The organism is Collimonas fungivorans Ter331, from assembly GCF_000221045.1.
In the GTDB taxonomy this organism is placed as follows: Bacteria; Pseudomonadota; Gammaproteobacteria; order Burkholderiales; family Burkholderiaceae_D; genus Collimonas; species Collimonas fungivorans_A.
The window spans coordinates 2,293,518-2,349,661 of the sequence record NC_015856.1; the positions used below are offsets into that span (position 1 = coordinate 2,293,518).

Annotated in this window: 55 protein-coding genes (2 of these 55 cut by a window edge); 26 read left to right on the plus strand and 29 right to left on the minus strand. The window is 60.7% G+C overall.

Annotated elements, in window-relative coordinates:
* Positions 1-1,636 carry the 3' portion of an EAL domain-containing protein gene (locus CFU_RS10050; protein ID WP_081466451.1) on the plus strand. 1,187 nt of this gene lie to the left of the window's left edge, so only the last 1,636 of its 2,823 coding nucleotides appear in the window; the start codon falls outside the window, past its left edge; the stop codon is at positions 1,634-1,636.
* Here the strand turns inward: CFU_RS10050 and CFU_RS10055 are convergent.
* The 4 genes from CFU_RS10055 to CFU_RS10070 are packed head-to-tail and all read right to left on the minus strand — an operon-like array spanning position 1,633 to position 5,392.
* Complete coding sequence (locus tag CFU_RS10055; RefSeq protein ID WP_014005931.1) at positions 1,633-2,850, minus strand: winged helix-turn-helix domain-containing protein; 1,218 nt, start codon at positions 2,848-2,850, stop codon at positions 1,633-1,635. The two genes, CFU_RS10050 and CFU_RS10055, sit on opposite strands and share 4 nt — an antisense overlap.
* Before the next feature lie 12 nt (positions 2,851-2,862).
* Positions 2,863-3,750, minus strand: a complete 888-nt coding sequence (locus CFU_RS10060) for a Dyp-type peroxidase (protein ID WP_014005932.1) — start codon at positions 3,748-3,750, stop codon at positions 2,863-2,865.
* Between the two features lie 44 nt (positions 3,751-3,794).
* On the minus strand, positions 3,795-5,108 hold the full coding sequence (locus CFU_RS10065; RefSeq protein ID WP_014005933.1) for a type II toxin-antitoxin system HipA family toxin: 1,314 nt from the start codon (positions 5,106-5,108) through the stop codon (positions 3,795-3,797).
* Positions 5,105-5,392 (minus strand): helix-turn-helix domain-containing protein, encoded by a 288-nt coding sequence (locus CFU_RS10070; protein ID WP_148264797.1) that lies wholly within the window; start codon positions 5,390-5,392, stop codon positions 5,105-5,107. The genes CFU_RS10065 and CFU_RS10070 overlap by 4 nt, the downstream gene beginning before the upstream one ends.
* Positions 5,393-5,649: 257 nt before the next feature.
* Here CFU_RS10070 and tauA point away from each other — a divergent pair, with 257 nt between their 5' ends.
* The 3 genes from tauA to tauC are packed head-to-tail and all read left to right on the plus strand — an operon-like array spanning position 5,650 to position 8,357.
* The gene (gene tauA / locus CFU_RS10075) at positions 5,650-6,654 is read left to right on the plus strand and encodes a taurine ABC transporter substrate-binding protein (RefSeq protein WP_041741678.1); all 1,005 of its coding nucleotides are present in this window, start codon (positions 5,650-5,652) and stop codon (positions 6,652-6,654) included.
* Positions 6,655-6,663: 9 nt separating this feature from the next.
* On the plus strand, positions 6,664-7,479 hold the full coding sequence (locus CFU_RS10080; protein WP_014005936.1) for a taurine ABC transporter ATP-binding protein: 816 nt from the start codon (positions 6,664-6,666) through the stop codon (positions 7,477-7,479).
* Positions 7,476-8,357 (plus strand): taurine ABC transporter permease TauC, encoded by an 882-nt coding sequence (tauC, locus tag CFU_RS10085; protein WP_014005937.1) that lies wholly within the window; start codon positions 7,476-7,478, stop codon positions 8,355-8,357. Before CFU_RS10080 ends, tauC begins: the two co-directional genes overlap by 4 nt.
* Positions 8,358-8,417: 60 nt before the next feature.
* Here the strand turns inward: tauC and CFU_RS10090 are convergent, their stop codons facing one another.
* Complete coding sequence (locus CFU_RS10090; RefSeq protein WP_041741680.1) at positions 8,418-9,152, minus strand: SDR family oxidoreductase; 735 nt, start codon at positions 9,150-9,152, stop codon at positions 8,418-8,420.
* Positions 9,153-9,353: 201 nt separating this feature from the next.
* Between CFU_RS10090 and CFU_RS10095 the strand changes: the two genes are divergently transcribed.
* The gene (locus CFU_RS10095; RefSeq protein ID WP_041743264.1) at positions 9,354-10,307 is read left to right on the plus strand and encodes an AraC family transcriptional regulator; all 954 of its coding nucleotides are present in this window, start codon (positions 9,354-9,356) and stop codon (positions 10,305-10,307) included.
* 10 nt (positions 10,308-10,317) lie between these two features.
* Here CFU_RS10095 and CFU_RS10100 read toward each other — a convergent pair whose 3' ends face one another.
* From CFU_RS10100 to CFU_RS10135, 8 genes are all read right to left on the minus strand, one after another.
* The gene (locus tag CFU_RS10100; RefSeq protein ID WP_041741681.1) at positions 10,318-11,502 is read right to left on the minus strand and encodes a low temperature requirement protein A; all 1,185 of its coding nucleotides are present in this window, start codon (positions 11,500-11,502) and stop codon (positions 10,318-10,320) included.
* A 153-nt stretch (positions 11,503-11,655) separates the two neighbouring features.
* Positions 11,656-12,207: an acyl-homoserine-lactone synthase gene (locus CFU_RS10105; protein ID WP_014005941.1), complete on the minus strand. Its 552-nt coding sequence runs from the start codon at positions 12,205-12,207 to the stop codon at positions 11,656-11,658.
* Positions 12,208-12,395: 188 nt separating this feature from the next.
* Complete coding sequence (locus CFU_RS10110) at positions 12,396-13,082, minus strand: autoinducer binding domain-containing protein (protein WP_238531426.1); 687 nt, start codon at positions 13,080-13,082, stop codon at positions 12,396-12,398.
* Between the two features lie 337 nt (positions 13,083-13,419).
* Entirely contained in the window at positions 13,420-14,799 is a 1,380-nt protein-coding gene (gene dbpA / locus CFU_RS10115) for an ATP-dependent RNA helicase DbpA (RefSeq protein ID WP_014005943.1), read from the minus strand.
* A gap of 103 nt (positions 14,800-14,902) precedes the next feature.
* Positions 14,903-15,289, minus strand: coding sequence for an SMU1112c/YaeR family gloxylase I-like metalloprotein (locus CFU_RS10120; RefSeq protein ID WP_014005944.1), 387 nt, complete (start codon positions 15,287-15,289; stop codon positions 14,903-14,905).
* Positions 15,290-15,357: 68 nt separating this feature from the next.
* On the minus strand, positions 15,358-15,888 hold the full coding sequence (locus CFU_RS10125; protein ID WP_014005945.1) for a chromate transporter: 531 nt from the start codon (positions 15,886-15,888) through the stop codon (positions 15,358-15,360).
* Entirely contained in the window at positions 15,885-16,457 is a 573-nt protein-coding gene (locus CFU_RS10130; RefSeq protein ID WP_014005946.1) for a chromate transporter, read from the minus strand. The genes CFU_RS10125 and CFU_RS10130 overlap by 4 nt, the downstream gene beginning before the upstream one ends.
* 25 nt (positions 16,458-16,482) lie before the next feature.
* Entirely contained in the window at positions 16,483-17,274 is a 792-nt protein-coding gene (locus CFU_RS10135; RefSeq protein ID WP_014005947.1) for a methyltransferase domain-containing protein, read from the minus strand.
* Between the two features lie 172 nt (positions 17,275-17,446).
* Between CFU_RS10135 and CFU_RS10140 the strand changes: the two genes are divergently transcribed.
* Together CFU_RS10140 and CFU_RS10145 are read left to right on the plus strand one after the other, a co-directional pair.
* Complete coding sequence (locus CFU_RS10140; protein ID WP_014005948.1) at positions 17,447-18,337, plus strand: transcriptional regulator GcvA; 891 nt, start codon at positions 17,447-17,449, stop codon at positions 18,335-18,337.
* A gap of 244 nt (positions 18,338-18,581) precedes the next feature.
* Positions 18,582-19,862: a lipase family protein gene (locus CFU_RS10145; protein ID WP_014005949.1), complete on the plus strand. Its 1,281-nt coding sequence runs from the start codon at positions 18,582-18,584 to the stop codon at positions 19,860-19,862.
* A 6-nt stretch (positions 19,863-19,868) separates the two neighbouring features.
* On the opposite strand, the gene CFU_RS10150 is transcribed toward CFU_RS10145, so the two are convergent.
* The 3 genes from CFU_RS10150 to CFU_RS10160 are packed head-to-tail and all read right to left on the minus strand — an operon-like array spanning position 19,869 to position 22,248.
* Positions 19,869-20,534 carry a hypothetical protein gene (locus CFU_RS10150; RefSeq protein ID WP_041741683.1) on the minus strand — a complete coding sequence of 222 codons (666 nt, stop codon included), beginning with the start codon at positions 20,532-20,534 and terminating at the stop codon, positions 19,869-19,871.
* Positions 20,531-21,481, minus strand: a complete 951-nt coding sequence (locus tag CFU_RS10155) for an MlaD family protein (protein ID WP_014005951.1) — start codon at positions 21,479-21,481, stop codon at positions 20,531-20,533. The genes CFU_RS10150 and CFU_RS10155 overlap by 4 nt, the downstream gene beginning before the upstream one ends.
* Before the next feature lie 14 nt (positions 21,482-21,495).
* Complete coding sequence (locus CFU_RS10160; protein ID WP_238531427.1) at positions 21,496-22,248, minus strand: ABC transporter permease; 753 nt, start codon at positions 22,246-22,248, stop codon at positions 21,496-21,498.
* Between the two features lie 238 nt (positions 22,249-22,486).
* On the opposite strand from CFU_RS10160, the gene CFU_RS23275 reads away from it, so the two are divergent.
* Positions 22,487-22,975 (plus strand): DUF4019 domain-containing protein, encoded by a 489-nt coding sequence (locus tag CFU_RS23275; protein WP_014005953.1) that lies wholly within the window; start codon positions 22,487-22,489, stop codon positions 22,973-22,975.
* A 32-nt stretch (positions 22,976-23,007) separates the two neighbouring features.
* Here CFU_RS23275 and CFU_RS10170 read toward each other — a convergent pair whose 3' ends face one another.
* The 3 genes from CFU_RS10170 to CFU_RS10180 form a co-directional block, all read right to left on the minus strand.
* Positions 23,008-23,241 (minus strand): hypothetical protein, encoded by a 234-nt coding sequence (locus CFU_RS10170; protein WP_041743271.1) that lies wholly within the window; start codon positions 23,239-23,241, stop codon positions 23,008-23,010.
* A 5-nt stretch (positions 23,242-23,246) separates the two neighbouring features.
* Positions 23,247-24,041, minus strand: a complete 795-nt coding sequence (locus CFU_RS10175; protein ID WP_425304696.1) for a type 1 glutamine amidotransferase domain-containing protein — start codon at positions 24,039-24,041, stop codon at positions 23,247-23,249.
* Positions 24,042-24,166: 125 nt separating this feature from the next.
* Positions 24,167-24,421: a hypothetical protein gene (locus tag CFU_RS10180; protein WP_014005956.1), complete on the minus strand. Its 255-nt coding sequence runs from the start codon at positions 24,419-24,421 to the stop codon at positions 24,167-24,169.
* Between the two features lie 219 nt (positions 24,422-24,640).
* Between CFU_RS10180 and CFU_RS10185 the strand changes: the two genes are divergently transcribed.
* Genes CFU_RS10185 through ligD form a run of 3 tightly spaced genes read left to right on the plus strand, consistent with a single transcriptional unit; the run spans position 24,641 to position 28,654 of the window.
* The gene (locus CFU_RS10185; protein WP_050808540.1) at positions 24,641-25,219 is read left to right on the plus strand and encodes a DUF4142 domain-containing protein; all 579 of its coding nucleotides are present in this window, start codon (positions 24,641-24,643) and stop codon (positions 25,217-25,219) included.
* Between the two features lie 37 nt (positions 25,220-25,256).
* Entirely contained in the window at positions 25,257-26,153 is an 897-nt protein-coding gene (locus tag CFU_RS10190) for a Ku protein (protein ID WP_014005958.1), read from the plus strand.
* A gap of 8 nt (positions 26,154-26,161) precedes the next feature.
* The gene (gene ligD, locus CFU_RS10195; RefSeq protein WP_014005959.1) at positions 26,162-28,654 is read left to right on the plus strand and encodes a DNA ligase D; all 2,493 of its coding nucleotides are present in this window, start codon (positions 26,162-26,164) and stop codon (positions 28,652-28,654) included.
* A 6-nt stretch (positions 28,655-28,660) separates the two neighbouring features.
* Here ligD and CFU_RS10200 read toward each other — a convergent pair whose 3' ends face one another.
* The 3 genes from CFU_RS10200 to CFU_RS10210 are packed head-to-tail and all read right to left on the minus strand — an operon-like array spanning position 28,661 to position 30,526.
* Entirely contained in the window at positions 28,661-29,362 is a 702-nt protein-coding gene (locus CFU_RS10200) for an HAD family hydrolase (RefSeq protein ID WP_014005960.1), read from the minus strand.
* Positions 29,363-30,325: an HNH endonuclease gene (locus tag CFU_RS10205; protein WP_014005961.1), complete on the minus strand. Its 963-nt coding sequence runs from the start codon at positions 30,323-30,325 to the stop codon at positions 29,363-29,365.
* A 24-nt stretch (positions 30,326-30,349) separates the two neighbouring features.
* Positions 30,350-30,526, minus strand: a complete 177-nt coding sequence (locus tag CFU_RS10210) for a CsbD family protein (RefSeq protein ID WP_041741685.1) — start codon at positions 30,524-30,526, stop codon at positions 30,350-30,352.
* On the opposite strand from CFU_RS10210, the gene CFU_RS24420 reads away from it, so the two are divergent.
* Entirely contained in the window at positions 30,525-30,725 is a 201-nt protein-coding gene (locus tag CFU_RS24420) for a hypothetical protein (RefSeq protein ID WP_148264798.1), read from the plus strand. The genes CFU_RS10210 and CFU_RS24420 overlap by 2 nt on opposite strands.
* A gap of 89 nt (positions 30,726-30,814) precedes the next feature.
* Here CFU_RS24420 and CFU_RS10215 read toward each other — a convergent pair whose 3' ends face one another.
* Positions 30,815-31,174: a hypothetical protein gene (locus CFU_RS10215; RefSeq protein ID WP_014005963.1), complete on the minus strand. Its 360-nt coding sequence runs from the start codon at positions 31,172-31,174 to the stop codon at positions 30,815-30,817.
* 190 nt (positions 31,175-31,364) lie between these two features.
* Between CFU_RS10215 and CFU_RS10220 the strand changes: the two genes are divergently transcribed.
* Together CFU_RS10220 and CFU_RS10225 are read left to right on the plus strand one after the other, a co-directional pair.
* Positions 31,365-32,309: a GlxA family transcriptional regulator gene (locus tag CFU_RS10220; RefSeq protein ID WP_014005964.1), complete on the plus strand. Its 945-nt coding sequence runs from the start codon at positions 31,365-31,367 to the stop codon at positions 32,307-32,309.
* Positions 32,310-32,327: 18 nt separating this feature from the next.
* Positions 32,328-33,143 carry a DJ-1/PfpI family protein gene (locus tag CFU_RS10225; RefSeq protein ID WP_014005965.1) on the plus strand — a complete coding sequence of 272 codons (816 nt, stop codon included), beginning with the start codon at positions 32,328-32,330 and terminating at the stop codon, positions 33,141-33,143.
* On the opposite strand, the gene CFU_RS10230 is transcribed toward CFU_RS10225, so the two are convergent.
* Together CFU_RS10230 and CFU_RS10235 are read right to left on the minus strand one after the other, a co-directional pair.
* The gene (locus CFU_RS10230) at positions 33,129-34,295 is read right to left on the minus strand and encodes a tetratricopeptide repeat protein (RefSeq protein WP_041741687.1); all 1,167 of its coding nucleotides are present in this window, start codon (positions 34,293-34,295) and stop codon (positions 33,129-33,131) included. The genes CFU_RS10225 and CFU_RS10230 overlap by 15 nt on opposite strands.
* Before the next feature lie 75 nt (positions 34,296-34,370).
* Entirely contained in the window at positions 34,371-34,811 is a 441-nt protein-coding gene (locus CFU_RS10235) for a CBS domain-containing protein (RefSeq protein ID WP_041741689.1), read from the minus strand.
* A gap of 464 nt (positions 34,812-35,275) precedes the next feature.
* On the opposite strand from CFU_RS10235, the gene CFU_RS10240 reads away from it, so the two are divergent.
* The 3 genes from CFU_RS10240 to CFU_RS10250 all read left to right on the plus strand — a co-directional run bounded on the left by CFU_RS10240 (position 35,276) and on the right by CFU_RS10250 (position 37,644).
* A complete protein-coding gene (locus CFU_RS10240; protein ID WP_190275243.1) occupies positions 35,276-36,832 on the plus strand; it encodes a sensor histidine kinase in 1,557 nt (518 codons plus the stop codon).
* 27 nt (positions 36,833-36,859) lie between these two features.
* Positions 36,860-37,219: a response regulator gene (locus CFU_RS10245; RefSeq protein WP_014005969.1), complete on the plus strand. Its 360-nt coding sequence runs from the start codon at positions 36,860-36,862 to the stop codon at positions 37,217-37,219.
* Positions 37,220-37,302: 83 nt separating this feature from the next.
* Positions 37,303-37,644: an Hpt domain-containing protein gene (locus tag CFU_RS10250; protein ID WP_041741690.1), complete on the plus strand. Its 342-nt coding sequence runs from the start codon at positions 37,303-37,305 to the stop codon at positions 37,642-37,644.
* A gap of 4 nt (positions 37,645-37,648) precedes the next feature.
* Here the strand turns inward: CFU_RS10250 and CFU_RS10255 are convergent, their stop codons facing one another.
* Together CFU_RS10255 and CFU_RS10260 are read right to left on the minus strand one after the other, a co-directional pair.
* Positions 37,649-38,287, minus strand: a complete 639-nt coding sequence (locus CFU_RS10255; RefSeq protein WP_050808543.1) for a phosphatase PAP2 family protein — start codon at positions 38,285-38,287, stop codon at positions 37,649-37,651.
* A 111-nt stretch (positions 38,288-38,398) separates the two neighbouring features.
* Positions 38,399-39,025, minus strand: coding sequence for a helix-turn-helix domain-containing protein (locus tag CFU_RS10260; protein WP_014005972.1), 627 nt, complete (start codon positions 39,023-39,025; stop codon positions 38,399-38,401).
* Between the two features lie 344 nt (positions 39,026-39,369).
* On the opposite strand from CFU_RS10260, the gene CFU_RS10265 reads away from it, so the two are divergent.
* From CFU_RS10265 to CFU_RS10300, 8 genes are all read left to right on the plus strand, one after another.
* Positions 39,370-40,491, plus strand: coding sequence for a polysaccharide biosynthesis/export family protein (locus CFU_RS10265; protein ID WP_238531428.1), 1,122 nt, complete (start codon positions 39,370-39,372; stop codon positions 40,489-40,491).
* Entirely contained in the window at positions 40,488-40,925 is a 438-nt protein-coding gene (locus CFU_RS10270; protein WP_014005975.1) for a low molecular weight protein-tyrosine-phosphatase, read from the plus strand. Before CFU_RS10265 ends, CFU_RS10270 begins: the two co-directional genes overlap by 4 nt.
* A gap of 97 nt (positions 40,926-41,022) precedes the next feature.
* Positions 41,023-43,263: a polysaccharide biosynthesis tyrosine autokinase gene (locus tag CFU_RS10275; RefSeq protein ID WP_014005976.1), complete on the plus strand. Its 2,241-nt coding sequence runs from the start codon at positions 41,023-41,025 to the stop codon at positions 43,261-43,263.
* A gap of 13 nt (positions 43,264-43,276) precedes the next feature.
* Positions 43,277-44,479, plus strand: coding sequence for an O-antigen and teichoic acid export membrane protein (locus CFU_RS10280; RefSeq protein ID WP_014005977.1), 1,203 nt, complete (start codon positions 43,277-43,279; stop codon positions 44,477-44,479).
* Complete coding sequence (locus CFU_RS10285; protein ID WP_014005978.1) at positions 44,476-45,702, plus strand: polysaccharide pyruvyl transferase family protein; 1,227 nt, start codon at positions 44,476-44,478, stop codon at positions 45,700-45,702. The genes CFU_RS10280 and CFU_RS10285 overlap by 4 nt, the downstream gene beginning before the upstream one ends.
* Positions 45,703-45,708: 6 nt before the next feature.
* On the plus strand, positions 45,709-46,761 hold the full coding sequence (locus CFU_RS10290) for a hypothetical protein (RefSeq protein ID WP_014005979.1): 1,053 nt from the start codon (positions 45,709-45,711) through the stop codon (positions 46,759-46,761).
* Positions 46,762-47,859 carry a glycosyltransferase family 4 protein gene (locus tag CFU_RS10295; RefSeq protein ID WP_014005980.1) on the plus strand — a complete coding sequence of 366 codons (1,098 nt, stop codon included), beginning with the start codon at positions 46,762-46,764 and terminating at the stop codon, positions 47,857-47,859. It abuts the gene before it with no gap.
* Between the two features lie 43 nt (positions 47,860-47,902).
* The gene (locus CFU_RS10300) at positions 47,903-49,165 is read left to right on the plus strand and encodes a hypothetical protein (RefSeq protein WP_014005981.1); all 1,263 of its coding nucleotides are present in this window, start codon (positions 47,903-47,905) and stop codon (positions 49,163-49,165) included.
* Here the strand turns inward: CFU_RS10300 and galU are convergent.
* On the minus strand, positions 49,162-50,043 hold the full coding sequence (gene galU / locus CFU_RS10305; protein ID WP_041741694.1) for a UTP--glucose-1-phosphate uridylyltransferase GalU: 882 nt from the start codon (positions 50,041-50,043) through the stop codon (positions 49,162-49,164). The genes CFU_RS10300 and galU overlap by 4 nt on opposite strands.
* A 70-nt stretch (positions 50,044-50,113) precedes the next feature.
* A complete protein-coding gene (locus tag CFU_RS10310) occupies positions 50,114-51,532 on the minus strand; it encodes an undecaprenyl-phosphate glucose phosphotransferase (protein ID WP_014005983.1) in 1,419 nt (472 codons plus the stop codon).
* 728 nt (positions 51,533-52,260) lie between these two features.
* Here CFU_RS10310 and CFU_RS10315 point away from each other — a divergent pair.
* On the plus strand, positions 52,261-56,144 hold the 5' portion of the coding sequence (locus CFU_RS10315) for an NAD-glutamate dehydrogenase (RefSeq protein WP_041741696.1). Its footprint extends 1,000 nt past the window's final position; 3,884 of the gene's 4,884 nt are visible here — the first part of the coding sequence; it begins with the start codon at positions 52,261-52,263; its stop codon lies off the right edge, out of view.

Genomic DNA, 56,144 nt, shown 5'->3' on the forward strand with positions numbered 1-56,144 from the left:
CGGCCTGGTCGAATACCTGAACCCGACGGCGGAAATCCTGACTCGCTGGACGCTGGCCTCGGCGCGCGGCTTGCCGCTGGAAAAAATCCTGCACGTGGTGGGCGAAAGCTCGGGCAACCGGATTCCCGACCTGATCCCGCAGATCCTCGACAACAGCGTGCCGATCGACCGCGCGTCCAACCTGCTGCTGGTCTGCGACGACGGCAGCGAGGTCGCGGTCAACCTGTCGGCCGAGCCGATCCGCAACCTGAGCGGCGAAACCATAGGCACGGTGCTGGTGCTGCACGATGTCAGCAAGGACCGGGAATATGCGGCGCAGCTGTCGTACCAGGCCAGCCACGACGAACTGACCGGACTTATCAACCGGCGTGAGTTCGAGCGGCGCCTGACGGTGGCGATGATCACCTCGCGCGACCAGCAGCGCCAGCATGCCGTGCTGTACCTCGACCTGGACCAGTTCAAGGTGGTCAACGACACCTGCGGCCACGCCGCCGGCGACGAGCTGATCCGGCAGGTCAGCGTCTTGCTGAAACAGCGCTTGCGCGATACCGACACCATCGCCCGCCTGGGCGGCGACGAATTCGGCGTCTTGCTGGAGAACTGCCCGGTCGAGCATTCGCTGCGGATTGCCGAAGGATTGCGGCAGACCGTCGCCGATTTCCAGTTCGTCTGGACCAACAAGCCGTTCACCATCGGCGTCAGCATCGGCCTGATCAACCTGGCGGGCGAAATGCATACGTTGGGGCAGATCATGAGCGCGGTCGACGCCGCCTGCTACCTGGCCAAGGAAAAGGGCCGCAACCGTGTACACGAATACCGGCTGGACGACAGCGAGCTGTCGATACGGCACGGCGAGATGGAGTGGATCACGCGTATCAATGAAGCGCTGACGCAAGAGAAGTTCTGCCTGTTCTCGCAAGAGATTTCTGCCCTGGGCAAGCCTCCCAGCCACGGCGCCCATTTTGAAATCCTGCTACGCATGCTGGACAAGGATGACAACCTGGTGCTGCCGATGGTGTTCATTCCTGCCGCGGAACGCTACAACCTGATGCCGGCCATCGACCGCTGGGTCGTTTCGACGGTATTCGCCACCCTGGCGAAAATGCGCCAGCAAGGGCGCGGCCGGGAAATCCAGACCTGCGCCATCAACCTTTCCGGCACCAGCATAGGAGACAGCAATTTCCTCAGTTTTGTGCAGGAACAGCACGTGAAGTACGGCATCGCGCCGCAAATCATCTGCTTCGAGATTACCGAGACCAGCGCGATCGCCAATTTTGCCAAGGCTGCACACTTTATCCAGGAACTGAGAGGGGTGGGCTACCGCTTTGCGCTCGACGATTTCGGCGCCGGCATGTCTTCGTTCGCTTACCTGAAGAACCTGCCTGTCGATTTCATCAAGATCGACGGCGGGTTTGTCAAAGACATGCTGAACAGCCCGACCGACTATGCAATGGTGGAGGCGATCAACAAGATCGGCCATTTGATGGGCAAGCAGACGATTGCCGAATTCGCCGTCAATGAACGGATCATCGGCACCCTGACCGAGATCGGCGTCGATTTCGCCCAGGGCTACGGCATCGGGCGGCCGCGCGCGTTTGGCATCGGCGTCGACAAGAACCTGCTGAACGCCGGTTAGAGCGCGGCCCGCAGCATGGTGCGGAAGGCCCGTGGCGTGCACTGGTCGATCACCACCTGCGGCGTGCCGTGCCAGCTGGCAAAACGCTGCAGGGTGGCCGCCAGTTCGGTGGCGAACCTCTGGCTGGTGCGGGTGCCGGGCTCAAGGTACAGCGCCTTGACCTGGAACACGCCCTGGCCGCGATGCGCCTTGGCGTCCAGCCGTCCCACCAGGGCGCCGCGATGCAGGATGGGCAGCGTAAAATAACCGTAGCTGCGCTTGGCTTCCGGCGTGTAGCACTCGAGCCGGTAATCGAAATCGAACAGCTCCAGCGCACGCTTGCGGTCCCATACCAGCGGATCGAAAGGCGACAGCAGGCAGGTAGCGCTGGGTTTCAGCAAACCGCCGGCGGCGGCCAGCGCCAGTTCGCGATGCGCGGGGTGGATGTACAGCGGCTGCTGCCAGTCGTCCACCGTGGCGCGCAGCAGGCTGCCGTCTTCGACCAAGGTCTCAGGATCGGGGCTGGGGCGGCTCTTGGCGGTGCGGAAGTAGTCGCCGATCCAGCTGGCTTTGGCCACTCCCAGTGCTTGCACCGCCTTGAGCAGCAAGGTGCGCTGGGTCTCCTCTGTGGATGGCATGCGGGTATCGTCCCAGTCGGGCAGGATGCGTTCGGCGAGGTCGTAGATCCGATGAAAGTTATGGCGCCTGGCGATCATCAGGCGGCCCGCCGTGAACAGCACTTCGAGCGAACGTTTTTCCGGTTTCCATTCCCACCAGCCGCCGCTTTTACCGTCGGTGCGCTTGAAATCGGCCGAGCGCACCGGGCCGTGCTGGCGGATATGCTGCAGCAGCAGCTCTATGGTGGCGGCGTGCTGTTCCATCCATTTGGCCGAATACTTCCAGCCCATGGAGCCGGGATCGATCATGCGGTGCCGGTACAGTCCGTAATCCTCGATCGGCAGGAAACTGGCTTCGTGCGCCCAGTATTCGAACAGCTGGCGTTCCTCCAGCAACTCGTCCAGCCAGCTCTGCTGGTAGCTGCCGAGCCGGCTCCACAACACCAGGTAGGGGCTGCGCGCCACCACATGGATGGTGTCGATCTGCAGCAGGCCCATCTGGCGGATGGCAGCCAGCACGTCCTGCTTGACGGCTTTCTTGCGCACCGGGTTGAGCAAACCCTGGGCCGCCAGTTGCAAGGCGCGCGCGGCGGGCAGGGAGAGCTGGATGGCGGTCATGCCTGACCTGGCTCAGATGCCGATGCCGGACAGGTCGAGGCGGCCGTCCTGCAGCGGCGGGCACCAGTAGTAGCCGCCGGTGACCGGACGCGAAAAGCTGAACAGGGCGTCGACGATGCCGTCTTCGTGGCCCAGCATGCGGCGCAGGACGTTTTCGAAACGGTCGCTGGATTCGCCGTAAGCGATGAATTCGGTGCCTTGCTGCAGGCCGTTATCCCATGGCATAGAGTGGCGCACCATGTAGGCCTCGGGCGTGAAACTTTCCTGCGCCGTGCGTTTGGCGTGGGCCGATTCCGGCGCCTCTTCGATTTCCTCGTTGTCGGCAACCTGGCGGCCGATGGTGGCGTCGCGCTGTGCGGCGGGGAAACCGCGGAAGCGCGGCAAGTCATGGATCCAGCGTTGTACCGCGACAAAACTCGAGCCTTGGCGGCCGGCGCCGTCGGCCACCAGCGCGGCGGCGATGGCTGCTGCCGCCTTGGGGTTTTCGGTGCCGTCTTCGTAGCCGGTCAGGTCGCGTGTGTCGCGGTAGCGGAAAGTATCCATCGCGTCTTCCAGCACCAGCGCGTCGCCCAGCAGCTCGACCAGTTGTGCGGTGCGTTCGAACAGGCTGCTGCGGTCGCTGCCGCGCAGCAGGAACCACATGGCCTGCTGGGTCGACGGCGCGGCGCAGCCTTGTCCTTCAAGCGCCGGAAACGAGCGCAGGCCGCCGACATGCTGTTCCAGCGCCTGGACCAGGGGTTGGCCTAGTCCGACCACGCCCCAGTCCGCCGCAAAAACTTCGCGCAGCCGTATCAGCGCCGCCTGCGGGTTGTGGCCGCCAAGGCGAAATGTGAGTGAACGGCCGAGTGGTGCGAGTGCTTCCAGGATTCCTGGCTGGGCTTGGTCTGCTGTTGCTGGCATTGCTGATCCTTAATAAAGAAAGAGAGCGAGGAAAGGGTGTGATATTAGCGGATTCCGGCAGCTTTTGCGCTCTGCCGGGCCTGTCTTGCGCGCAAGCCGGCGATGATGTCGCGGCCCATGAAATATTCTGTCAGCCGGGTTTTCTGGTGCGGCAGCAACTGGCTGGCGGCAATCAGGGCGGGCCATGTCGCCAGGGCTTTTTTGCAGACCTCGCTGATCACCTGGCGCAGCGGCGGCTCCAGCAGGCCGCTGCGGTTGGCGAACGCGCGCAGGCTGAGCGGCGACAGGAACGAGCGTTTGGCCTGGCCCTCGGCAAATTTGAGGGCGTGGCCGCTGCCGTTCAGGTACACGCTGTACGCCACGATGTCGTAGGCCGGCGAGAATTCGATGCTGCCGTCGGCCAGGTAGCGGATGCCGAAATTTTTCAGGTGCGCGTCGTAGTTGCCTATCAGTTCGTTGACCGCAATGCGGCGCAGCAGCTCATGGCAGGCTGCTGTGCCCAATCCCGGCACGGCTTGCATCACCAGCGCCATGTCGGCATAGCTGGCGCCGGTATATTTCTTGTCGGGATCGACGCCCAGGATCTGGCAAAAATCTTCTACATGCAGGCGCCCCGGCTGGTCGCGGTCGAAGCGCTGCACCGCCAGGAATTGCTGGCTGTCCTCTGCCGCATGCGGATGTTCGGCCATGATCGCCGCCAGCGGCTGCAGGCTGGCGCTGCAGACGGTGACGCCGGCGGCCTGCGCCAGCTGCAGCGACAGGTGCTCGACTTCCGGCAGGTGGTCGTATTGGGCGGTGGGCAGCTTGCCGATGATGTGAGCGTCCTTGTGGCGGGTGCGGCTGACATACCTGCCGCCTTCCAGGATCAGCGCCAGTTTCGGCTGCATGCCGGAAATCGAGACGCCGTCCACCAGCGGCGCGGCGCTTACGCTTTCTTCTATTGCTTCCTTGTCTTGCGTCACCAGGCGCGTCATCGTGGCCCGCGTCAGCCTGGTCGGGATGGCCCTGACGGCGCCCGGCAAGTCGCGGCCGCAGGCTGCCAGCAGTTCGAAATGATCGTCTTCCGCGCATTTGCGCTCGAGCGCGATTTGCTTGCGCAATACGCCTTCCGGCAGCAGGTTCTGGAAGAAGGCGGGCAGCCGCATCTGGCCCGGCGAATTGAAAATCGCCGCCAGCGGATTAAGCAGCAAAGCCATGTCTTGTTGCGGCGTGGCGGCGCGCATCGAGAGCGACAAGGTCGGACGCTGCGGATCTTGCGCATAGGCGGGATCGACCTGGAAACGCACCATGTCGCCGTACTGGAACAGGACGCCGGCCAGGCGCTCCGCCACGAAAATATCCAGCGCGCTCAGGTTCATTTGCGCTCCGTTTGCTGCGCCAGCGCCGCGGCCACCAGGCTTTGCACTTCTTCCTCGGCCGGCGCTTTTGCGGCAATCGAAGACGCCACCGCCTTGGGCAGCAGCATCAGCTCCAGCCCCAGCTGGTCGGCCATCGTCATCAGGGTGCTGAGGCGGGGATCGCTCTTGCCCGACAGGACGCCGCGTATGGTCACCGCCGTCAGGCCGCTGGCGCGGCTCATGGCGATGATCGGCAACGCCAGCCGGTCCTTGGCCTGGCGCAGGATGGAAGAGAGTTCGCTCAAGGTTTTCATGGCGGTTAATAAACTATCTTTTATGGATTTAAGAATAGTATAGTATCTTTTTCTGAAAAAGATAGTTTAATATCTTATTAAGATAAAAGGATATTTTGCTATCTCTTTTGGAAGCTTGCCCCAGGCAAAAACCATATAAGCATTGCCGAAAACCTTCGTTCTGCAACTTGCCCGAATCGATTAACTTTGCGCCAAAGCCTCAGGGCTAATTAGTTGCATCGATCAATTCAATCACAATGAGGGTTTGCATGATTGCCAATATTTTCAAACGTTTGCCAGCCTTGGCGGCAGCTTCAGTCATCACTGTGCTGGCCGGCCAGGCCTGGGCCGCCGGCCAGGAAGTCAATATCGCCTATCAGACAGTGGTCGAACCGGCCAAGGTGGCGCAGGCTGACGGCGCCTATGAAAAGGCCAGCGGCTGGAAAATCAACTGGAAAAAATTCGACAGCGGCGCCGACGTGATAACCGCGGTGGCGTCCGGCGATATCCAGCTGGGTTACGTGGGCAGCAGCCCGCTGGCCGCCGCAGCGACGCGTGAACTGCCGATCGAAACCATCCTGATCGCGGCCCAGATCGGCCAGGCGGAAGCGCTGGTGGTGCGTAACGGCAGCGGCATCAAGACGGCGCAAGACCTGGCAGGCAAGAAGATCGCGGTGCCGTTTGTTTCGACCACCCACTACAGCCTGCTGGCGGCGCTCAAGCACTGGGGCATTCCCGCCTCCAAGGTGCAGATCCTCAACCTGCGGCCGCAAGAGATCACGGCGGCATGGCAGCGCGGCGATATCGACGCCGCCTATGTCTGGGATCCGGCGCTGGGCAAGGTCAAGGAATCCGGCAAGATCCTGACCGATTCGGCCGAAGTGGCCAAATGGGGCGCGCCGACTTTCGACGCCTGGATCGTGCGCAAGGATTTTGCGCAAAAACATCCCGATTTTGTGACCGCCTTCGTGAAAGTCACCGGCAAAGCCTATGCCGACTACCGCAGCCACGGCGCGGACTGGAAAGCCGGCTCGCCGCAGTTCGAAAAAATTGCACGCCTGACCGCCGCCAAGCAGAGCGATATCGCCGAACTGCTGGCCGGCAGCGGTTTTCCTACCCTCAGCGAGCAGGAGCAGCTGCTGAGCAACTCTACGGTCAAGGCGCTGGCGGCGACTTCCGGTTTCTTGCAAGAACAAAAGAAAGTGGAGCGCGTATTGCCGGATTACCAGCCCTATGTCAATCCGGGATTCGCCAAGCAAGCAGCGCTTCAGTAAGGAGTTCGCATGATCCGTTTGCAATCGGTAGGGGTGGTGTATCCCAACGCGGCGCGGCCAGTCTTGCACGATCTGTCGCTCGACCTGCATGACGGCCGGTTTACCGTGGTGATCGGTGAATCCGGCTGCGGCAAGACTACCTTGCTCAACCTGATCGCCGGGTTCCTGAGGCCGAGCTCGGGTTGCGTCAGCGTCGACGGCGCGGCGGTCACCGGACCGGGCGCCGAGCGCGGCGTGGTGTTCCAGAACGATACCTTGCTGCCATGGCAGACGGTGCGGGAAAATGTCGCATTCGGGCTGCGCCTGGCCGGGCAACCGCCGCAGCAGCGCCATGCCAGGGCGGACGAATACCTGGCGCTGACCGGGCTGCAGGATTACGCCAACGCCGCCATCTGGGAATTGTCCGGCGGCATGCGCCAGCGCGTCAGCCTGGCGCGCGCGCTGGCGGTCGATCCGCGTTTCCTGCTGCTGGACGAACCGCTGGGCGCGCTCGACGCCTTGACGCGCGAACACATGCAGGAACATCTGCTGCAAGTCTGGAAAGCTTCCGGCAAAGGCATCTTCATGATTACCCATAGCGTGGAAGAAGCGCTGTTCCTGGCGACCGACCTGGTGTTGCTGCGGGCGCGGCCGGGACGGGTGGAGAGCGTGCGCCAGCTCGAATTCGGCGCGCGTTTTGCGGCCGGCGAAGCGGCGCGCAGCATCAAGTCCGATCCGCGCTTTGTCAGCCTGCGCGAGGAAATCCTGGAGCAGCTGCTGCATCCCGGTCATGCTTCGAGCAACGCTTCCGGCAGCGATGCCGGATTGGAGGAGGCATTGGCATGAGTGAATTATCCGTGACGTTTTCGCCGCTTGAATTTGAATTGCCGCCGGAGCCGGAGGCATCGCCGAGCGCTGCCCGCCAGCGCCGAGAGGCGCCGAAAACCAAGGCCAGGCGCGCAGTTTCCGAGCGCAGCATCACGCTGCTGACGGTAGCGGCTTTGCTGGGTTTGTGGTGGCTGCTCAGCGCCCTGGCGCTGGTGCCGCCGCTGTTCCTGCCGTCGCCGCTGGCGGTATTGCAGAAATTCAAGGCGGTCGCGCTCGACGGTTTTGTCGACGCCACCTTGTGGCAGCATGCCGCCACCAGCATCGGGCGGGTGTTCGCGGCGCTGCTGCTGGCCATTTTCAGCGCTATTCCAGTGGGCATCCTGATCGGCCTGAGCAGCCGTGCGCGCGCGGTGTTCGATCCGCTGATCGAGTTTTACCGGCCGATCCCACCCCTGGCTTATTTACCGTTGATCGTGATCTGGTTCGGCATCGGCGAACTGTCCAAGGTGCTGCTGATCTACCTGGCGATTTTCGCGCCGCTGGCGATCGCCACCTTGCATGGCGTACGGCGGGTCGACCAGAACCGGCTGAGGGCAGCGCAGACCCTGGGCGCATCGCGCTGGCAGCTGATCCGTTTTGTGATCCTGCCGTCCGCGGTGCCGGACATATTGACTGGGATCCGCATCGGCCTGGGCGTCGGCTGGTCGACCCTGGTCGCGGCGGAGCTGATTGCCGCCACGCGGGGACTGGGTTTTATGATCCAGTCGGCGGCGCAGTTCCTGGTGACCGATGTCGTCATCATGGGGATCCTGGTGATTGCCTTGATTGCTTCCAGTTTTGAATATGCCTTGCGCTGGCTGCAGCGCAAATACGTGCCGTGGGAAGGCCGTGCATAGTTCCCGATTCAGGGAGGTGGAGCAGGCCAGCCGTGACCGGCTGGCCTGTTGTTTCATGACTTAGTTTGCACTTGCGGTCGGCCGCACCACGATCTCGCTGAGGTCGACGTCGGCCGGCTGTTCGATGGCGAACAGGATAGTGCGGGCGACTGCCTCCGCGCTAATGGCGATCTTGCGGTAAGCCTGCATTCCCAGCTTGGCGGCAGGATCGGTGATGCTATCGGCCAGCTCCGATTCGGTCACGCCCGGCGAAATCACCGTCACCCGGATGTTGTCGACTTCCTGACGCAAGCCGTCCGAAATCGCCCGTACGGCAAACTTGGTGGCGCAATATACCGCCGCGCTCGGCACCACCCGATGGCCGCCGACCGAAGCGACGTTGATGATCTGGCCGTTGCCTTGGGCTTGCATGACTGGCAAGGCAGCGGCGATGCCGTACAGTACGCCCTTGATGTTGACATCCACCATGCGCTCCCATTCGTCCACCTTCAGCTGCTCCAGCGTCGACAGCGGCATCACTCCGGCATTGTTGACGATGACGTCGACCCGGCCGAAGCGGCTTTTGGCGAGCGCCACGATATCTTCAAGCTGGCCTCGTTGGGTAACATCCAGGGCTTGATATTCTGCTATGCCGCCAGCCGTGCGGATCAATCCCGCCAGGGTTTCCAGGCGTTCGGTGCGGCGCGCGCCCAGCACTACCCGGGCGCCGTGTGCCGCCAGTATGCGGGCGGTGGCTTCGCCGATGCCGCTGCTGGCGCCGGTGATGATGACAACTTTATCCTTGATTCCAGACATGTGATTCTCCTTGATGTGGTCAGGCCCGCGCCGTCGGCGCCGGACCTGCTTATCAATATAGGGGCCGGGAAACTGCCTGGGATAGTCGCTTCGTCGCGACTTCTTGCCTGATCCTCCAGATATGCAGCTGGGCGCCGCCGCGTCCGATTGAAAAATAGTAGACTCGGTCAAACTCTGCAAATGCACAAAACGAGGCTGCAAATGGAAAATTCAGGAACAATCAAGGACAGCGGCGCTGATCATTTGGTGTCGATCAAGCAACTCGAGCTGGCGCGCCTGATCGAGCAATACACCGTCATCGACGGTACCCACCAGACGGCGATAGCGCCCCTTAATCTGGTGCGGCTGTCGCAGCCTTCGGCGCCGGCCCATGGCTTGCACAAGCCGGCCTTGTGCATCATTGCCCAGGGCCAGAAGCAGGCGATGCTGGCCGATGAAGTCTATATTTACAATTCGGCCCAGTACCTGGTGGTCTCGGTCGACCTGCCGGTCATGGGCCACGTGACGCAAGCCACGCCGGAATTGCCTTACCTGTGCTTGCGCCTGGACCTTGAGCCAAAGGAAATCGGCGACATGATCATGACCGGCGAGGTCCGTGCAAAAAAGCCGGATCTGCCGGCGCGCGGCATGTTTGTCAGCAAAGCCAATTCCAGCCTGCTGGATGCCGTGCTGCGCCTGGTGCAGCTGCTGGCGACGCCGCAGGACATCCCGATGCTGGCGCCGCTGGCAATGCGCGAAATCCTGTACCGCCTGCTGCAGGATGAGCAGGGCGGCATGCTGCAGCAGATCGCCATGTCCGACAGCCAGGCCCAGCACGTGGTGAAGGCGATCGAACTGATCAAGCGCGATTACCGGCTGCCGCTGCGGATCGAAAACCTGGCGCGCGAAGCCAACATGAGCTCGTCTTCGCTGCACCATCATTTCAAGGCGGTGACGGCGATGACGCCGCTGCAATACCAGAAGCAGCTCAGGCTGCAAGAGGCGCGCCGCCTGCTGTTCGCCCAGATCGGCGACGCCGCTACCGCAGGGCACCTGGTCGGTTACGAAAGCCCCTCGCAATTCAGCCGCGAGTACAACCGCATGTTCGGCTCGCCGCCGGCGCGCGATGTGGCGCGCTTGCGGGCTGCCGGTGCGGCGGTCGGTAGTCCGGCTTAGATTTTCTTGTTCATTCGGCGCGTCGCGCTGTTTGGGAGCTGCGCCGCGAAATGCTTTCCTGGATGGCGACGATGATCAGCACCACCGTGGTCAGGCCGGAGATCATCAGCTGGTCGGTGTAATAGGCGAAGGGGACCAATATCGCCAGCAGCGCCAGCCCGATCATGTGGGAAAACGGGAACCGGCGGTAGACCACGGTCTTGTAGATGCCGTTGCCGAGCAGGTAAACCATCGGTCCGCCGACCAGTGTCGCCAGCGATTTTGTCTCGATGTGTCCGGCCGGATGGGCCATCGCCAGTTCGTTGCCGACCGCGGTGATGATCACGCCGGCGACGATGAGCACATGGGTATAGTGGAAATACGCGCCTATCCGTCCGGGATCCTTGGAATGGACGATGGCTTCGGTGCCGGCCTGGCTGCTGGTGTCGAAATAGATCCACCACATCGCCAGGCTGCCAAGGAAAGCCACCAGGAAAGCGATCAGGGTCGGCGCATCCCAGTTCGCCATATGGCCGATGGTGGCGCCGGTCACCAGGATCGACTCGCCCAGCGCCACGATCACGAACAGCTGGCAGCGTTCGGCCAGGTGGCCACCCTCGATGGTCCAGTCCTGGGTACGGGAGCGTCCCATGCCCGGCAGCCACAGGCCGATCATCGGCGACAGGTATTCGCAAGCCACCGCCAGCGTCCAGAACAGCAGCCGGTACTGGCCCTGCGACAGGCCGCCGGCAATCCAGAATGCGCCCGAGATGCATAGCCAGCCAAGCATGCGCTGGAAGTTCTTGCTCAGCGCATGGTGGCGTCCCAGGTGCAGCACCACGAACAGGGTGCGGCCGATCTGCATGCTGGCGTAGCACACCGCAAAAATCAGGCCGCGTTCGCCAAACGCATCCGGCAATACCGCCGACATCACCAGGCCGACCAGCATGATGGCGAACAGCAGCACCCTGATCGGCATGGCGTCGGGGTCGAACCAGTTGGTCACCCAGCAGGTGTATTGCCAGACCAGCCAGACCGCGAACCACAGGATCAGGGTCTGGACCGCTCCCAGCAGCGTCAGGTTTTCCAGCAGGTGGTGGGAGAGCTGGGTAACCGCAAAGACATAGACCAGGTCAAAGAACAGTTCGACCGACAGTACCTTGGCTTCATGGCCGTCGCGTGCGCGCAATAGGTTGGCTTTGCCCCAGATGGCCATGGTGGTTTTCCCTCGTTGTGTAGATATTGTCATTCACAATAAGGGAGGTTTCCATCGCATGTCAATTGGCGCCGGTCGCGCCGTCGCCAGGCTTGATTGTGCACTTTATGCGCGCCCGGACTGTTACCGTGGAGCCCGGCAAGCCGGCGTGGTTCAGACGTCAATCAGGCAAGCGAAAATGCGATGGCCGTCTATCAGCATTGGCGGCCCCGAGCGGTGCGCCTTGAAGCCGCCGCGCAGCAGCCAGCGCTCGATGCCTATCGGCGAGACGGTGATCAGGCGCTTGGCGCCGCGCCGGGCGGCGCAGTCTATCGAGGCTTGCAGCAGCTGGTAGGCGTTGGAGGAGGAAACCTGCGCCAGCGGCGTTTCATTCTTCTTGCTGAAATCGACGGCGGCAAAACGCGACAGCTCCCACACTTCGGTGGTGCAGGGCGGCGCCGCGCCCTTGAGCAGCTGCGGGAAGACTTCGCTCAGCAGATAGGGTTGGTTGGTCGGCAGCAGGCGGGCGCAGCCGTTGACTTCGCCCTGGTTATCCTGCGCCACGACATAGACCGTATCGGCATGGTCAAACTGGTCCAGTTCTGCGCCGTCCTTGGTCTCCAGTTTCCATTGCAGGGTTTCGACAAAAACCTTGTGGCGATAGCTGGATATTTTCGAAAATAGCTCACTTGACAACTCGGCAGCGGCCCCGGAAATGACGTTCATCAGTAGTGTCCTTAGTCAGTATTGGTGAATTAATTTTGAAATGCATGGGGCGCTCGGCGTAACTGTCAAGGTTGACAGGTAGGAGGCGACGGGGAATCAGACAGGGAATGGGCAAAAAAAATCCGGCCAGGGCCGGATTGACAGGGGTTGCGTCGGATTCCGGCGCTTGGGGGCAGCGCCGGTTGCGGTTACAGGATGCCGAGCCTGGCGGCCTTGATGGCCGCTGCGGTCTTGTTGGTGGCGTTGAGTTTTTTCAAGGTGTTCGAGATATGGAAATTCACCGTGCGGTCGGTGATGTTCATGATCTCGCTGACTTCGCCCGAAGTCTTGCCGTCGGCGGTCCAGCGCAGCACTTCGATTTCTCGCGAAGTCAGCTGGGTGGCGGCTTCCGGCATGTGTTTTTCGATCAGCAGCAGCGACAGGCCTTCATGCGCAACTCCCACCAGCCATGACAGCTTGAGTGAAATTTCGCGCAATTCCTTGTGCGAGACGCTGTCGTCCGAACGCGACAGGTTGAGCAGGCCCGAGATGCCTTTGGCGTCATGGCAGGATTGCGCCCAGCCTGCGTGCAGGCCGTGCGAACGTGCATCTTCCCAGAACGAACGGTTGCTGGCGACGTGCTTGTCGGACCAGACCATCGGCAGGTTCGAGTGCCTGCCATGCGCCACGGTGGGGTCGATCTTGTCGTAGCGCTCCTGCATGTAGCGCTGCTGCCAGGTGGTGGGGTAGTTGTTCAGGCTGACTACCTTGGGCTCGGCCACCGGCCAGGGCAGGCGCATGTCGTATGCGCAGTAATCGAAGCCGAGCTGCTTGGCGACTCCGGACAAGGCGTTAAAAAGGACGGGCGCGGATTTCGCGCTCAACATAGACTGCATTTGTTGCTCTTGCCAACTAAACATACCTGCACTCCCGTAAAAAATGTGTGTTTTTCATGGAAGGAAATTCTTTTCTTCTGCTGCAAGACCGCAATCAGGCCATTGTCAGAGAGGGGCCTGGGAAACGGTATTGCAACGTCACATCAGCTAGCATTTGGAATCAAAACCTGTATGCCTTTTTTGGCTTCAGTTGCGGCGCGGGCCTCGGATTTCCGCGCTCACAAAAAAGTTTCCATTAGGAAATTTAACACACTTTTGCCGCCGAGGGGATTGAGTGAACATACAAAAACAATTGTTGATTTGTTCACGTGTCTGATGCCGCCTGCGGCGCCTCGCTTCAGATGAACCGCATCTTGAAGTTCTTGCCCTTGATATTGCCGTTGCTCAGCTTGCCGAACGCGTGCTTGGCGATCCGTTTGTCGAGCGCCACATAGGTGACGAATTCGAACACGCTGATCTTGCCGACCTGTTCCTTGCTCAGGCCGACATCGCCGGTCAGCGCTCCCAGCAAGTCGCCCGGGCGCAGCTTGTCTTTCTTGCCGCCCATGATGCACAGCGTCAGCATGGGCGCGGTCAGCGGTTCGCCCGCTGCCGGTTCCAGCGCCGCCAGGTCGAACCAGCTGACCGGTCCTTGCTGATAGTCCTCGATCAGCTTGACCCATTTCTTTTCGTTCGGCGCGCACAAGCTCAGCGCCAGCCCCCGGTCCTGGCCGCGGCCGGTGCGGCCGACGCGGTGGATGTGGACTTCGGTGTCCTTGGAAACGTCGACATTGATGACCGCGCCCAGGGTCTGGATGTCCAGGCCGCGGGCGGCGACGTCGGTGGCCACCAGCACCGAGCAGCTCTGGTTGGCGAAGCGCACCAGGATCTCATCGCGCTCGCGCTGCTCCAGCTCGCCGTACAGCGCCAGCGCGCTGAAACCCTGCGCGCGCAATTCGTCGGCCAGTTCGCGGCAATGGATCTTGGTGTTGCAAAAGGCGATGGTCGAGACCGGCTTGTAGTGGTTCAGCAGCTGCGCCACGGCGGCATTGCGGCCTTCGTAGGAGACTTCGTAAAAGCGCTGTTCGATGCGGCCGGTATCATGCTGCGCTTCGACCTTGACCTCGACCGCGTCGCGCAGGAATTCGGCGCTGGCCTTGCGGATGTCGTCCGGATACGTGGCGGAAAACAGCAAGGTCTGGCGGCGCGCCGGGCAGGCGCTGACGATGCCCGAGATTTCTTCGTAGAACCCCATGTCGACCATGCGGTCGGCTTCGTCCAGCACCAGCGTCTGCACGGTGCCGAGGTTGATGCTGCCGCGGCCGATGTGGTCGCGGATGCGTCCCGGGGTGCCGACGATGATATGCGCGCCATGCTCCAGCGAACCGATCTGCGGGCCCATCGGCGTGCCGCCGCACAAGGTCAGGATCTTGACGTTGTCGGCAAAGCGCGCCAGCCGCCGCAGTTCCTTGGCGACCTGGTCCGCCAGCTCGCGCGTAGGGCACAGCACCAGCGCCTGGATCGCGAAATAGCTGGGGTTGAGCTTGTGCAGGATGCCGATGCCGAAAGCCGCGGTCTTGCCGCTGCCGGTCTTGGCCTGGGCGATCAGGTCGCGCCGCTCGAGGATCACCGGCAGGCTCTGCGCCTGGATGGTGGTCATTTCATGGTAGCCGAGGCTATCCAGGTTGCTGAGTAACGCCGGCGCCAGCGGGAGGGTGGAGAAAGAAGAGGTTTTCACGATGAGGTTGTCGCCAGCTTAAAAGGGAGGGAAGTCTAACAGGTGGGCGGGCTTAGGACCAGTGTAATGCCGCCATGCTTGTCAGAACGACTACTCGGACTGTTCATTGCTCATACAGCTCCAGCGGCAATCCGTCGGGGTCGGCGAAAAAAGTGAAGCGCTTGCCGGTGAATTCGTCGATACGGATGTCTTCCACGGCGATGCCCTGGCCGCGCAGTTCCTGGACGGCAGCGGCTACGTCGGGCACGCGGAACGCCAGGTGGCGCAAGCCGCAGGCTTCCGGCCGGCTCGGGCGCGGCGGTGGCGAAGGGAAGGAAAACAGCTCTATCTGCACGCCGTCCGGGGTGCGCAGGTCGAGTTTGTAGGAGTCGCGCTGCTCACGGTAGGTTTCGGCGACGATGGCCAGGCCCAGCAGCTCGGTATAAAAACGCCTGGAACGCTGGTAATCGGAGGCGATGATGGCGACGTGGTGGATGCCGGAAATTTGCATGGATGGTCGGGCGGGAGTGACCGCAGTGTGAAAATGGCCGCCAGCGTACGGCGGCTGTCCAGTCCTGACTATACCTGACCTATCCCGCTCAAGCCTAGCAGCGCGCCTGCCGCCAGCACCCAGAGCGGATGCACTTTGCTCTTGTAGGTAAGCAGGGCGCAGGCGGCGGCGATTGCCGCCAGGCCCCAGGCATGGGTCGAGGCTTCGGTAATCAGGGCGGCGCTGGCGGCCACCAGGCCGACCGTCATCGGCACCAGCCCGGCTTGCACCGTGGCGCGCCACGGACGGTCCTTGAAGCGTTGCCACAGGTGCAGCACCACGCCGGTGAGCAGCGACGACGGACCGAACTTGGCCAGGCTGGTGACCAGCACGCCGGGCCAGCCGGCGACATGCCAGCCGACCAGCGTCACCACCATCATGTTCGGACCTGGCGCGGCTTGCGCCAGGGCGAACATGGCGCTGAAATCCTGGGGCGACATCCAGTGGTGGATGTCGACTACCTGGCGCTGCATTTCCGGCAGGATGGTATTGCCGCCGCCAAAAGCCAGCAGCGACAGCTGGCTGAAAATCGTTGCAAGGGCGAGCAGGGTATCGGTCATGACGGCAGCTTCCAGACGGCGATCACGCTGAGCGGGGCCAGCACCAGCATGGTCGGCAGCAAAGGCAGGCGCAGCAGGGCGATCGAGATAAAAAACAGGCTGGCGATGAACAGCGGCAGCGGTTTTTTGAGGATCGGAACCAGCATTTTCAGCGCCATCGAGATCAGCAGGCCGGAAGCTGCCGCGGCCAGGCCGGCGAACAGATGCTGCACCGAGGGATTGTCCTGGAAGCGCTGGTAGACCACGCCGAGCCCAATCACGATCGCCGATGGCGCTAAGATCAGTCCCAGCAGGGACGCCAAGGCGCCGCCGACGCCGCGGAAGTGCAAGCCTATCGCCACCGACAGGTTGATGATGTTGCCGCCCGGCAGAAACTGGCACAAGCCAAGCATGTCGGTGAATTGCACCGGGTTCAGCCAGCGGCGCTGCTCGACGATCATGCGGCGCGCCAGCGGCAGCACGCCGCCGAAGCCGATCAGCCCGAGTGTCAGGAAGCCGAAGAACAGCTCGCGGGTGGAAGGCGCGGCGGGCGTTAGGTCTTGGTCAGTAGCGATGGATTCTGTAGTCATTGTGCGGTCACTGTGTATTTTTGGATCAGACGTTGGCGACGATGAAAAGCCGCTTGAATGGCAACAGTGTGACGCCGTTTTCGCGTTGCGGATAGGCTTCCCGCATCGTTTCCGCATAGGCGGCGCGGAAGGCTGCGCGCTTGTCTTCCGGCAGCGCTTCCAGGTAAGGCCGCAGGCTGGTGCCCGCGGCCCATTCCGCCACCGCATTTTCGCCGCGCAAGGTATGCAAGTAGGTAGTTTCCCAGATATCCAGCTTGCTGGCGCGGGAGCGCAGCAGGTCGTAATAGTTTTCCGCGGTCAGGATCGACGGCTGTTGCGGCACTCCGCGCAGGTGAGGCGCAAACGCTGGCGACCTGGCCAGCTCCGCCTGCATTTTCCTCAGCGGTGCATCATGCATCGCCGGCATCTGCACCGCCAGCCAGGCGCCGCCGCGCAGGAAAGACAGAAAGCGCGGGAACAAGGCGGGATGGTCGGGCAGCCATTGCAGCGTCGCATTGGAATAAATCACATCCAGCAATCCTTCTGGCTGCCAGTGCGCCAGGTCGGCGCGCTCGAAGCGGCATTCCGGCACCGCCGCGGCGGCTGCCGCCAGCATGTTTTCCGAGCTGTCGACGCCCAGCACGTCGGCGGCCGGCCAGCGAGCCTTCAGCAAGGCAGAAATATTGCCGGTGCCGCAGCCGAGGTCGACCACGCGCTGCGGTTCCTGCTCCGGCACATAAGCCAGCAGGTCGAGGGCGGGACGCAAGCGTTCATTGCCGAAGTGCATGTACTGCTTGGCGTCCCAAAAATCTGTAACCGCATCCGTAGTCTTGTTCATGTCATCTCTCAGGATTTATCACAAGGGGCCAATTTCTCGGCGTTTTCCGGAGAAATCGGCCATTTCACTAAAAGAACTGGTAATTATTGATTCGATAGACGCATGTTACAGAAGCCTGGGGATCTTACAAATCGACTTTTTTACATGCCGGTTGTGATTTATAATCACAAGAATGTCCCGTAAACTTCCTCCCCTGCAAGCGCTGCGCGCATTTGAAGTCGCGGCGCGCTTTGAAAATTTCTCGGCCGCCGCCGAAGAGCTGCATGTGACACATGGCGCGGTCAGCCGCCAGGTGGCGGCGCTGGAAGCCTGGCTCGGCATGCAAGTGTTCCACCGCCTCGGCAAGCGAGTGCAGCTGACCGACGACGGCCGGCGCTACCTGCTGACGGTGCAGGCGGCATTCGACAATATCGCTGCCGCCACCAAGCTGCTGCGGGAATCGGGCACGGTGCGGGTGCTGCACATCAATGCCTTGTCGACCTTTGCCATGCGCTGGCTGCTGCCGCGACTGAGCGGATTCCAGCGCCTGTATCCGGGGGTCGAGCTGAAGCTGTCGACTTCCACTTCGCAGCAGCCGCTGGGCGAATCGGGCGAGCTGTTCGACGTTGCTATACGGCGCGGCCCGGGACACTGGCCGAACTGCATCAGCGGCGAATTCCTGGAAGAAAGCGAGCTGCCGGTCTGCAGCCCGGCATTGCTGGCGCGTGCGCCCATCCGCAGCGCAGGCGACCTGGCGGCGCATACCTTGCTGCATTCGGATACGCGTCCCGACGCCTGGCCGAAATGGCTGGCGGAAGCCAATGTAGCCCCAGCCCTGTGCAAGAAAAAACAATCGTTCGACCATTTTTACCTAGCCTTGCAGGCCGCGGTCGACGGCCTCGGCGTGGCGCTCGGGCCGTTGCCGCTGATTAGCGATGAGCTGGCCAGCGGCCGCCTGGTGACGCCACTGGCTGAACCGGTGATCCGCGCCAGGAGTTATTGGTGGATAGTGGCGCGGCACCAGGCAGAGCAGCCTTTGATCAAGCATTTTTGCGACTGGCTGCAGCAGGAATCGCTGCGCTGACGCGGTCCGGGTAGCGCGAATCTCGTAAATTATGATGCATAATGGCAACAGCCATTTTGGACTCGGCTCAATTTACAAAAACAGACTTCTTTCGGAACCGTAGCGAGCGTGGCCAAGACAAGGCGCCCGGAGCGCAGCAACCGGAGTGTACTTTAGTACATGAGGATTGCGAGCACCGCGCAACGCGGGATTGGCCAGGCGCAGCAGGTTCCGAAAGAAGCCTGATAAATGAGGAGACAAAGTCATGCGCCATACCCAGTTCAGCCATCCTTCGAAATTGGTTGCCGCCGCTCTGCTTGGTCTGGCGCTCTGCGCCTGCGGCGGTGGCGGCGACGATAACGTCGTGCCGCAATCGAAAGCGTTCACCGCCGATGGCGGCGTATCCGCGTTTTACCGCTGGAATGCGGTTTTACCCAGCGCGCCTGGCGTGCTGCTGCAGCAGGAACCGCTGCCGGCCAGCCAGGTGCTGCCGAATGCATCGCAGGCGGTGCGCATCCTGTACAGTTCGACCGACGGCGACGACGGCAAGACCGCCATCTACGTTTCCGGCGATCTGCAGCTGCCCAAGGGCGCGCCGCCGGTCGGCGGCTGGCCTTTGATCGCCTGGGCCCATGGCACGGTCGGCGTGGCCGATGTCTGCGCGCCGTCGTGGACGGTGCGCGACCCGCGCGACGTCGATTACCTGGACGCCTGGCTGGCGCAAGGTTATGCCGTGGTGTCTACCGATTACCAGGGATTGGGCACGCCCGGCCTGCATCCTTACTTGCACGCAAGGCCTGAAGCTTACAGCGTGCTCGACAGCATCCGCGCGGTTTCCAAAAATTTCCCGCAGTTATCCAGTTCGGTAGTGATCGTCGGCCAGTCGCAAGGCGCGCAGGGAGCGATCGCCACTGCCGCCTACGCGCCCAGCTACGCGCCTGAAATCAAGCTGCTGGGAACGGTGGCGACCGGCGTTCCCTACCAGCTGCAAAGCGTGCTGGCTTACCTGAATGCACTGACGGCGCAAGTCCCCACCAATGGCTTTACCTCGGTGCTGGGGACGCTGGAAGCATATGCGTGGCTGGGCTACGCCACTGCGGAGCGAGTAGTGCCGGGTTTCCTGCTGTCGGATCACCTGACCGCCAAGGGCAAGACGTTTTATGCGGTGGCGGCGAGCCAGTGCCTGGGGCCGATTGAAGACAACATCATGCAGAACAAGCTGGTCACTTCCGATGTGTTCAACGGCGACGTCACCGCCTGGGCCACGCAAACCCTGCAGTCGTCCAACTATCCGACGGTCAAGTTCGCGGCGCCGGTATTTGTCGGCACCGGCACCCTGGATACCGATATCCCGACCGCGGTCCAGTACCTGTTCGCGAAAGACGCCTGTGCTGCCGGCAGCACCATCGAGCAGCATTATTATCCCGGCCAGACCCATGACAGCACGGTGCTGGCCTCGCTGGCCGATTCCAAGCCTTTCGTGCAGAAATTGTTTGCCGGCTTGCCGGTCACCTCGAATTGCGCGGCGCTGACGCCGCCGCCCTGACAGGCGCTAAGGCTTGGCCACCAGGTCGATGCGGCGCTGGATGCGCGCCTGGGCTTCGCGGTCGGCCGCGGCCTGGGCGCGCTGCAGTTGCACTCCCAGCCAGGCCAGCAAGGGCCGGCGCCAGCCTTGGGCCGAGGCGGTATCGACGGCATTGGTGATATCCGCCGGCGTCAGCCGTCCGCTTTGCAGCAGGGCGGCGGCGGCCACCAGGCGCGCCAGCGGGTCTTCAACGCTGTCCATGCGACCGCTGCCGACTACCGCCCTGTGCTGGGGCGGCAGCAGGCTGGCATCCAGCCCCTGCCACCGGCCATTCAGATAATTTGCATAAGCGCGTTCGCCGGCGTCGGCGTCCGGCGCCAGCGGCTGGAACCCGGCGCAGTTGTCGAACTCCAGGCTGGCGGCGCGCGTGGCGCAACGGGTCAGCTCGGCGCGCGCCACCAGGTCGGCGCGGCCGGTGCTGGCGACAGCATCGCGGGCGCGCGCAAATTCCACATCGGCCACGCGCGTATTGCCGCTCAAATAGGCTGAGGAAAAACTCTGCAGGGAGCTAAAGGCATTGCCTTGCCACTCGGGCGCGGGCGGCTTGCTGCTGCAGGCGGCCAGGGTCAGCAACAAGGTCAGCAACAGCGCCGGCAATACAGCGCCGACGGCGAGGGGATGGGCGATCTTCATGGCAGTTTGAGCTCCGTATTGCGGGCGAAGGGCCATTTGCGGTTGATTTCGTCGACCAGCTGGGTCACCTTGCGCAAGCTGGCGTCGACTTCGGCGCGCAGCGCGCCCAGGTCGTTGCTGGCGATGCGGGCATTGCTGCCCACCGCCTGCGCCTCGGCCAGCACCGCATCGACCTTCTTGAGGCTGGTGCGGGCATCGCTCAATACATTGTTGAGCTGGACAATCGCGGCTTGCGCATCGTCCATCACGCCGCGCTGGCCGGGCTGGCCAAAGACGCGCTGGTCGGCCTTGGTCAGCAGCGCATTGACGCGGTCCAGGGTGGCGATGATTTTTTTGGCGTTCTCGTCGCCGCCGAGGGCGCCGCCCAGCACGCCGTATTGCCCGTTCAGGCGGCCGGTCATGGCCTGTACATTGGCCAGGCTGGTGTTGAGGCTGGAGTCGGCGGCGGTGATGGTCTGCAGGTTTTCCAGCAGTTCCCTGGCGGTCGCCACCAGGCGCGGAATTTCCGCCGCGGTGTCGCCGCGCAGTACGGTGCGCACCGAATCCGGCGGCAGCAGCGGATCGTCGAGCACGCCGGTAAAGGCGCGGATGCGGGTGTCGCCGACCAGGCCGCGCTCCAGCGTGAATACGCTGCTGGTGCGCAGCCAGTTGGCGTCTTTGCGCGGGACGTCGATCAGGATGCGCGCCTTGCCGTCCGCACCGAGGTCTATGCGCTGCACGCGGCCGATAGGAAAGCCGGAGAAAGTCAGGTCCATGCCGACCAGCACGCCCTCGGAATCGTCCGCCACCAGCACCAGGCGCTGGGTGCTTTCGAATACCCCGCGCGCATACATCACGTACAGCACAAAACCGCATACCAGCGCGGCCATCAGGATCAGCAGCAGCAACGCCTTGAGTTCAACATTGGCGGGCGGCCGGACAGGCGGGGAATCAGGGGCGAGTGCCATGGTTGTTTTCCAGATTAAATGTATTTCACCGCCAGCGCCCCGACCTCGATCAGGACCAGCACGAACAGCAGGCGCGTGGCGCCAGGCTGCAGCGTGGATGACAGCGTAGTGTGGCGGCGCGCGCTTTCAAGGATCGCAGCCGTGGGAATGATCGCTACCGCCAGCCCGAACAGCAGGGTTTTCAGGGCGAAACCGAGCGTCACCGCCGGATCGAACACCCGCCCCACGGTGCGGGTGTAGTCGAGCAGGCCCCAGGGAGTGACGCCGTAGACATTGACATACGCCAGCAGCAAGACAATCATGCCGCTCACTGTCGCCAGGCTCATTACCGAGAAGGCGCTGGCGATGACGCGCGGCACCAGGTCCTGCTGCAGCTGCGCTATGTCCGGCGCCGTCGCGCTCTGGCCGGCGGCGGTTGCCGGCAGCTGCGCGCCCTTGAATGCCAGGCCGGCGCGCAGCGCCACGAACAGCGCCGCCGACAACGGGATCAGCTCCAGCACCAGCACCCGCACCATCATTTCCAGCGCATAGCGCGATAGGCCGTAGCTTAGCGCGGTGACCAGCACGATGCGGATCAGCACCAGGCTGAGCAAGGTCGAAAGCAGGGTGAACCATGGCAGGATCTGCCAGGTGCCGCTGTAGATGTAGCGGTAGGTGGCGCTGCGGTTGGCCCGGTGATAGGTGGACGGCGACACGCCCATGGCCAGCGCGATGCCGACCAGGTGCAGCATGCGCCACCAGCTGTCCAGGGTGCGCAGGACAGTCACGGCCCATTGCTCTGGTTTTATGTAGCGGGACGGGGTTGGATACATAACTCAATGATAACGCAGCAACTCTGGAAACAGTCTTGCATCGCGTTCTTTTATTTAATGGAGCTGACTTCCCAAGGGGTGGCGGCCGGCTGCCAATAAAAACGGATATGCTAGACTTTCTGGCAAAATTCAGCCGCCGCCGGCCGCTGTCGATTTTCTGAAAACCCGGATCAATTTTCACGGAAAGAAAAAAATGACTACTTTGCTATCGCTCAAGAAGATTTCTTGCACTGCCGGATTTGCCCTGGCCGGCCTGTTCGCCGCGAATTCCGCATTTGCCCAGGGCACGGCGTCGATCGACGGCGCCATTGCTACCGCCTCGCAATGGATAGCGCTGGCCGACAGCAACCAGGCCGAACGGATGTGGAGCAGCAGCGGCACCGCCATGCAGAAAAGCACGAGCAAGGAAGACTGGCTGAAATACGTGAGTGCGGTGAAGACGGAACTGGGGCCGCTGAACAGCCGCCAGTGGGCGCAAATCGTTCATGTCACCAACCCGCCGGAACTGCCGCCGGGAGAGTACCTGAATATCGCGTTTGCCGGACGTTTTGCCAAAGCGCCGACCGTTGAAAAAGTGTCCATGGTGCAGGCCGGCGATAAATGGATACCGGTCGGTTACGTGATCACGAAATTCGAGCCGGCTCCGGCCGCAGCTGCTGCCGCCGCCGATCCTAAAAAATAAGGCAGCGCGCTTGCATTGGCGCAACGCGAGATTTATTTATTTCCTTGGTGTTTCATCGATCGCCGGACTACTTTTTCGACGCCGCGCTGTCCGTGCAGGTCGGTATCGACCAGGCCTTTGTTCAGGTCGGTCAACGCCTGTTTCATCTTCTTGCGCGGCCTGGCTGCCTGCTGGTCCGGGGTCTCGTCTCTTTCATTCGGCAGCAGCGGGTCGCCGTCCTTCTTGCGCGGTGTCTTGCCGTCCACATTTATCGTTTTCTGCGGCATGGCGTTCACTTTTGTCCGGGGTGAGATGCAGCCTGCTGCTGTTCGCGCAGCAGGCTGATGAAGGCCTGGTTGAACGCCGGGATGTCGTCAGGCTTGCGCGATGAAACGAAATTGCGGTCGCGCACCACTTCCTTGTCCAGCCATGTGCTGCCGGCATTCCTGAAATCGTCTTGCAGGCTCGGCCAGCTGGTCACGGTGCGGTCCTTGGCGATGCCGGCCGATATCAGCAGCCAGCCGCCATGGCAGATCGAGGCAATCGGCTTGTCCGCCTTGTTGATGCTTTGTATGAAGCCGCGCGCCTGCGGCGACATGCGCAGCGCGTCGCCGTTGACCACGCCGCCCGGCAGCAGCACTGCCGCATAATCTTCCGGCAGAGCCTTGGCCAGCGCCTTGTCGACGCTTACCCGCAGGGCTTTCTCGGTATGCTGGAAGCCTTGCACGCTCTCGCTCTGGTCGGAAACGACATGGACGGTGGCACCGGCTTCTTCCAGCGCTTTTTTCGGATCCAGCAGCTCGGCTTGCTCGAAACCGTCGGTGACCAGGATGGCGATGTTCATGTGGCTCAGGCTGGCTGCCGGCGGCTTGCCGCTGTCGACGCCGCCTTCTACCGCATTGCTGTTTTGATGGTCGGCCGCGGCGGCGGCCATGTCCGGCGCTTCGGCGACGCGCGTGATGTTGGAGGAAGCTACCGGGTCGCTGGCCGGGAACGACATTTCATTGGCATTGTCGAGTGTGATTTCATCGGGACTGTCGTGCTTGCCGGAACGGACATTTTTTTGCTGTTTGTCATTGGCGCTCATGGAGGTTCCTTGTAAATGTATAGGTGGCCTGGCGGTGGCCGGCTGCCGCCGCTCTCGGCTGCGGCTGCTGTGCTGCCAGGTTTTTTCATTGCGGTTGACTGCACTCATGCGCTGTCCCGTTGCAATCAAGGCCAAGGGGCCGGCGTCACCGGCAGATACTGCGGCTCGAAGTCTTCCGGCCTGCTGGCCGGCAACTGCGAATGCAGTTTGGCGCCAAGCAGCAATTGGATTTCATGTTCCGCCGCGCTGAAATCGGCCGTAGTCAGAGGCTGGTCGGGCAACGGCCAGTTGTCCATTGCCCATCTCCTGAGCTGCTTGAAGCGGCTGTTCAGTTCCTTGCTATAGTTGTCGCGTATCTGCGCTTGCGTAATGTCGCTCATGCTTGCTCCCGTTTTGCCGCATCGTGTAAATCCAGCTTAAGAGGGGCAGCCATGGCGGGCTATCGGACAGTCGCTGAATGTCGTGTAGGACATCGCGCCGAGTTGCCATGTTATCTACAAACCTCATCGATTCTTACAGCAGGGGACGGCCTTGTCTGATATTTTTCATATTGGGCGATGGGTAGAGTGGAGCTACCGATTCGCTACTTAGGAGCAACCATGATCTCGTCCTTCCGTCCGCAAGCCCGCCTGTTTCATCCACAATCGTCCAGGAAATTGATCGCCATGCTGGGAATCGCCGTCTTGGCTGGACTGGCGTTCAGCGCAAGCCAGGCGCTGGCGGCAGACAGCCTGGCGCGCCAGGATAAAAGCTTCCTGACCGATGCCGCCCATGCCGGCCACGCCGAAATCGATGCCAGCAAGCTGGCCCTGGAGAAGAGCAGCAATCCGGCAGTCAAGAGTTTTGCCGAAAAGATGATCGCCGACCACGGCAAGGTCGGCGACGAACTGAAGGCGCTGGCCGCCTCTAAAAATGTCAGCGTGCCGGATGAACCCGGAATGGCGCAAAAAGCAAAAATCGCAATTCTCGGCAAGCTGCAAGGCCCCACATTCGACAAGCAGTACGCCGGCATGATTGGCGTATCGGCCCACAAGGACGCGGTTAGCCTATTCAAGAAAACCGCCGCCGGCGCCAAGGACGCCGACATCAAGCAGTTTGCCGCCAGCAATTTGCCTGGCCTGCAGGAGCGCCTGGAAATGGCGACGCAGCTAAAGGCTAGCGTCGACGCTGAAAAATGACTGGCCGCATCTGAGTCTAGGAATATAGGAGCATGAGATGAGCCGGCGCGTGATCTGGAAAGGGGCGATATCGTTCGGCCTGGTCCATATTCCGGTCGCCCTGCATGCGGCGACGTCCGAGCAGGGGCTGGATTTCGACTGGCTGGACAAGCGTTCGATGGATCCGGTCGGCTACAAGCGCGTCAACAAAAGAACCGGCCGGGAGGTGGCGCGCGAAAACATTGTCAAGGGCATCGCTTATGAGGAAGGGCAGTACGTGGTCCTGTCGCAGGAAGAAATCGCTGCCGCCTATCCAAAGACCACGCAGACTATTGAAATAGAAGCGTTTGTCGCCGCGACGGATATTCCTTTTGTGTACCTGCAGCGGCCTTATTACATAGCGCCTATCAACAAAGCAGCCAAAGTGTACGCGCTGTTGCGCGAGATACTCCACAAAAGCGGCAAGGTCGGCATCGCCAAGGTGGTGATCCAGACCAAGCAGCACCTGGCCCTGCTGGCGCCGGTCGGTCCGGCGCTGGTGCTGGAGCTGCTACGCTGGGGCGACGAGGTGCGCAGCTGGGACGAACTGGACCTGCCGCCGGCGGGCAGCAAGGCCGCCGGCCTGACTGCCAAGGAATTGCAGATGGCGAAACAGCTGGTAAGTGAAATGAGCCAGCGCTGGCAGGCTGAAGATTTCACCGATACGTTCAAGGAACAGATCCTGAAACTGGTCGAGGAAAAAATCAAGGCTGGCGACACCGCTGCGGTCAGCGAAGTGGAAACAGCGTCCGCCGATACCGCCGGCGCAAAGATCTATGACCTCACCGAAATGCTTCAGCGCAGCCTGAACAAAAGCCCAGGCAAAGCCGCCAAGCCGCGTTCGGCCAAAGCCCCGGCCAGCAAAAGGACGTCGGCAGCCAAGGGCAAACCTTCCCCTAAACGTTCAACAGCCTGACGCCGCCCATGTCCGACCCATTGACAAGCTACAGGAAAAAGCGGGATTTCACCGTCACCCCGGAGCCGTCTACGGCAGGGCAGGCCAGCCGCGGCGGGCGCGCGTTCGTCATACAAAAGCATTGGGCCTCGCGGCTGCACTACGATTTCCGCATCGAACTCGGCGGCGCGATGAAAAGCTGGGCGATTCCCAAGGGACCCAGCCTGGATCCCAAGGACAAGCGCATGGCGGTGCATGTCGAGGACCATCCGATTTCCTACAACAGCTTCGAGGGGGACATTCCGGCCGGCCAATATGGCGCCGGCAAAGTCATCATATGGGACAAAGGCAGCTGGGAAGCTGTCGACGGCGACCCGCTCAAGCAATACCGGAGCGGCCATCTGAAATTCGAATTGCGCGGACACAAATTGCACGGGCGCTGGGCCCTGATACGGATGAAACCGGATAGCCAAAAAAAAGAAGCCTGGCTGTTGATCAAGGAAAAAGACGACTACGCGCGGCCGGCGCTGACGTACAGCGTTGTGGATGAAATGCCGGACAGCGTCGCCGGACTGGCTGTCAAAGAAGAACGGAAACCGGCCCCGGTTGCCGCCAGCCCGCGCAAGCACGCAAAAATGCCGGCTGGCGCGGTCAAGGCCGCATTGCCCACGCATCTGGCGCCGCAGCTGGCGACCCTGGCTGACGCCGCACCCGGCGGCGCGGGCTGGTTATATGAAATCAAGTTCGATGGTTATCGTCTGCTGGCCCGGGTCAGCGGCAAATCCTTGCGCTTGTACACGCGCAACGGCAATGACTGGACCGCAAAGTTACCGGCTTTGACAGCTGCGCTGCAACGGATGAAATTGCCGGCAGGCTGGTATGACGGCGAAATCGTCGTGCTTGATGAGCGCGGCTTGCCCGATTTCCAGCGCCTGCAGCAGGCCTTCGATAGTGCCGGCAGCGCTGCAGCCGTCAGCTACTACCTGTTCGACCTGCCTTTTTACGATGGTTACGATATGCGCGGCGTGCCGCTGCGTGAGCGGCGCAAGCTGCTGCAATCCCTGTTCAACACAAAAACGCCGGCGCCGGTCCGCCTCAGCGATGCGTTTGACGTCAGCGCCAAGGATATCGTCGCCTCCGCCTGCCGGATGGGCCTGGAAGGAGTGATCGGCAAACGGCAGGACTCCCTGTATGTCACGCGCCGCTCCACCGACTGGATCAAGCTGAAATGCACCCAGCGCCAGGAGTTTGTCATCGGCGGCTACACCGATCCGCAAGGCTCGCGCATCGGCATAGGTTCGCTGCTGCTGGGAGTGCACGATGCCCACGGCAAGCTGCGCTACGCGGGAAATGTCGGCACCGGCTTCGATGCGCGCGGCCTGGCGGCGCTGGCAAACAAACTCAAGGCAATATCCGCCGCCAGCAGTCCTTTCAGCGGCGCCACCGGACGCTATCGAAAAGTGCATTGGGTAGAGCCGCTGCTGCTGGCGGAAGTGTCGTTCGCCGAATGGACCGCCGACGGCCATATCCGCCATTCCGTGTTCCATGGCTTGCGCAGCGATAAACAGCCGCAGGCAATCAACCGGGAGAACGCCATGCATATTCCTGCCGCAGAGCCGCAAAGCAAGACGCTCGAATCGCTGAAAGTCACGCACGGCGAACGCGTGATCGACGCTGCCAGCGGCATCACCAAAATCGAGCTGATACGCTATTACGGCCTGGTTGCGCCGCTGATGCTGCCGCACCTGAAGGGCCGGCCGGTGTCATTGCTGCGGGCCCCGGACGGGCTCGCCGGCCAGCTGTTCTTCCAGAAGCACCTGGGCGAGATCAAGATGCATGGCGTGCGCCAGCTGGCGACGGCGCTGGACCCTGGCCATCCGCCCTTGCTGGAAATCGCCGGAGCCGGAGGACTGCTATCGGCGGCGCAAATGAATGTGCTTGAATTCCATACATGGAATGCGCTCAAGACGTCCATCATGAAACCCGACCGCATGACTTTCGATCTCGATCCCGGCGAAAAAACCACATGGGAATCGGTGCAGCAAGCTGCTCTGCTGCTGCGCGCTTTCCTGCAGCAACTGGAGCTGGAGGCCGTGATCAAGACCAGCGGCGGCAAAGGTCTGCACGTGGTGGTGCCGATCAAGAAACAGCATGGCTGGGATACGGTGAAGGATTTTTCGCATGCCATCGTGGATCATCTTGCCGGCGCTTTGCCGGATCGTTTTGTCGCCAGGAGCGGCGCGCGCAACCGGGTCGGGAAAATATTCGTCGATTACCTGCGCAACGGATTCGGTGCGACGACGGCGGCGGCCTGGTCGGTGCGGGCCCGGCCGGGCCTTGGCGTGTCCGTGCCGATAGGCTGGGATGAGCTGGAAAAAATCAAGGGCGGCGCGCACTGGACCGTGGCCGACATCCATGCGCGGCTGGACCAGGGAAATGCGCCATGGGAAGCAAATGGCTCCAGGCCGCAAAGCCTGGCGCGGCCCATGAAAATCCTGGAATTCAAACCGGCGCGGAAATAAGCTTAATCAGGCTGCCGCCGCTAGCGCAGAAAAATCGTGAGTGACGAGGTCTGCAAAATGCTCGACGCTGATGTCGGCCGCCGGGTAGGCGGCAATAATGGCGGGATCGTGAGCGTAATGGCCCTGGCGCGGAAATACGGTGGTAAGGCGCTGGCCCCAGCTGTGTTTCATTGCCGCCAGCAGGCTGAGCTTGTCGTCGACCATGACGTAATGACGGGCCGGATATTTTCGGGCGACGGCATCCAGCATGTCTTCCTTGTGCACGTAGATCAGCACCCGGCCATCGACTGCCTGCCACAAGCCCGAGCGCTGGACTTTGCGCGGCTGGAAGACGACGTCGCCGTCCGACAGGATTACTGTGCGCCCCCATTGGCGCAGATGGGCGACGGCGTCCAGCGCGCCGGGATAGATCAGGTCGGCGAACGGGTAGTCGATGAAGAAGGCAGACATCAGCAAGACACGCGCATCGTCCATGTGCGCAAGCCGAAAGCGCTGCAGCGCTCCCAGGTAGTCGACATAACCGAGTTCCACCCGCAGCTGCTCGAGGATCTGCTGATAGCTGTCCCCGCTGCCGGCGCCGAATTCCCGTTCAATATGCTGCATCAGCTCGTCGCGCAAGCGATCGTTGTCGAGCAGGGTATTGTCGACGTCGAGCAAGAAAACCACTTGATCGGTGGCTACCGCCTGCGGACGGGTTGAGGTTGCCATCTAATTGTCGCTGGCGAAAGCAGACTGCGCTGCCGGACCGGCGAACAGTGCGGGCCTGGCAAAGGTTTTTTCCTTTTTATCCGAATCCATCGGCATCGATACCGTCTCGCCATGCACCAGTTGCTGCCCGCTGAGATCCAGGAATTGGAACCTGGGCGCGTCGAAGCGCGCGCTCGGCGGCGGGAACGGGTAGGGCGCCAGGCTTTCTGCGGAGCTGATGGCGTTTGGCGCCAGGTCGCGTCCCGGCGACGGCAGCATGACCTGGAACATTTCGTTGCCGTAGGCGAGGATGAAGAACATGTAAGCCGCGGCGCTGCTGCCGTCCTTGCGTCGGATCAGCAAGACGCTGATCCTGTCGTTCGGCATGAGGCCCGGCGCAAAGGTATGGATGACGGGAAAGGCAAATCCATCGAGATGATCGCGTTTCCTGATCCAGGCGACAGCCTGCGCAAAATTCGGCATCTCGCTGTCGGGCAGCACCGACAATCCCATTTTTACGAAAGCCTTCAGCACGGCAAGCGGAGCATGGGCATCTCGCCTGAGCTGCAACATGATTTCCCTGGTATGCAGGTCGACCGCAACCAGCGGATCATCTTCGAACTGGCAGGGCGCCGCTTTACTGTCGCCATGCCTGAAAGGCAGGATGCCGTTTTTGCCCCTGATGCGGGCGAAGGTGCGCATGGGCTTGGACCAGTTGCCGAAGTCATTCTCTATGCCATTGCCGAAAAGCGCGTTGCATTCGTCGCATTCGTAAGCAGAGAACAAGCTCTTGTTGCCCAAGGATTCGGGCAGGGCGTGGGCGGAGAGGCGGAAACTGGTGTCGGGAGCGCGTTTGCCGCAGAAGCGGCAGAGCTGGTTCTCCTGGTCGCCCAGGATGATCTTTTTCCCGGGCTCCAGGACCCATCCGGCAATTTTCCGATAGTTCTGGCTGTAAAAGAAGCGGGCTTTGTCGATGGGATTCATGACTGACTCCTGTCAATCATGGATTCAATGGTGCTTGTGCGTGTCGTGTTTTTTGTCGCCATATTCCTTCTGGACCTGGCCGACGGTTTTATCGATCTTGCCTTTCTCTTCCAGGCGCTTGTCGCCGGCAATCTTGCCGGCGGTTTCCTTGATCTTGCCTTCCGCTTCCTTGACGCGGCCTTTCACCTGATCCTTGTTCATGGCTATCTCCTGGAGTGATGTGGACAATCGGCAGAACGCGGTGCTGGATGCTGGCGTTCAGCATGAACAGCATCTGCCTGGGTTGCCGCACGGTCTGTACGGCAGCGCACTTAGATGGCAGGAGCTGGGGCCGGCAGGGGAAAGAGTGAAAAAAAGGAACGGCAAACCGCCGATGGCGGCAGGTCCTGAATCACCGTGAAATCGTTCCCGGCGACAGCGGTGCAGCGAGCACAAGCGATTGCCATACGCGCTCGCCGGAATTGCTGGAGTCGAGACAAGAGCGGAGCGTCAGGCTGCTCCGCGGTACGAGTTCAGATCCGGTGTAAGCCGTTGCGGGCCTTGTGGTTGAGGCGACTGTTTGGGCCTCTGCGAATTGGCCACGCTTTCCACGCCATCGGCGGCGATCGCTTCGAGGAAACCGAGGACGTTGCGGTAATAATCGACCCGCATTTCGGCTTCCAGCAATTGCCTTTCCGACTGATACAGCGCCAGGCGTGTATCGCGTAGTTCATTTTCTGCCAGCTTTTCAGGCGTCTGGATATATTTGATCGCCAATCTGTTAAGCCATCCCATGTCGGCACCTCTTTTGTATGGAGACAATTTGATCTTAAATCGTTCTTGGTAAAGAAACCTGACAATTGACATCATTTAACTATCTTGTTGCGCAATTTCCACGTCCATATTTACTTGGAACAACTAAATATCGTTTGCAAGAAAATGCAAGGCATAACAAACAAGATGCGCCCGGCATGGCAACGATGATTGGCGCGCAACTGCGCGAATTTGTCGTTCTGCCTGCATGCGTTCTGACTAGAATTACATTCGACAAGGAATTCTTATGCCAGTTCACACTCATGCAATTGCCCTGATCGCCTACGACGATGTCCAGATGCTCGACGTGGCCGGGCCGAGCGAAGTATTTGCAATGGCGGCGCGCATCTTGGGCGAGCAGACCGGCTATGCGCAGGCGTATGCGATCAGCGTGCTGTCGAGCCGCGGCGGCGAAATCCGCTCCAGTTCCGGGATGCGGCTGATGACGACGGCGCTCGCCGCTGCGGCGCCAGATATGTTCGACGTGGTGCTGGTTGCCGGCGGCCAAGGCGCGCAGGCCGCCGGCGCCGACCGCGAATTGCTGGCCTGGCTGCAGAGCGCCGCGCCGCACGCGCGCCGCATCGGTTCGGTGTGCACCGGCGCGTTTGTGATCGGCGCCGCAGGACTGCTGGACGGTTACCGCGCGGTGACGCACTGGAAGAGCCAGGAAGCGCTGGCGCGCCGTTTTCCGCGGGCGCAAATCGTCGACAACGTCTTGTTCGTGGTTGACCGGCAGCGCGTCAGTTCGGCCGGCGTCACTGCCGGCATGGACCTGGCCTTGCACCTGGTGGAAAGCGATCACGGCGCGGCGATCGCCAACGCGGTTGCGCGCAGCCTGGTGATGTTCATGCAGCGCGCCGGCGCGGAAAACCAGCGCAGCGCGCCGCTGTTTGCGCAGGCCGCAGAGAGCAGCGTGATCGACAAGGTGCTGGCGATCCTGCACGCCCGGTTTAACGAACAGCTGAGCGCCGTCCGGCTGGCTGGCGAGGTGCATACCAGCACCAGGACGCTGCAACGCCAGTTCAAGCAAAAGACTGGTTATACCGTGCACGGCTACCTGGAAAACTATCGCCTGGCGATCGCGCGCGGATTGCTGGAAAAAAGAATCGATGAAGAACGCGTCGCGCGCAACTGCGGTTTCCGCAATGCGCGGCAATTGCGGCGTTTGATCAATCTGCAGCTACCACCATGAAACCAGACCGGAGCCGAAATGAATCGTCGTAATGCCCTCAAGACCCTTGCCGCCGGCGTTGCTGCCGCGCCCGCGATTAGCCGCGCCGCGACTGCTGCAGAAACGCTGCCGCAAGCTGTGGCGCCGACCGCAAAACCGCTGCGCATAGCCATGGTGATTTTCCAGGGCATGACCCAGCTCGATTTCAGCGCGCCGTTCGAGGTGCTGGCGCGGATTCCCGGCGCCCAGGTCGACGTCGTGGCGGAGAGCTTGGAGCCGGTGATTTCGGACACCGGTTTACGCCTGCTGCCGACCCACACTTTTGCCGGCGGCGCCCAGCCGGACCTGCTGTTTGTGCCCGGCGGACCGGGGCAGAATGCGCAGATGACAAATCCAGCCATGATCGGCTATCTGGCGGCGACCGGGAGGAGCGCCGCGTATGTGACCTCGGTCTGCACCGGTTCGCTGCTGCTGGCCGCGGCCGGATTGCTGCAAGGTTACAAGGCGACCTGCCATTGGATGTCGATCGACCAGCTCGGCCTGTTTGGCGTCGTTGCGCAACAGCAGAGAGTGGTGGTCGACCGCAACCGCATTACTGGAGCCGGCGTGACCTCCGGCATGGATTTCGCGCTCACGGTGGTCGCGACGCTGCGCGGCGATGAACTCGCCGGGCGCCTGGAATTATTGCTTGAATACGATCCACAGCCGCCGTTCCGCAGCGGCACGCCAAGCCTGGCCGGACCTGCCGTGGTGCAGCAGGTGCGCACCTTGGCCGCCCCCATGCTGGCGCAGCGCCGGGCGCAGTCGGAGGCCGCTGCCGCCAATCTGCGGCAGCGCCGCTCAATGAACCGATAGCGGCGCGCGGTACGACTTGACGCGGTCAAGCTTGGCCGCATACAGGTCGTGATCGTTGCCGGTGGAGCTGTTTTGCATGGCGATGCTCAAATGCTTGACAGCCTGTTCCATGTCGCCCAGGCGCAGGCAGGCAATACCCATCCAGTACTGGAATTCATGATAGTAGGGATCGCGCGCAATTTCCCTGCTGAAGTGCATTTTGGCGGCCTTGAAATCGCCGGCGCGCATTGCCGCCATGCCCAGGCTGAATGCCTGGAAAGGCGCTTCAGGCTGCAATTGCGCCAGCCTGGCCGCCAGCAGTTTCGATTCCGCGGATTTGCCCAGGTCGTTGAGAACGCCGATCAGGTTGAACATGACCACCGTGTTTTCCGGCTCGCGCTCGGACACCTGGCGGAAGGTGTGCTCGGCTTCCTGCAAATTGCCGTGGCGCCGGTAGATCACTCCCAGCGTGTTGTAGGAAGCGAGGAAATTGGCGTCTTGCCTGATCGCTTCGCGCGCCCACCAGTAGGCGTCATCCAGCTGGTGCATGGACAAGGCTTCAGCCGCCTGGTTATTCATGTACATGGCCACCACGGTGTTCTCTTCGATCTCTTCCCTGCGCTGGCCTGCGGTATCTTCTGGCGGCAGGAAATCGATGGTCATCAGGCGGCTCTGGTCAAGCGGCGTGCGGATGGCGCTCGGCCGCTTGCCGAGGGTGAGATTGACGTGGCCGCTGGCAAAATAGAGGTCTGCATTGCGGCTCCAGGCCTGATCCATGAGTATGCTCTGGTAGCGTACCGGCAGCCCCAATTCCTTGGCGAAGGCGGCGGTCATGATCACCAGCGACAGGCAGTTGCCGCTGCGGGCGGCGAAGGTCTGGGCGGCATTGCGCGTGTGTTCGGAGCTGTATTCCAGCTGCAGCTGGCCCTTGCTGTACAGCGCATCGAACAAGCCTTGCTGTATGCCCTTGGTGCGCATCTGGTGGGCGTTTTCATCGGTGGCCAGGTATTGGCGCATGGCGTGGCTGACAGCAAAAACGTCCTCGGCGCTGACGCGCTGCGAGGGCGCGGAAAACAGCTGGTCGCTGAACAGGCGATCGTCGCGCGACGCCCGCGGCGAGGTGGCGCAGGCGCCGAGCAGGAGACATAGAGGCAGGACTAGCCAGTGTTTCATCTGAGGCCACCAAGTGGTAGGCAACTTCCAATATGCAGCTTGCAGCAGGCTGCTTCCAATATATATCTGAACCGGTCAGGCCGGATGTCCCATGATGTAGTGCTCGAGCTGTTGGATGATGAATTGCTGTTCCGAGATGATGTCTTTCACCAGGTCGCCGATGGAGATGATGCCGACCAGCTTGTCGTCGTCCAGGATCGGCAGGTGGCGCAGGCGGTTCTCGGTCATCAGCGCCATGCATTGTTCATTGGTGTCGTCCAGCCGCACGTACATGACGGAGGAGGTCATGATGTCGCTCACCGAAGTGTCGGTTGACGAACGGCCTTTGAGTATCATCTTCCTGGCGTAGTCGCGTTCCGTGACGATGCCGACGATTTTTCCCTGCACCGTCACCAGCAGCGCCCCGACGCTCTTGTCCGACATCATCTTGATGGCGTCGAACACCTTGGCGTCTGGAGCAATCGTGTAGACGGTCTGGTTCTGCTTGGTCTTGAGAATCTGTGCGACGGTTTTCATCAGGCATTCCTTCAAATAAACGCTGCAATTTGAATAATTTTTCTGTGACTCTGCTTAGTCAAGAAAGTAGTCTTTTCGTTTTCAAATTGCAAGCATCTTCAATGCGGGCGCACGCTGCCGCTGACAATTCTGACAGGTGTAAAAAGATGGGCTATTATATTATTATTGCAGTGCGGCAATTATTTCTTGGCTGGCAAAATTGAACCATAGGCGGGCAACACGCTCTGTCTGTGGGGTCCGGAGCGACACATTTCCTCGCTCTGGGAGCGAGCCAATACAAGAAACAGAAAGTCTTTTTTTAATGACAACGTATTTCAATGGTTGTTTTGCCAATGACCGATTTTAGTTTTACCGCCGTGCTGAAAAAAATACAGAAGTCAGATGTAGCAATAGCATTGCCGCGCCGGTCGGATATCCGGCTTGCGATCTTATTTTTTGCAAGTGCATTAATCGCATGCATATGGGTGGTTACCTTATATGACGAAGCCAGCGAAACGCAGCGCGAGCTGGAAAAGGTAGGGCGCGACGCCCAGAACGTAGCACGGGCGTTCGATGAAAACATCAGCCACGTGATCGAACAGGCCGACGAAGCCAGCGACCTGCTGAAATACCAGTACGAGCGTTTCGGCGCAAAAATGAACAATCCTGAATACCGGGATGCATGGCTGATGCAAGGTAATCTCGCCAATCGTTTCTTCATTCTTGACGAGCACGGGAAGCAGGTTTACGCCAACGACGATATCGTGCTCAACGACGAACTCATCGCCGGACACATGCAATTGCACCGGGGGCATGATTCCGGCCAGCTGCTGTTCCTTGTCAAGCCGGTGCGCGACCGCGTCTCGGGAGACTGGTCGATGCAAGCCAGCCGGCGCCTCAACCGGCCCGACGGCAGCTTCAGCGGCGTAGTCGGCGTTTCGATCAGCAACGAAGCGGTGACACGGTTTTATCACCAGATCAATGTCGGCCAGGGTGGCGCAATCAGCGTGGTCGGCGACGAAGGCACGATCAAGGCGCGCGAACCGGACGGCGCCAAGGCGATCGGCATGGATTTTTCCGGCAGGCCATCGTTCGCCGTGATGAAGCAGCACAAGCAAGGCTACCTGACCAGCAACGGCGTGGTCGACGGCAAGCGGCGGACCTATGCCTATCGTCACCTGGAAAATTATCCGCTGATGGTGCTTGTCGGCATTTCGGTCGAAGAGGCGATGCAGCCCTTTTATAACAACCGTTTTCGCGGTTACGTGCTGGCGGCATTTTCAACCGGGGTGGTGGTGGTGTTTACCGTCTTCATCCTGTTCATGGCGAACGGCCTGGTGAGCACGGGGCGGGTGGCGACGCTGGCCAACCAGGCAAAGTCGCAGTTTCTCGCGAATATGTCGCATGAATTGCGTACGCCGCTGAATGGAATTTTGGGTTATGCGGAACTGTTGCGCGAAGATCTGGTCGGAACCGACGAGCAACATTTTGCGCAGGCAATACACGACAGCGGCACGCACTTGTTATTGCTGGTCAATACCGTGCTTGATCTGGAGCGGATCGCGGCGGGGAAAATGGAAGTATTCATTGCCACCGAAAATTTGCGCGAGGTGATGCAGAAAATTGTTGCCAGCCATGCATCTACCGCGATGCGCAAGGGGATTGCCTTGAGGCTGGTGCTGAGTCCGGCGCTGCCGGTCGAATTTGCCTGCGACCGCGGCAAGCTGATCAGGGTGCTCAACAACCTGATCCACAACGCGCTGAAATATACGGACCAGGGGGCGGTAACGGTGCGCGTGCTGCAGGGCGACGGCGTGCTGATATTCCGGGTGGTGGATACCGGCGAAGGCATTCCGGCGGAACTGCAGCGCATCATCTTTGAAAAATTTGCGCAGGTGGACGGCTCGGACATGCGGGCCCAGGCCGGCAGCGGGCTGGGCCTGGCGCTGGCCAAGGAATTGGTGAAATTCATGGGCGGCACCATCGCCGTACGGTCGCGGGTTGGCAAAGGTTCCATATTTGCCTTCACGCTGCCGATTTGAACAAGGCTTTACAGTGATTAGGTGTGAATGAAAAACATATTGGTAGTGGATGACAATCCTCTCAACAGCAACCTCGCCAGGATCATCCTGACCAGGGCGGGGTATACGGTTCACGTGTTTGCCGGAGCCTCCGAGGCTTTGCGGTATCTGGAGAAAAATACAGTCGATGTGGTGTTGACCGATGTCGGCATGCGCGATATAAACGGTAAAGAATTCTGCCGCCTGGTCAAGGAAGGCAGTCACATGGTGGTTCCCCGCATGGTGGCGTATACCGCCTTTGCGATGGAGGAGGAGTTGTTGTCGATCCGGGCGGCAGGTTTCGATGCCGTAGTCATCAAGCCGGCGACCCGTGTCCAGATCCTGGCAGCAGTGGATCCTGCCAGTTGAAGCGCTGTCTCAATTTGGCGTTTCAGGAAAATAACCAGCCGCCTACCATGCAATCTCATATCTGCCATCACTTCAGCCCAGAGATGTTTTTAAAACATTCTTATAATGACAAGAGTGTTTTTGTCGACCTGTGCAAGCTGTTCCTGCAGGTCGGCGGCGAGCAGTTCGCGCGGTTGAAATCGGCCGTGCAAGCCGGGAATGTCAGCGCCACGACGCAGGAATGCCACGCCCTCAAAGGCACGCTGCTCATCTCGGGCGCCGATGCCGCGGTGCGTTTGCTGGATCAGATCGAGATCGAATTCAACCGGAAAAAACGGGTCTGCACCGCGGAAAAAATCCTCGAGCTGCAAAATGAAATCATGCTGACCCTGGATGAGGTGCGCGACTTCCTGGCGGAGCTGGAGAGCCTGGAACTCCAGTATTGAATGTTCAGGGCGCCGGCTGGTTCGGCGCCGGGCTGCAGCATTTTTCGGCAGCATGGCGGCGGCTTTCGGCGGCCAGCGCCGAGTGGCCCGACAACAATAGCGCCGCCTTGTCGATCAACAGCTGGGTCGGGATCGGCCGCGCGAAAGAGGCCGCCAGCAGCAGCACAAAACTGACGCCCATCAAGGTGCGGTTCAGCACCGGCTTAGGCAAGGTTTCGGCGCACCAGATGAACGCAAGGCTGACCGCGCTGCCCAGCACCCATCCGCTGAGCGCTTCCGAGACCGAGTGAAAATCCAGCACCACGCGCGACAGGCTGATCAAGGCCGCAAAAGCCATTCCTGACACAGCCGCAAGCTGCCGGGTCATGGTGGTTTTCTGCTGGAAAAGAAAATAGAAGAGCAGGGGGATGATCGCCGCCGAACGCATTGCATGGCCGCTGAAGCCCGTGAAGTCGAGTTCGTCTATGCCTATGCCCCAGCCGACAAACGCGATCTTCGAGGCGGCCACCAACAGCAAAGCCGAACCGAACAGCAGGCACCAGGCCCAGAACAGACGTTGCGCGCGCGCCGCCAGCAGCCACGCTGCAATCGCAACGGCGGCGGGAAGCATGATGGTGCTGCCGCCGACTTTGGTAATACCCATCCAAGAAAACATAAAACTCAATGCCCAATAGCGGCCAATACCGGTCTCCTGCGATACCAGCAGGTTGATATGCGCTGATCCGCGCTATTTTTTACTTCGAGGTCAGTTGGTTCAAGCAGGCGATGCTACACGAGCCTGGCGCGCCTTGCGCGCCGCGCAGCCGCGCATGAAGCCGCGCAGCTCTTCGAATACGATAGGTTTCTGGAAAAACAGGACTTCATCAGGCAAGCCGCCGCGCGCATCCAGGTCTTCCCTGCTGAGGGTAGTGAGGACGGCGATGTCGATATGCCTGAGGTCGGGATTGGCGAGCACCGTTTTGACAATTTCATAACCGTCGATGCCTTCCATGACGATATCGAGCAGCAGGATATCGTACTTGCGCTGGGCGATTTCCACCAATGCCTGGTAGCCGTTTTCACAAAAGCGGGTCTCCAGCGCGATATCCCAGGAAGCGATCTGCTTCTCGTACACCATGCGCTGCAACGCGTTGTCTTCGACGATCAGGGCGCTCAAGGTCGATGATGGCGCGCTCCTGCCCCGGTCTGTCAGCAAATCGCTGCGTTCGGCCTTCAGCGCATCGATCGCCTCGCGCGGAATGCGGCGGTGGCCGCCTTGGGTCTTCCAGGCTACCAGAACTCCACGTTCTACCAGCTGCTGGACTGATGTGACGGATATTCCCAGCAGCTTGGCTGCTTCTTGCGTAGTGACGTCGCTTTGATTGAGTTTCACTGCTGACATTGGGCGGTTAGAGAGTTAGGTGGTGCCGGATTAGGTGATGCATTTTATCAAACGTATTTTATCAAACGCATTTTTATTAATTAATTGAACACTTGCCAGCCTTTGATTTGCATCGGCCTCAGGGGTTCCGGCGCTTGCTGCAGGCCGAAATGCATTTATTTGCACTTGCAGCAAATTATCACTGGTCATCCAAATAAAAAATACTATAAAATCGTTGAAATCGGTATTTATGTGATTTTAAACGATTTTTGTTGTTTTTTTGATTTTAAATTCGCATAGCTGCCTAAATTGGCTTGAGCTGCGCACGTTAAATTGGATCGGTGTGAATTAAATTGAAAAAAATATTGCTGCTAACTCTCGTGTTTGCACTGGGTGGTTGTGCGTTTGCCCCAGGCATGAAATTCGATTCGTATTCGCCGTTGGACGCAAGCGACCCTGAATCGGTGCCCGTGATCACCCCGATCACCCTCAAGCTGGTGCAGCAGGAAAACGCCGAGCGCGTCCGCCAAGCCGGGCAGGGCGAACAGTACCGGGAACTGGTCGGCAAGCCGCAGCCGTATCGCATGGGGCCGGCCGATATCTTGTCGATCATCGTCTGGGACCATCCTGAACTGGTGGTCCCTAATCTTACTTATACCTTGGGCGCGACCGGCAACCTGTCGAACAGCGGCATGACGGCGCAGACGCTGCCCGGCTACGTGATCAGCAACGAGGGCGAGGTGCAGTTCCCCTACGTCGGCCTGTTCAAAGCGGAAGGATACACCGAAGTAGAGGCGCAAAAGAAGCTGCGCGGGCTGCTCTCCAAATATATACGCGATCCGCAGATTACCCTGCGCGTGATCGGTTATCGCAGCCAGAAGATCTACGTCGACGGCGAAGTGCGTTCGGCCGGGGTCAAGCAGATGAGCGATGTGCCGATGACCCTGTCGGAAGCGATCAACCAGGCCGGCGGCATACCGCCGAGCGGCGACGCCAGCCGGATCACGCTGGTGCGCGGCGCCAAGAGTTATCAAATCAGCTTGCCGGACCTGATTGCGCGCAATCTCAGCCCATCCGACATCCTCATGCAAAACAACGACGTGCTGCGGATCGCGCCGCTGAGCGACAACCAGGTATCGGTGTCCGGCGAAGTGCGCAGCCCAGGTCTGCTGCCCTTGCGCAGCAACGGCCGGCTTAGCCTGAGCGATGCCTTGAGCGGCGCCGGCGGCGTCGACGCCAACACCAGCGATCCAAGCGCCATCTATGTGGTGCGGGCGGCGCCCGACGGCACCATGCCCAAGGTATTCCACCTGGACAGCAAATCACCGGTCGGCATGGCGCTGGCGGAAAACTTCCCGCTGCAGGCCAAGGACGTGGTGTATGTCGATGCCCCGGGCCTGGTCCGTTTCAGCCGCGTGTTTGCGCTGCTGGTCGGCACTTCTACTACCGCGGTCAATTCGCGTAACGCTGTGGACAAGAAAAATTGATCAAATCCATCCTCGTCGTCTGCATAGGCAACATCTGCCGCAGCCCCATGGCGGCAGCGCTGTTCGCCAAACAATTGCCGGGCCTGCATTGCCGTTCGGCCGGCATCGGCGCGCTGATAGGGCAGCCCGCCGCGCCGTATTCGATCGAACTGATGAAGCAGTGCGATATCGACATCAGCGATCACCGGGCGCAGCAGCTGCAGTCGTGGCTGTGCGACTCCTCCGACCTGATCCTGGTGATGGATATCGAACAGAAACAGCATATTGAAAAACAATACCCGACCACGCGCGGCAAATTGTTCCGGCTCGGGCAGTTCAGCCAGTTCGACGTGTTCGATCCCTACAAGCGCCCGCGCGATGAGTTCGAGAGTTGCCTGCGCCTGATCGAACAGGGCGTGGCCGATTGGGTAAAGCGCATCGATTCGGTCAATTAGCGGCGGCCAGGGCGGGCGGGGCGTGCGATCGATGCACCGCCAGCCATGCACGTGGTCAGTACCTCATATCAATATTTGCCAACCAGCTGAATAATCCATGACTTCACTCAATCCGCTGCAACAACATTTCACCGACAAGCATGAGGAAATCAGCCTAGCGGCCATTCTCGATATTCTGTTGGACAATCGCTGGCTGATCGGCTTGATTACCGCCGGCTTTTTGCTGCTTGGCGCTTTGTACGCCTTCCTGGGAACGCCTATCTACAAAGCCGACATCCTGGTGCAGGTGGAAGACAATTCTCCCAGCGCCGCCGCCAGCAACATGCTGGCCGACATGTCGGCGATGTTCGATGTCAAATCCACCGCGCCGGCGGAAATAGAAATCCTCGGCTCGCGCCTGGTGGTCTCCAGGAGCGTCGACAACCTGCATCTGTTCATCGACCAGGGGCCGAAGTACTTCCCCATCATCGGCGCCCTGATTGCGCGCCATAACCTGGACCTGTCCGAGCCCGGCCTGTTCGGCATGGGCGGCTACGCCTGGGGCAGCGAAAAGATCGATGCCGACGTGTTCAATGTGCCGCAGGTGCTGGAAACCGAAACGTTCAAGCTGACCAATCTCGGCAAGGGTCGCTACAGCCTGGCCAGTTCGGCGTTCGACCAGGTGTTTGAAGGCGTGGTCGGCAAGACCGAAAAATTCACCGTGAGCGCCGGCGTGATCGAACTGCATGTGGCGCAAATGCAGGCCAAGCCTGGCATCGTGTTCAAGCTGGTGCGCAATTCCCGCCTGAAGACCATACAGGATTTGCAAGACCAGCTGAATATCGCTGAAAAAGGCAAACAGTCCGGCGTCATCGGCGCCGAGCTGCTGGGGCCGGATCCTTACCTGGTGAGCGCGACCATGAATGAAATCGGCCGCCAGTACGTGCAGCAGAACGTCGAGCGCAAATCGGCCGAGGCTACCAAGTCGCTGGATTTCCTGGATGGCCAGCTGCCGGAACTGAAGACAGAGCTGGACAAGGCGGAAAACCTGTACAACGCCTTGCGGGAGAAGGTCGGCACCATCGACATGGGCGAAGAAGCCAAGCTGGTGCTGCAGCAATCGGTATCGACCGACACCCAGATCCTGGAACTGAGGCAGAAGCGCAAGGACCTTTCGACGCGTTTTGCCGACTCGCATCCGTCGATCCTGGCCATCGATCGCCAGATCGGCGCGCTGCAGAGCGAGCAGGGCAAGATATCCGGCCGCATCAAGACGTTGCCGAACAGCGAGCAGGACGTATTGCGCCTGATGCGCGATGTCACCGTCAACACCAGCTTGTATACCGGTTTGTTGAATAATATCCAGCAGCTGAAACTGCTCAAGGCGGGCAAGATCGGCAACGTGCGCGTGGTCGATTCCGCCGCGCTTCCGGAAATCCCTGTCATCCCGAAAAAGCCGCTGGTGTTTGCGCTGGCGCTGCTGCTCGGCCTGTTCTTCGGTGTGGTGACGGCGATATTGCGCAATATCCTGTATGGCGGCATCAGCAATCCTGAAGACATCGAGCGCCATGCCGGCCTGAGCGTGTATTCCACCGTGCCGTTGAGCGACGCCCAGCAGCAGCTAAATGTCAAGATCAAGGCGAAATCCAAGGAGATGGCGCTGCTGGCGGTGTCCGATCCCCACGACACGGCGATTGAAAGCCTGCGCAGCCTGCGCACCGCGCTGCAGTTCGCCATGCTGGAAGCGCATAACAACATCGTGCTGCTGACCGGGCCTGCGCCCGGGGTCGGCAAATCGTTCATCTCGGCCAACCTGGCTGCGGTGATTGCCTCTTCCGGCAAACGCGTGCTGCTGATCGACGCCGACCTGCGCAAAGGCCATCTCAACCAGTATTTCGGCATGGGACGCGGCAAAGGCCTGTCCGAACTGATTTCCGGCAGCAGCAAGCCGAGCGATGCGATACACAAAGCCATCGTGCCGAACCTGGATTTCATTTCCACCGGCACCTTGCCGCCGAATCCGGCCGAGCTGTTCCTGGTCGGCCGCATGTCCGAGCTGCTGCAAGAATTTTCCGCCGCCTACGACCTGGTGCTGATCGATACGCCGCCGGTGCTGGCCGCTTCCGATACCGGCATCCTGGCGGCCCTGGCCGGCACGGCATTCCTGGTTGCCCGCGCCGAGACCACCAAGCTGGGTGAAATCGTCGAATCCATGAAGCGCCTGGCGCAGACCGGAGTCCACGCAAAGGGCGTGATCTTCAACGGCCTGCGGCTCGATACCCGCAGATACGGATACGGCAATACCGGACGCTATCGCTACACCGCTTATTCCTATAAACCGCAAGAAGTCAAATCCTGATTGCACCTGCCATATGAAAAAAGCCAAGGCGCTGCTGCAAGTCATTTTTGAGCAAGCAGTTTTCACGCTGTCGTTTTTTGCCACCCAGGCGCTGCTGGCGCGCTACCTGAGCGTGGAAGCGTTCGCCTCGTTTTCGGCCATCTATTCGGCGGTGATCCTGCTCAATATCGTGCACGGCTGCACCGTCATGGAACCGTTGCTGGTGTTCGCCAAATCGGACTATTCGATAGGTCGCCGGCTGCTGCTGAAGCTGCACGCGCCGATGGCGTTGCTAAGCGTGCTGGTGGTGATCTACCTGGCTTTGCGCATACCGGATACGCCACCATATTTCGTCTATGCATTGATCCTGGCGCTAGCAGGTTTTGTGGCGTACTGGACGGTGCGTGCGATCGCCATCCTGGAAAACAAAAGCCTGAAATCGGTGCTGCCGGCACTGGCCCAGCTGGGCGGCGTGTGCGCGGCGATTGCCGTGATTCCCAAGGACAGTCCTTATCAGTTGAGCGAACTGCTGGCCGCCATCGGTTTGCCGCTGCTGCTGGTGAGCGGACTGGTCGCCGTCATGTCGAAAAAGAAAGAAGAGCACCCGCATCCGCTGCCAGGCGAAAAAATCTCCTGGCTGAGCTTCGGCCTGAACAATTCCCTGAGCCAGATCATGGTCTGGGCCATGACTCACGGCCTGGTGATTTATTACATGTCGCGGCAGCAGGCCGACCTGGCCGCCAACTTCCGGGTGGTGATGACCTTGGTGCTGCCGGCGCAATACCTGAATATCGCCATCTCGAATTTCGGCTTGCCGAGGCTGGCGCGGCTGGCCGATGAAGGTTCGGCCAGGTTTGCTTCCATGGCGCGCATGCTGATCGCGGCGACGCTGGCTTCCAGCCTGGTCTATAGCCTGGTGCTGTGGCTCTCCGGACAGTTGCTGGTCGGCTTGCTGTTCGGCGCCAAATACAGCGGCCTCGACATGCGCGACTACTTCCTGCTGCCGATGATACTGGCGGCGATCCAGGGCACGCGCACCGTATTGAAGGCGCTCAAGCTGACCCATCAGGCCAGCTGGGCGGTGGCCGGCGGGTTTCTCTGTTTCGTACTGGTGTTCGTCACCCGGCCGGCGACCTCGGTCAGCACGGTCTTCGTTCCGACCGTATTCGGCCTGGGACTCGCCGCTTTCATCATGTTTTATCAAATCCGAAAAAGTCTAAAAGTGGTGGCCATATGAAAATCGTGATCTGCGCTGTTCCCTATAGCCCCAACCTGGGCGATGGCGTCATCTATGAAAACATCAAGCAGCTGCTGCTGGAGCGCGTGCCTGGCGCCGAGGTCAGCGCGCTCGATATCGCCGGCCGCGATGACTATGTGAAAGCCGGCATTTCGAAAAAGTCGCTGGTCAACAAAGTGCCGAAGCTGCTGCGTCCGTATGCGGTCTGCACTTATTTCAGCCTGCAGTATTTTCTGCGCTGGCGCCGCAAGTGGGTAGCACAGCTGGCGGACGCCGACCTGGTCGTGGTCGGCGGCGGCCAGCTGCTGCTGGACGTGCACCTGAACTTCCCGGTCAAGCTGTTCCTGCTGTCGAAGGCGGTCAAGGCCGCCGGCAAGTCCGGCAAGGTCGCGGTATTCGGCGTCGGCGTGTCGAAGAGCATGTCGCGCGCCGGCACCGGCCTGATCAAGCGCACCTGGGAAAACCTGGCGCCGATCCAGGCCAGCACCCGCGACATCGCCTCGGCGCAGAATCTGAAGCTGATCCTGGCGCAGCCGCTGGAGGTCAAGGTGACGCCGGATCCAGGCATCTATTCGCAGCAGACGTTTGCCGCATTCCTGCCGCCGCGCACTGCCGGCAATGTGCTGGGAATCTGCATTTCCAGTCCGCTGGAACTGAACCAGGCCGGCGTCGAGAAGCAGGACTACAGCGAGCGCATCGGTAAATATTTCCAGGAGCTGGCGCAGCAGGCGATGACGCTGGGATACCGGGTGCACCTGTTTACCAACGGCTCGCCGGAAGACGAGGCATTCAAGGACGCGCTGGCAGCCGACCTCGATCCTGAGATCGTCAACCTGCCGCGTCCTGGCGTGCCATCGCAGCTGGTGGCCAACATCGGCCAGTGCGACTGCATCATCGCGCACCGGCTGCATGCCAATATTGTCGCCTACGCGCTGGATATCCCGAGCATCGGTCTGAACTGGGACAGCAAGGTCCAGTCGTTTTTCGAACTGACCGGCCGCGGCCGCTTCTTCATGCAGGCGCCGGTGCCGGACGTCACCCGTACTTTCAAGCTGCTGTATCAGGCGTTGCAAGTGGATGGCACTGGCGAGAAAGTGCGCCTGACGCAACAGCTGACGACCGAAATCGCGGCCTTGCTGGAACGTTCAGGCCTGGCCGCCAAGGCGTCCGCGCCAGAGCCGGACCGAGACCAGGCCGGCAGGGCCGCCGCGGCTGCTGCATAAGCAAGCATGGGCTCCTTATTCGACAAGCGCATCGCCCCCGAGATCCGGCTCATCTGCGGGATCCTGATGCTGGTGCTGACCGCACTCATCTACATGTACCAGCGGGCGTTCCTCCCGAGTTATTTCTTCACCGATGAAACCACCATCATCGACCTGATGAAATATACCGACCTCAGCCTGGCCGAGCAGAATTCGTTCGTCAGCACGGCGGTGATTTTTTCCTTCCTCGGGTCGGCCTGGTCGCAAGTGCTGCTGCTGGTGGCCACCTGCTCGGTGATCTACTACATCAGCGGCAAATCGCTGCGGCTGATCGACCTCGCGTTCGCCATCGTCCTGATGCTGTCGTTCACGCTGTTCAATCTGAAGCTGTCGAAGGAAATCATCGTCATCCTGCTGAACCTGCTGGTCTGTTATGTCTGCACCTGGCGCATCTCCAACCACAGCAAGACCGCGCTGGTGATTGCGATCTACCTGCTGTATGCCTGGCAGTTCCGCATCTACTACGTGCTGATCGCCGCCATCATGGTGGTCATGCACATCGTGTTCAGCACACGCGGCAAGCTGCGCGCCGTGATCGTGCTCGGCATCATAGCCGCCTGCCTGCTGTTGCCGGGAGATTTCTGGAACCAGCTGCAACAGGCGCGCGACATCATCAACATGGAAAGAGAAGGCTTGTCCGATTCGAAGACCATCTTCTCCAATGTGCTGACGCCGAACGGCATCATGACGGCTTTCCCGAACGCCGGTTTTGCCGCGTTGCGCTTTTATTTTGCCCCTATCTTTTCCCTGCGCGTGCAAGAGATTTTCCTGTCTTTCACGCTATGGCTGCTGACGTTCCTCATGTTCCGGCGGCATAACCACAAACATCCGCTGTTCTTGCTGCTCGTAGCCAATTTCGCTATCCAGACCTTCTTCGAGCCCGACCTCGGATCGTTTTTCCGTCACCTGACCGCCTATGCATTTTGCGTATTCGGCATTGATTACCTTCAGCCGAGGCGTGAGATCTCGCGCCACCCGGCCGCCGCGCCAGCATCGGCGCATTTCTATCGGGAGACTTAAATGGAAACGCCAGAACCCGTGCTGCATGTGCTGAACGTGGCCGAAACGATCAAAGGCGGAGTGGCCACCTACCTGGAAACGCTGGAACGCCTCAGCGCCGATTTCAACTGCCGTTTCGATTACCTGGTTCCTGCCGCCCAGGCCGATCAGCTGAAAGCGGAGCGGGTGCATCATCACTCGCATTCGCGCGGCGGGCTGGGGCCGTTCAAGCTGGCGCTGGCGATCGTGCGCCAGGTACGCAAATCGCACCCTGACATGGTCTACGCCCACAGCACCTTCGCCGGCGTTGCGTTGTGCCTGGCCAAGCCATGGCTGGGGCGCAAGGTAAAGACGATCTATTGCGCCCACGGCTGGGCCAGCTTCCGCGACCGCAGCAGATCGGTGACCCTGGTTACCCGCGCGATCGAAAAAATCATGTCGTATATCCCCAACGCGGTGATCGATATCTCGCGTTACGAACATGTCAACAACCGCAAGTTTGGTTTCTCCCGCAACTGCATCCTGATCCAGAACACCGTCCTCGACCGCATCCTGCCGCCGGCCAAGGACGGCGGAAACCAGGATGACGGGCGTTTGCATATCCTGTTTGTCGGCCGGCTGGATCACCAAAAGGGCTACGATATCCTGGTGGACGCCATCCGCATCCTGCAAAAGAGCCGGCCGAACTATGTGTATCATATCGTCGGTGCGCCGGTGCTGGCGAATCTGCAGATCGAAATGCTGGAAGCGGCCAACGTGCATTATTACGGCTGGATAGGGCAGGCCGAAATCAATGCCTATTACGACCTGGCCGATGTGCTGGTGATGCCGTCGCGCGCCGAAGGGTTCGGGCTGACTGCGCTCGAGGCTTTCCGCAGTTATGTGCCGGTGGTCGCCAGCAATCGCGGCGCCTTGCCCGACATCGTGGAGCATGCGGTCAACGGCCTGATTTTCAACTGCACCGCGGGCGACCTGGCCGAAAAGCTGGAAAACCTGAACCGCACCAGCCTGGGCGACTACGCAGAGGCGGCGCGCGCCTCTTACCTGATACGTTTCTCCCCTGGCCAGTTCATCGCCAGCTACCAGAAATTATTTTCACGCCTGCGGCAAACCAATTAGGGCATTTGCCATCCAACAGGCTTCTATTCGACAGGAGCGACAGATGAAACTACCTGCAGCATGGCTTATTCCTGTTTGCGGCGTATTGGCGGCTTCTCAAGCGTCTGCGTGGGAAAAATACGGCATCCATTCGGTCTACCCGGCGGCCATCAGCGTCCAGATCAATCCGTCGCAAATATCAAACCAGCAACTGGCGGCCATCAAGGATGCCGGTTTCGAATACGTCAGGTTCGGCACCCGTCCGCCGGTCAGCGACAAGCCGCAGGATTTTTCGGAACTGCTGGAGCGCTTGCGCAAGGCGCAGCTGAAACCCATCATCACCCTGTTTGGCGGCGCCACGGTCTGGGTACAGCCGAAACGGATGATGTCGGCCACCATGACGCCGCTGGATGCGGCCGACAATTTCTCCAAGTTTGCCCTGACCACCTTGAACCAGTACGCCGATCCAAACATCTTGTGGGAACTGTGGAACGAGCCGGACAATCCGACTTTCCTGAAGCCGGGCATGCTGCAAGCCGGCCTGGTGCCGGCGATACAGAAAATCTGTTCGGCGCTGGAGCAGCAAAAGGGCGGCGTCAAGAAAAACATCTTCGGTTTCGGTTTCGCCAAGCTGCCGAATTTGCAGCCGAAGATCCCGGACGACAAGCTGCTCGCCATCTCGCTGCAAAACTGCCTGAGCGGCGTGTCGGTGCATCCGTACCGGAAAATCCCCGAAACGTTGGCCGACGATGCGACCAAAAGCCGCGAGCTGCTGCACAAGTACGGCAAGGGCGAATTGCCGATGATTGCATCCGAGTGGGGATACTCTAACTTTACCGCCGCCAGGGACCAGGGCGGCCAGGCGCAGCTGGTGCTGAGGGAGTATCTGTCGACGGTATTTGCCGGCATTCCGCTGGTGAATATCTACCAGTGGCAAGACACCGGGTCGGACCGCGCTGCGCGCGAACAGAATTACGGCCTGACCGACAGCAGTGGCCAGGTCAAGCAGGCTTTGCCGGCGCTCAAGCATTTGCTGGGCAAGCTGAAAGATACCCAGCTTGCCGGCAGCGAGAAAGTAGGGGAGGCGTACCAGCTGGTCTTGAATAGCCAGCCGGGGGCTGCGGCAAAGCGCAGCGTCCACGTCGTATGGAGTTCGGCGGCGCGCTCTGGCCCTGGCGGTGGTTTTTCGATCCCGAGGAACAAGGGGCAGCGCTGCATCATCAGTGAGTTTTATCCGCAGCAGGGCGACAAGCCCTGCCCGGAAGGCGCCGGCAGCGTCGATATCAACGCTGGTCCGTCGCCGCTGGCAGTCACGCTATACGATTAGATCTTGTCGGCGATGAAGTTATTGAGGAATTCGCGGAATTCCTCTTTGACTTCAGGATGTTTCAGCGCGAATTTTACCGAGGCTTGCAGGTAGCCGAGCTTGCTGCCGCAATCGTAGCGCGTACCTTCGAACTGGTAGGCCATCACTTCTTCCTGCGCCAGCAATGAGGCGATGCCGTCGGTCAGCTGCAGTTCGCCGCCAGAACCTGGCTGCAGCGTATGAAGGTGGTCGAAAATCGACGGGTTCAGGATATAGCGTCCGACCACGCCCAGGTTGGAAGGGGCCTCTTCCGGCGCCGGTTTTTCCACGATTCCGTGCAGTTTGTGCAAGCGATCGCCGGCCGCCGTGCCGGCCACCACGCCGTAGGAACGGCTCTGCACCGGCGCGATTGCCTCGACGCCGATGATGCTGCTGCCATAGTCCGCATACAGATCGGTCATCTGGCGCATGACAGGGATCGTTCCATCCAGCAGGTCGTCCGCCAGGATTACCGCAAACGGCTCGCCGTGCACCAGCCGCTCGGCGCACAGGACGGCATGGCCCAGGCCCAGCGCTTCCGCCTGCCGCACATAAAAACATTCGACATTCTTCGGCTTGATCTGGCGCAGCACTTCCAGCAGCGCCTGCTTGTTCTTGGCCAGCAGTTCGGCTTCCAGTTCGTAGGCTTTGTCGAAATGGTCTTCGATGGCGCGTTTGTTGCGGCCGGTGACAAAAATCATTTCGGTGATGCCGGCGGCGGCCGCTTCCTCCACCGCATACTGGATCAAGGGCTTGTCTACCACGGGCAGCATTTCCTTGGGACTGGCCTTGGTGGCCGGCAAGAACCGAGTGCCGAGGCCGGCGACGGGAAATACGGCTTTGGTGATTTTTTTATGCATGCTGATGACTCTTGAAGATAGGTTTGTAAAAAAAGGCGCTGCAAACAAGTAGCGCCCCGGCAAACTTTGATCAATAGGCGGTCTTGCCGCTCCATCCCTTGAACGCGGTCCACAGCAGGATCCGGAAATCCATCAGGAACGACCAGTTCTGTATGTAGTGCAGGTCGAACTGGACCCGCGTTTCCATTTTTTCCAGGGTGTCGGTTTCGCCGCGGTGGCCATGGATCTGGGCCCAGCCCGTGATTCCCGGCTTGACGCGATGACGCACCATGTACAGGTCCAGCAGCTCTTCATACATCTGGTTATGCTGCATGGCATGCGGGCGCGGGCCGATGACCGACATGTCGCCCAGCAGGACGTTGATGAACTGCGGCAGCTCGTCGAGGCTGGTGCGGCGCAGGAACTGGCCGATCCTGGTGATGCGCGGATCGCCCTGGGTAGCCTGCGTGACCTTGTTGTGCTCCTGGTGCAGTTTCATCGAACGGAATTTGTAGATCATGAATTTCTTGCCGTTCAGGCCCAGCCGCACCTGCTTGAAGAATACCGGTCCCGGCGAGGAGATCTTGATGGCGACGCCGATCGCCACGAACAACGGAGTCAGGGCGGTTAGCGCTACCAATGCAAAAACCTTGTCCAGCAGGTGTTTGCAGATGCCGCGCGCACCGCTGGGGGCAGGGCGGTTCAGCTCGACGGTCGGGGTGCCGAGGAAGTTTGTCATGCGCCGGCTGATCATCTGGATCGCCATCGTATCCGGCACCCAGCGGATGTCCACCAGCGTATTGCGCAGGTGGATCTGCAGGGGGCGCAGCTGCGCCGCCGCGCTCATCGGCAAGGTGATCCAGATTTCATCGATCTGGTTGGCGCTGACGTAGGCGTGGATGTCTTCCAGCTTGTTGATGCGGGCAATATTGGCATCCTGCAGGTTTTCAGTCTGTTCGGCGCTGCCCACCACGGCATTGACCTCATAGCCTATCCATGGCTGCTGCAGGGCTCGCCTGTGCATTTCCTGGCCGGTCTCGCCGTAGCCGACGATGATCACGCGCTTGAAGTTGAAGCCCTGCTTGCGCATGCGCGTCAGCGCGACGTGGGAAGCGAAGCGGTACAGCAGCAGCAGCACCATGCTGGTCAGGTACCAATACAGCAGCCAGTGATGCGAGATGCGGCCGATGCCGTGCACCATGCGGCTCATGAAAATGCCGAGGATCAGGACCAGCGCCCAGGACGCCGCCAGCCGGATGAAGGTGGCCGAGGCGGGACGCTCCGGCCAGGCGTTGTAGAGATCGAGCTTGGAGAACAGCATGAACGCCAGCACGCAGCAGAAATACAGCAGCACCATGTGCACCGGCGCCGCGTCTGACAGATTTGCGTGGAAAACGTAATAGGCGACGGCATTGGCGGCGATCGCCAGGATCGCCGTGTCGGCAATCCGCCTTGGGAGCTCCTGTCCCAAAACATACTGGAGGAAGGTCAAGTGTGTTGAGTGTGACATGAGAGTTTATCTTATTGGACTATCAAAAAAGCGAATGAAGGTCCGTACTCGCTTTCAAGCCTTGAACCCAGCATCATCCAAAGCGGTTTTTACAACTACTGCAATGCAGCAAGTTACCTTCAGGAATTATGGTAATCATTAAAATCGATTTAATCAACGTAAACATTTTAATTAAATTGATTTTTCGTGAATTTAAGGTCGTGAAATTATGTTTTTGATATTTTTATAAGGTTTTTCTTTGTCAAATAACTATGAGACGGGGGTGAGAAAGAGTTTCCTGTGGGAAAAGTTGAACGGCGGAAAACAGCACCAGACCGAGGGCCTGGCTTTTTGGAGAGCAAAATATGGAGAGGTTTCCGCAGCTCGGCCGGAACGGCTAAACCAAGAGGTCGGGAGTTGCGTTTTTGTTCAGGGAAAAACAGGCGCCTTGCCCTTGCCGATAAAGTTTTGTCACGTGCGCGGTCCATGGCGCGGCGCACCATCGACTGCGTGTCTTCGGCCGCTTACCGTAGTCTGGGTAGTCTGAAAAGCGGCTGTCAACCTCCGGCTGCGGCAGGAATTGGCGCCGTCGTCAGCGTAAATTAGCACAAGCTCTTTACCGCAAGATGACGGAGCGCCGAGAAGGCGCGCCGCCAGAGTTGTTTTTTTTAAAAGCCTGTGGTTTTGTGCCTGTCATAGGTAGAATCTAAGCAGAGTAAGACTTGAAGTTAACTGTCCGAAAGAGAGCCATGCCCAACACCGCCGCAGAAAGAAAACAGCAAAAACTGACAGAGATGGTCGAATTCGCGCGCGAGCGCCTCGCGCCGGCAGTGTTCGCACCGATGCAAGCCTTCCTGGTCGAGTATTACTCGCAAGTGGGGGAAGAGCAGATACTGAGCCGCGACATCGCCGACCTGTACGGCGCTGCCGTCGCCCACTGGCAGTTTGCGCGGCACTTTGTCAGCGGCACGCCGCGCGTGCGCATCTACAATCCGCGGGTGGACGAGCATGGCTGGCAGTCCGGCCATAGCGTGATCGAGATCGTCAACGACGACATGCCGTTCCTGGTCGATTCGGTAAGCACCGAGATCAACCGCCTCGGCCTGACCCTACACGCGGTGATCCACCCGGTGTTCCGGGTCTGGCGCGACGCCAGCGGCCAGGTCGAAAAAATCCAGCGCGCCAGCGAGAATGTGGGCAAGGATAGCAAGGACAACGATAAGGCAAAGCTGGAGTCGACCATCCATATCGAAGTGGACCGCTGCACCGAAGCTGCCCGGATGGAAGAAATCCTGGCCGGCGTGCTCAAGGTGCTGGGCGACGTCCGCGCCGCGGTGGAAGACTGGCGCCAGATGATGACCGCCGCCAGCGCCGCGATCGACGATCTCAAGCAGCAGGACAACAGCGATGCCGCGCAGCAGGGCGAGATCGCCGAGGCGCGCGCCTTCCTGGAGTGGATGATAGATGATCATTTTACGTTCCTCGGCTATCGCGATTACGAACTGGTGGTCAGCGATGGCGAAAACTACCTGCAGGGCGTACCCGGTTCCGGCCTCGGCATCCTGCGCGATGCCCTGCGCGCCGCCGATAGCGCCGACATGACCAAGCTGCCGGTCAGCGCGCAAGGCATCATCGACGCGCAATCGCCGATTTTCATCACCAAGGCCAATTCGCGCGCCACCGTGCACCGCGCCGGTTATCTCGACTATGTCGGCGTCAAGCGCTACGGCGCCGGCGGCAAGGTGATCGGCGAGCGCCGCATTGTCGGCCTGTATACCTCGACCGCCTACATGGTGCCGACCAGCGAGATCCCGCTGGTGCGGCGCAAAGTGGCGAAGGTGCTGGAGCGCGCCGGTTTTGTCCCGAGAGGCCACCTGGCCAAGACCTTGACCACCATCCTCGAGCAGTACCCGCGCGACGAACTGTTCCAGGTCGACGAAGATGAACTGTTCGATACCGCCAGCGGCATCCTGCGCCTGGAAGAGCGCCAGCGCACCCGCCTGTTTGTGCGGCGCGACGCTTTCGGCCGTTATGTTTCCTGCCTGGTGTTCGTGCCGCGCGACCGTTTCAACACCGAACTGCGCGAACGGATCCAGGACTTGCTGCTGGAAGCCTTCAACGGCACCGGCGTCGAATTCACGCCCTTGCTGTCGGAATCGGTATTGGCGCGCATCCAGTTTACGGTGCGCACCGAACCGGGCAGCGTTGCCGACATCAATGTCGAACAGCTGGAAGCGCGCATCGTGCAAGCCACGCGGCGCTGGCAGGACGACCTGACCGAGGCCCTGCTGGAACAGCGCGGCGAGGAGCAGGGAACGCGGCTGCTGCGCCGGTACGCCACGTCATTCCCGGCCGGTTTCCGCGAAGATTATTCGGCGCGCACCGCGGTGCACGACATCGCCTTGCTGGAAGCCGCGCAGCAGGAAACCGGGCTGGCCATGAGCTTGTACCGCCCAATCGAGGCGGCGCCGGCTTCGCTGCGCCTGAAAATCTACCGCGCCGGCAAGCCGATGGCCTTGTCGCAGAGCTTGCCGATGCTGGAGCACATGGGCGTCAAGGTCAACGAAGAGCGTCCTTACCGCATCGAGCTGCAGGACGGCGAACCGGCCTGGATCCACGATTTCGGCATGCAGAGCGCGGACGACAGCGAAGTCGAGATCGACCGCATCAAGGGCGTGTTCGAAGATGCGTTCGCGCGCGTCTGGAGCGGCGAGGCGGATAACGACGATCTCAACCGGCTGGTTCTGCGGGCCCGGCTCAACTGGCGCGAAGTCACCATCTTGCGTGCTTATGCGCGTTACCTGCGGCAAGTCGGCTCCACGTTCAGCAATGCCTATATCGAACAGGCCTTGACCGCCAACCCGGCGATTGCGCGCAAGCTTGTGGAACTGTTCCTGGTACGCTTTGATCCGTCCCAGGCGGCCGGAGCTGAAGCCAAGGCCAAGTCCTTGCTGCAGCAGACCGAAGAAGCGATGGACCAGGTGCCTAACCTGGACGAAGACCGTATCCTGCGCCAGTTCCTGGGCGTGATCAGCGCCACCTTGCGCACCAACTATTTCCAGCACGGCGCCGACGGCCAGCCCAAGCCTTACCTGTCGTTCAAGTTCGATCCGGCCAAGGTGCCGGGGCTGCCCGCGCCCAAGCCGATGTTCGAGATCTGGGTCTATTCGCCGCGTTTTGAGGGCGTCCACCTGCGCGGCGGTAAAGTGGCCCGCGGCGGGCTGCGCTGGTCCGACCGGCGCGAGGATTTCCGCACCGAAGTGCTGGGCCTGGTGAAGGCGCAGATGGTCAAGAACGCAGTGATCGTGCCGGTCGGCTCCAAGGGCGGCTTCGTGCTCAAGAACGCGCCGCCGGCCAGCGACCGCGACGCCTACCTGCGCGAAGGGGTGGCCTGTTACCAGAATTTCCTGCGCGGGCTGCTCGACCTGACCGACAACCTGGTCGACGGCAAGGTGGTGCCGCCGCAAGACGTGGTGCGCTACGATCCCGACGACCCTTACCTGGTGGTTGCGGCCGACAAGGGCACCGCCAGCTTCTCCGATTACGCCAATGCGGTTTCCGCCGAATACGGCTTCTGGCTGGGCGACGCCTTTGCCTCCGGCGGCTCGGTCGGTTACGACCACAAGAAAATGGGGATCACCGCGCGCGGCGCCTGGGAAGCGGTCAAGCGCCACTTCCGCGAAACCGGCCTGAATACCCAGGAGCAGGATTTCACCGTGGTCGGCATCGGCGACATGTCCGGCGACGTGTTCGGCAACGGCATGCTGCTGTCGCGCCATATCAAGCTGCTGGCCGGTTTCGACCATCGCCACATTTTCCTCGACCCGGATCCCGATCCGGCCGCCAGCTTTGCCGAGCGCGAGCGCCTGTTTGCCTTGCCGCGCTCAAGCTGGGCCGACTACAACACCGGCCTGATTTCCAGCGGCGGCGGCGTTTTTGCGCGCAGCCTCAAGACCATTCCGCTGACGCCGCAAGTGCAGGCGGCGCTCGGCATCAGCGCGAGTGAACTGGCGCCGACCGAGTTGATACGCGCCATCCTGCTGGCGCCGGTGGACCTGCTCTACAACGGCGGCATCGGCACCTACATCAAGGCTACCCGCGAAAGCCACGCCCAGGTCGGCGACCGCAGCAACGACGCGATCCGCGTCAACGGCGCCGAGCTCAACTGCAAGGTGGTGGCCGAAGGCGGCAACCTCGGCTGCACCCAGTTCGGCCGCATCGAGTTTGCCCAGAAGGGCGGCCGCATCTGCACCGACGCCATCGACAATTCAGCCGGCGTCGACTGCTCCGACCATGAGGTGAACATCAAGATCATGCTCGGCCTGATCGTCAGCGAAGGCGAAATGACCGAGAAACAGCGCAACAAGCTGCTGGCGGAAATGACCGAGGAAGTCGGCCTGCAGGTGCTGACCGACAACTACTACCAGACCCAGGCCTTGTCGGTGGCGGGCCGCCGCGCCGCCAGCCTGCTGGAGCCGGAGTCGCGCCTGATCCGTTTCCTGGAACGCGCCGGCCGGCTGGACCGTGCGGTCGAATTCCTGCCGTCGGAAGAAGAGTGCGCGGAACGCAAGACCGCGAAACTGGGACTCACCACACCGGAACGTGCGGTGCTGATGGCGTATAACAAGATGTG

Coding starts and splice junctions, on each gene's coding strand:
- CFU_RS10055 (WP_014005931.1), bottom strand. CDS start 2,850: ATGACCGCCATCCAGCTCTCCCTGCCCGCCGCGCGCGCCTTGCAACTG.
- CFU_RS10060 (WP_014005932.1), bottom strand. CDS start 3,750: ATGCCAGCAACAGCAGACCAAGCCCAGCCAGGAATCCTGGAAGCACTC.
- CFU_RS10065 (WP_014005933.1), bottom strand. CDS start 5,108: ATGAACCTGAGCGCGCTGGATATTTTCGTGGCGGAGCGCCTGGCCGGC.
- tauA (WP_041741678.1), top strand. CDS start 5,650: ATGATTGCCAATATTTTCAAACGTTTGCCAGCCTTGGCGGCAGCTTCA.
- CFU_RS10080 (WP_014005936.1), top strand. CDS start 6,664: ATGATCCGTTTGCAATCGGTAGGGGTGGTGTATCCCAACGCGGCGCGG.
- tauC (WP_014005937.1), top strand. CDS start 7,476: ATGAGTGAATTATCCGTGACGTTTTCGCCGCTTGAATTTGAATTGCCG.
- CFU_RS10090 (WP_041741680.1), bottom strand. CDS start 9,152: ATGTCTGGAATCAAGGATAAAGTTGTCATCATCACCGGCGCCAGCAGC.
- CFU_RS10095 (WP_041743264.1), top strand. CDS start 9,354: ATGGAAAATTCAGGAACAATCAAGGACAGCGGCGCTGATCATTTGGTG.
- CFU_RS10100 (WP_041741681.1), bottom strand. CDS start 11,502: ATGGCCATCTGGGGCAAAGCCAACCTATTGCGCGCACGCGACGGCCAT.
- CFU_RS10105 (WP_014005941.1), bottom strand. CDS start 12,207: ATGAACGTCATTTCCGGGGCCGCTGCCGAGTTGTCAAGTGAGCTATTT.
- CFU_RS10110 (WP_238531426.1), bottom strand. CDS start 13,082: ATGCAGTCTATGTTGAGCGCGAAATCCGCGCCCGTCCTTTTTAACGCC.
- CFU_RS10120 (WP_014005944.1), bottom strand. CDS start 15,289: ATGCAAATTTCCGGCATCCACCACGTCGCCATCATCGCCTCCGATTAC.
- CFU_RS10125 (WP_014005945.1), bottom strand. CDS start 15,888: ATGACCGATACCCTGCTCGCCCTTGCAACGATTTTCAGCCAGCTGTCG.
- CFU_RS10130 (WP_014005946.1), bottom strand. CDS start 16,457: ATGACTACAGAATCCATCGCTACTGACCAAGACCTAACGCCCGCCGCG.
- CFU_RS10135 (WP_014005947.1), bottom strand. CDS start 17,274: ATGAACAAGACTACGGATGCGGTTACAGATTTTTGGGACGCCAAGCAG.
- CFU_RS10140 (WP_014005948.1), top strand. CDS start 17,447: ATGTCCCGTAAACTTCCTCCCCTGCAAGCGCTGCGCGCATTTGAAGTC.
- CFU_RS10145 (WP_014005949.1), top strand. CDS start 18,582: ATGCGCCATACCCAGTTCAGCCATCCTTCGAAATTGGTTGCCGCCGCT.
- CFU_RS10150 (WP_041741683.1), bottom strand. CDS start 20,534: ATGAAGATCGCCCATCCCCTCGCCGTCGGCGCTGTATTGCCGGCGCTG.
- CFU_RS10155 (WP_014005951.1), bottom strand. CDS start 21,481: ATGGCACTCGCCCCTGATTCCCCGCCTGTCCGGCCGCCCGCCAATGTT.
- CFU_RS23275 (WP_014005953.1), top strand. CDS start 22,487: ATGACTACTTTGCTATCGCTCAAGAAGATTTCTTGCACTGCCGGATTT.
- CFU_RS10170 (WP_041743271.1), bottom strand. CDS start 23,241: ATGCCGCAGAAAACGATAAATGTGGACGGCAAGACACCGCGCAAGAAG.
- CFU_RS10175 (WP_425304696.1), bottom strand. CDS start 24,041: ATGAGCGCCAATGACAAACAGCAAAAAAATGTCCGTTCCGGCAAGCAC.
- CFU_RS10180 (WP_014005956.1), bottom strand. CDS start 24,421: ATGAGCGACATTACGCAAGCGCAGATACGCGACAACTATAGCAAGGAA.
- CFU_RS10185 (WP_050808540.1), top strand. CDS start 24,641: ATGATCTCGTCCTTCCGTCCGCAAGCCCGCCTGTTTCATCCACAATCG.
- CFU_RS10190 (WP_014005958.1), top strand. CDS start 25,257: ATGAGCCGGCGCGTGATCTGGAAAGGGGCGATATCGTTCGGCCTGGTC.
- ligD (WP_014005959.1), top strand. CDS start 26,162: ATGTCCGACCCATTGACAAGCTACAGGAAAAAGCGGGATTTCACCGTC.
- CFU_RS10200 (WP_014005960.1), bottom strand. CDS start 29,362: ATGGCAACCTCAACCCGTCCGCAGGCGGTAGCCACCGATCAAGTGGTT.
- CFU_RS10205 (WP_014005961.1), bottom strand. CDS start 30,325: ATGAATCCCATCGACAAAGCCCGCTTCTTTTACAGCCAGAACTATCGG.
- CFU_RS24420 (WP_148264798.1), top strand. CDS start 30,525: ATGGCTATCTCCTGGAGTGATGTGGACAATCGGCAGAACGCGGTGCTG.
- CFU_RS10210 (WP_041741685.1), bottom strand. CDS start 30,526: ATGAACAAGGATCAGGTGAAAGGCCGCGTCAAGGAAGCGGAAGGCAAG.
- CFU_RS10215 (WP_014005963.1), bottom strand. CDS start 31,174: ATGATGTCAATTGTCAGGTTTCTTTACCAAGAACGATTTAAGATCAAA.
- CFU_RS10220 (WP_014005964.1), top strand. CDS start 31,365: ATGCCAGTTCACACTCATGCAATTGCCCTGATCGCCTACGACGATGTC.
- CFU_RS10225 (WP_014005965.1), top strand. CDS start 32,328: ATGAATCGTCGTAATGCCCTCAAGACCCTTGCCGCCGGCGTTGCTGCC.
- CFU_RS10230 (WP_041741687.1), bottom strand. CDS start 34,295: ATGAAACACTGGCTAGTCCTGCCTCTATGTCTCCTGCTCGGCGCCTGC.
- CFU_RS10235 (WP_041741689.1), bottom strand. CDS start 34,811: ATGAAAACCGTCGCACAGATTCTCAAGACCAAGCAGAACCAGACCGTC.
- CFU_RS10245 (WP_014005969.1), top strand. CDS start 36,860: ATGAAAAACATATTGGTAGTGGATGACAATCCTCTCAACAGCAACCTC.
- CFU_RS10250 (WP_041741690.1), top strand. CDS start 37,303: ATGTTTTTAAAACATTCTTATAATGACAAGAGTGTTTTTGTCGACCTG.
- CFU_RS10255 (WP_050808543.1), bottom strand. CDS start 38,287: ATGGGTATTACCAAAGTCGGCGGCAGCACCATCATGCTTCCCGCCGCC.
- CFU_RS10260 (WP_014005972.1), bottom strand. CDS start 39,025: ATGTCAGCAGTGAAACTCAATCAAAGCGACGTCACTACGCAAGAAGCA.
- CFU_RS10275 (WP_014005976.1), top strand. CDS start 41,023: ATGACTTCACTCAATCCGCTGCAACAACATTTCACCGACAAGCATGAG.
- CFU_RS10280 (WP_014005977.1), top strand. CDS start 43,277: ATGAAAAAAGCCAAGGCGCTGCTGCAAGTCATTTTTGAGCAAGCAGTT.
- CFU_RS10285 (WP_014005978.1), top strand. CDS start 44,476: ATGAAAATCGTGATCTGCGCTGTTCCCTATAGCCCCAACCTGGGCGAT.
- CFU_RS10290 (WP_014005979.1), top strand. CDS start 45,709: ATGGGCTCCTTATTCGACAAGCGCATCGCCCCCGAGATCCGGCTCATC.
- CFU_RS10295 (WP_014005980.1), top strand. CDS start 46,762: ATGGAAACGCCAGAACCCGTGCTGCATGTGCTGAACGTGGCCGAAACG.
- CFU_RS10300 (WP_014005981.1), top strand. CDS start 47,903: ATGAAACTACCTGCAGCATGGCTTATTCCTGTTTGCGGCGTATTGGCG.
- galU (WP_041741694.1), bottom strand. CDS start 50,043: ATGCATAAAAAAATCACCAAAGCCGTATTTCCCGTCGCCGGCCTCGGC.
- CFU_RS10310 (WP_014005983.1), bottom strand. CDS start 51,532: ATGTCACACTCAACACACTTGACCTTCCTCCAGTATGTTTTGGGACAG.